The sequence below is a fragment of the Algoriphagus sp. A40 genome (genome assembly GCF_002002735.1).
Lineage (GTDB): Bacteria > Bacteroidota > Bacteroidia > Cytophagales > Cyclobacteriaceae > Algoriphagus.
In genome coordinates, this window is record NZ_MUNY01000049.1 from 1 (window position 1) to 57,671 (window position 57,671).

Sequence of the window (57,671 nt, forward strand, 5' to 3'; positions counted from 1 at the left end):
TATCTAGACTCTATAATTTTGAATAGACACAATGTTACTCAAGTTGCAAAAAAATATTTTTCTAAATCACAAATTAAAGATGTATTGTTTATTCATTTTGAATCCAAAATTCTTTCTGGAAGCGCTGATTTAGTTCAATATAGCCTTCCAAATAATCCGTTTCCAGTCGAATTAAGCTTCATTTCAACAAATGAAATATTTTCACTAGTTTTTGAAACTTCAGAGAGCGATTTGTCTAAGGCTAAGTATTTTGCAGATTTTTTTCATAACAAAAGTAAATCACTTATAAAGGAAATGTTCGACAAAATAGATCTATTAAATAATGAAATCAGAAAATTTAATTTAAAAAACAGTTTTAAATTAGCACAACATCTTTCATTAAAAGGCCCGGAAAATATTGAGCTTGATTTCCGAGAATTTTATCATTATAAAAATCCTTCTTCAGACGAACAAAATACGAGCCCGACAGGGGACAAACTTCTCAACAGCGGTGGGTGGAACCCATGGAAAAAACGATAACTAAATAAGTCCCACAACCTCTCCTCTGCGTAGTCAATTGTCTTTTAGTGTTAAGGTTCTATAGACGCTAGGTGTAATTTGTAAATAAACCCTTACTGGGTTGAGGTTCTGAAGACGCTGGGTGGGATTTGCAATTCCACCCTTTTATATTTTGGAATTTGTAATTCCATTTCCCACAAGTTCAACCCCCTTCGGGGTTGTTGTGTCTGTTCCTGATTTCAGTTTCCCTAGGTTTCACCTAGGGCTATTGAAAGGTTCGATCCTTTCAGGATCGTTAATTTATTCCGTCAATGTTTCCAATTCCCGACCCCTGACAAGGGGTCAAACTTCTCAATAGCCGCGGGTTGTTGGGTGAGCTTGTCGAACCCCAACCCGTGGGCATCGAAATGACGAAATATATCGCACGACCCTAAAAGGGTCGAACTCCAACATAGCCCACCGTTTTTGGTTCAACTCAGTTTACCAACCGAGGGCTATGGGAATGAATTCTTTTCCTCAATCACTTCACCATCTCGATTGCCCTTTCCATCACCGGATCTCTTCCGGCAAGCAGATCTTCAGCGGTTGCAATTACTTTGACATCTGGAATTATTCCCCGGTTTTTATCCATTGCAGGATCCAAGTCAGCCATGTGAAAACCCATTCTAGGAACTCCCAAATCAATTTTGGAATGGGGTAAAGTGAGAATTGTAAAAAAGCCACTGCTATTCACTTCGGCACCGCCAGGAGTCTCCTCTCCTACGAATGTCGCCCTTCTGTCGGACTTCACCCGGGAAGCAAATTCAGTAGTCACAGAGAAACTTTGACCGTCAATCAGAATGATCAAATTGCCCTTGAAGGCGTTTTTATAAGGTTTTTCAGTTTTGGTTGGGGCCATGGTAAAAAGATGAATCCCATCTTTTTCCTTGGAAAAGGAATTAGCCATACGGAAAATCTTGGACGTATAGTTTCCAAAATCGACCTTTTGGTTTGGTTTGGTCGTCACAAAGTCATAGTAATCAAACTTATCCATAGCCAAGTATTTGTAGAGTTCGATGCCGAACTTTTCAGATCCCCCTTCATTTCCTCGGAGGTCAAGGATGAGGTTTGAAGCCCCTTCTTCTTTCAGAGTTTCAAAGGAGTTTTTCAATAACTTCTTGAAGTCAAGTCCATCCTCATCGGAAAAAAACCAATTGATATCTAAAACGCCGGTTGAGCTATTGATCATTTTGAAAGTATTCGGCTCATCAGCTTTTTTGTAGGCTACTTCAATCTGATCCTTCGTGACGCCTTTTCCCGCCCACTTCGTGATCTTTCCTCCATCCGCTAATTCGACTGTGTAGGATTCACTCACTCCATATTCAGTGGAATAATAGGCTGCAAAATATCGGTTCAACTGGTAGTATTTTCCACCCAAACTTTCTCCGTCACCATAGGTCATTCCAGAAAGGAGATTCTTCTCGATAGATTCAATCGACTCGCCATTAATGGCCTTCACTTCAGCAAGTACCGGTGCTTTATCATCTCCGAAATGACTGAGAATCTTAACGCTTTGCTGATCGAAATACAACCGAAGCGGAAAGAGTTGATCATCAAAGAATCCGTAATGCTGATCTCTGCCTTGTACAATCCATTTGATATGTCCGTCTTTTAGATCCACCAAAATTGGCCTGAGCAGTTTGTAAAATTCTCGCTGGGTTTTTGGAGTCGAAATCTGAGATTCAACAGCTTTGAAATGGTTTTCAAAAGTCTGCCGATCCGTATATCGGTACAATTCAGGATGGAATTTTTCCAGGCTTTCCCGGAAAATCCGGAGATCATCCCGCATTTCTTGAGGTTGCAATTCCTGAGCGGTGAGATTGGTATTCCAAAGGAAAAGGCCAACCAAAAGCAAGAGTAAATTTTTCATAAGTAGGATTTTCCTTCAGAGATGGGGAAGTTACCCAGGAGGTTGCTTCGAAAAATCCTTTTACCCCTCACATAAACATGTGATTTAATCCGCTCAAAAATTCCTTTTTAGAGCTAAAGGATTAATTTTAGGGACTTTGCATGAGATGAAAAAAATCCTTTTCCTCCTTCTTTTTCTACTTGTGGTCAAATCAGTATTCGCTGAGACCAAACGCTATTTTGTCACCCGTTTTGGAACAGCTGAAGGATTGACTTCCAATCAGGTCTTGACTGTTTATAAAGACAAGGATAACTACCTGTGGATTGGAAGTCACAATGGCCTGCAGCGGTTTGACGGGAGAAAATTCATGACTTACCAAATCGACAGCCCCGAGCGTCAAACTACCCAATCTGTTTCAGAAATTTTAGTGGACTTAAAGGGGAAAATGTGGCTTCGGGTGGGCGACGATTATGGAATCTACATACCTGAAAAACAACTTTTCACGAAATTCCCATTCGAAAAAACTCAAGACCGCTTCCAGGGTGAATCCCTTTGGATGGACAGCAAGGGCAATCTTTTCGTGATCGTCAACCACAACAAATTGCTCTGGATTGATCAGGAAAACCAAATCATCACTGACAAAAATCTGCCTATTCAACTTCCGGACGGCTGGCGACCCCGCTCCATTTTTGAAGACAAAAACGGGCTCTATTGGATCAGTTGCGTTGAGGGTATCAGTGTATTTGATCCGAAAAACTCCGCTGTTTATACGCGCAATTCCAATCCTTTGGGGCTGGAGGTACTCAAAAATCCAGCGTTGAACTCCGTATTCAATTATTATGAAGATTCTGAAGGTATCGCTTGGATTAATTACTGGTCGCCGGATGAAAAGCTGATTTCCTACGATCCAAAGACGCATGCCTGGAAAGATCACAAAAGCGAGCTTTCACCTCCGACAACCAATTATCAGGAAGCCTATGGAAATCTTGAATTGCCCAACGGGCAGCTTTGGAGGTATGGCATTCAGACCTTGGCGGATTTTGACCGGAAATCAAAAAAATTCACTCCGCTGATTCAGAGCGACATCCGATACGACAAAATCTCCAAAGTAATCTGGGACGATGCTGGAGGGATTTGGCTTGCGACAGACTCCGGATTGTATTTCCTGCATTTTGATACTCCCAACATCTTTTTTCTGGAGAGGGATACCAAAGAGGGAAACTACGAATACCAGGCAATCGAAGAGGTAATCCACCGGGGAGATACTAGCGTGTGGCTGGGAAGCTGGGGAAAAGGACTTAGTGCATTCAAACCCATGACCGGTGAATTGAATTTGGATTGGATTTATAGGAGTGCCCCTAAAGCAATCGAGACACTTCAAGTGTGGGACATTCACCACGACAAAAAACGAAATCTCGTATGGGTTGCCTTGCAAAAAGGCCTCATTCAAGTCATAGAACTTGATTCCAAAAAAGTACACTTTATCTATCCTGAAGCCTTTGAAGGATCGACCATTCGCACCATTGCTCAGGAGGATCAGGGAAACCTGTGGTTTGGAACACAAAACGGGAGCATCATCAAGTACGAGGGAGAAGGAATTCTGGAAACCAATTTCAAGAGAATTAGAAAATTCCAGGGACGCATTCCACAAATCTTGATCAGCAAAGATCAAAAACTCTGGGTGACCACCACAAATGAGGGCGTTTATGTATTGGATCTTCAGGAAGGAAAAATCCTCCGCCATCTGGACAATTCTATTTTGAATTCAAATACGACTGAGAAAATTCTCCAGGCAAACGACAGCACATTCTTGATTGGTTTTGAGCTTTTGAACAAGTTCAAGGTGAATACCAACCAAAATGAAATTTTCTCCTATTCGGATGGGCTGGTCAGCAATACCATTTTGCACATGCAGTGTGACTCCAATGGCTTGGTTTGGATATATACTCCAAATGGGATGACTCGATTTGATGTCAATACCAATACCTTTTACTCCTTTGGGAAAAACCACTTCTTCTCAACAATCCCGGGAGACGGCCGAAGCGGAACGCGTTTTTCCAATGGTGAATTGGCCTTTGTCAGCAATAATGGGATCATGATTTTTGATCCAAGCCAATTTGAGCGAAACCTCACTCCTCCTGTTCCATCGATTACCAGCATTGAACTTTTCGGGCTGTACATCGGGGATGGTTCTTTGGATTCATTGAAAAAAGAATTCACTTCAAGGGAAAACAGCCTGACCTTTGATTTCAATATTCTGAACTTTCCAATTCAGGACAGATTCACCTATTACTACCGGTTGGTTGGTGCAGACCCGGAATGGATCGAAGCCAAAGGCAGTTTTCAGGCAGTCTATTCCCTCCTACCTCCCGGAGAATATCGGTTTGAGGTGAGAAGTGCCAATGAGTCCGGGGTGTTTTCAGAACCGGCTGTTTTCAGTTTTGAAATCAAACCCAGCCTGGTTCAGACTTGGTGGTTCAAAGCACTTTTGGGATTGATTTTCATCGGAATAGTTTACCTCATTTACCGAATGAATGTCAACCGGATTTTGGCAGTCGTCAACCTACGAAGCAGATTGGCCAGAGACCTTCATGACGATATGGGATCTACGCTGAGTACCATCAATATTCTCAGCTCTATGGCCAAAACAAAAATCGGAACCGATCCTGCCAAATCCAGTGAGTACATCTCCAAAATCTCTGAAAATAGTCAGCGAATGATGGAAGCCATGGATGACATTGTCTGGAGCATCAAGCCCCAAAATGACACCATGGAAAAGCTGATCGCCCGAATGCGGGAATTTGCCAACGAAGCCCTGGAAAGCAAGGATATTCTGTTTAACATGGAGATCGACGAAAAAGTCTTGGGGATGAAACTCAGCATGGATGCCCGTCGGGATCTGTTTTTGATATTCAAAGAAGGCATCAACAATGCAGCAAAGTATTCCAAGGCCACTCGACTGTTAATTTCCTTTGAATTGGAAAAAAGTATCTTCATTATGAAGATCAAAGACTACGGTGTAGGCTTCGACCTGAATGATCTGGATGATGGTAATGGATTGGAAAACATGAAAAAACGTGCTGCCAATCTGAACGGAACACTGACTATCAACTCTAAACCGGGTGAAGGAACGGAATTGATCTTGAACATTACCCTGTAATTCCACATCAATATGTGATTGAGAAGCAACCTATTACCCGCTAATTTTGAATTATCAAACCAATGCCATGATAAAGCTGCTGATATACGAAGACAATGCCCAACTACGGGAAGGATTGACAATGCTGATTGACGGCAGTGAGGGATTCAATGTGCTTGCGGCTTTCAGAAACTGCTCCAATGTGGTGCATGAGGTCAAAACCTACCATCCGGACGTCATCCTGATGGATATTGATATGCCGGGCGTAAATGGACTGCAGGGACTTAAACTGATCAAGGAAATCAATCCGGATGTGAAAGTGCTGATGTTGACTGTTTTTGACGATCATCAGAATATCTTTAAAGCCCTTCAAAATGGTGCAAATGGGTATATTCTGAAGAAAACACCTCCCGCCAGACTGCTAGAATACATTCAGGAAGCCTCCACCGGAGGAGCTCCAATGACCGCTTCTGTAGCAGCGCAGGTATTGAAGATGTTTTCTCAAATGAATCTGCCAGCCGATAAGAGCTACAACCTATCGGAACGGGAAAAAGAAGTCCTTCAACTACTGGTCAATGGCTACTCCTACAAAATGATCGCTGCCGAAATGTTTATCGCCATGGACACTGTCCGCAGTCACATCAAAAAGATATACGAAAAGCTTCATGTCAATTCCAAAAGCGAAGCCGTGGCAAAAGCCTTCCGGGACAAGTTGGTCTGATTTTTAGTTTAAGGGCTATTTGAATATTCTAGATTAGGCCTGCAAGGTTTTCAAAACCTGGCAGGCCTTTTTTTGGTATCCGCTTTTTTGCAGAAATCACATCACATCTTTTTCGAGATTCAATGGATCAACCTCCTATTTTTCACCCATTTATGTGATTTCATGAGTCTGATTTTCAGGACAAATTTGTAAAGTCACTTTTAAATCAAATTCTAATGAAAACCTTTTGGAAACTCATACTGATTCTTTGGGGAATAACCTTTTCCACCAGCGGTGCTGAAGAGAAAACCAGTGCAAAACCCTGCGTCAGCTGCACAGCCATGGTGCAAAAAACCACACAAACATGTGATGTCGTGGAAGCAGCCCAGGCCCACTCCATCACGTAAACAGTAGTATCAACCAAGGCCCTTTTTGAAATGAAACCAACTATTTCCAATTCTTTACCTACCCATGAAAAAGCCAATGGTGAATCCCGGAGCGGTTCAACTCCTCCACTCAAACAGCATAGAACATTTATTTTTTGGATGCTTGGATCAAAATCCAAAAATCCAGCGTGAACTTTTTGATCGGCTGTCTTCGAAGATGCTTTCTCTAAGTCTGAGATACATCAAGGAGACAGCCGCCGCTGAGGATGTTTTAATTATTGCCTTTCGGAAAGTTTTTGACCGAATAGGTCAGTTTCGACAGCAGGGAAGTTTCGAAGGCTGGATCCGCCGGATTGTAGTCAATGAGTGCCTGATGTATTTGGAAAAGCAACGAAACCTCTACCGGGAAATCGGCCTGGAACGGATATATCCCGAAGCAAATCAAGCGAGCCCTAGTGATAATCTGGACTGGGAAGATCTGACAAAAATGCTTCAGTACCTTCCCAAAGGCTACCGAAAAGTATTCGAATTGTTTGCTCTAGAAGGCTTGAGTCACGAGGAAATTGCCAGAAAATTGGAAATCTCTGAAAACACGTCCAAGTCCCAACTCTGCCGAGCCCGGATACAATTGCAGCGTTTGCTTCATTTCCGAACTCTCAAAAACTGATTCTGCGAAAAAAAATACCCCTGCAATTTGCACAGTTGCGATCTTCCCTCCCATGCCTTCGGTAGTTCTGATAGCATATGTTTTCTCAAAATCCGGCAAAATCAAACTGCTATTTGATATATCAATGGAATTGGAATAAATAATGTTATCAAATTTTTACTTGGGTAAATCCAATTTTTTATGCTAAAGCCAATACTTTTGTGGCTTAATCCGGAGACAATTTTATGGCAGTTTTTAAGGTTGGTGAAGTTTTTTTGGTAGATGATGATGCAATTGTTAGAATGGTCGCCAGCAAAATTCTCAAAAGCATTGATTTCAATAATGCGATATCAGCTTTTGAAAATGGCCAATTGGCAATAATGGAAATCACCAGAAGGTTTGAAAATGACGAGTTAAAAAACACTGCTGAGCCGATCCTTATACTGTTGGATATCAATATGCCAGTAATGGATGCCTGGGGGTTTTTGGACAAATTCACGGAAATGGATGAGGAAATCAAAAAGAACTATTTTATATGCATCATTACCAGTTCGATCGATAGTAACGATCGAGCTTTAGCCTTTTCCTATCCAGATGTCAAAGATTACATTACCAAACCCTTGTCAGGTAAACATGTAATCGACTTACTTTCCAAGCATGAGCTTTACGAAAAGTAGAAATAGCCCAATCGAATCTAACTAAACCAAAGAATTTGGGATCGTAAGGTTGCATTTTTGAAGAAAAAAACCTCTGCCCGAATCAGACAGAGGTTTCGATCGTTTTAAAAACCTAAAAACCGGTTACCAGATGTGGATATTCGATCCGGCAATTTCTTCAAACTTCATGTTGGATGTCTTGAGTCTTTCCTGAAAAAGATTGTTAACTGCTATACCGTGTTGCCCGGACTTGGCAATCGTGGAATTCTTGATTATCAAAGCACCTTCAGGAGCGTCGGCGACATGGATTGCTGCAGAGAATCGATTTTGAACCAGCATCCCGGCATGTAAGATTTCCGCATGATCAAATTGATTGTACTGACTTGAAGTCGCGATTCGGATTCCATGCCATGATCCGGCAGATTCATCCAAGCCTTGAATCCTTACGGGTCCACCCTGAATTCCTTCCAGTTTCAAATAAGACTCACCTAGGTTACCCGGAAGAACCGAAATTCCTGCACCAGGCATCATTTTCAGAATTACTCCCGCTTCTATTCTGAGGCCAGATTTGATGATCAGGTTATTGGTGACTTGACCTTTGACCAAATAGGGAACCCGCTGTACAAACCCTTTCCAGGTAACCGCCCTCACCCCGAAATCGACAGGCATTTGGGTATCAATCACCACTTCGGGCTTTGCGTTGTTTTCAAATCGAGTGACATAAGACAGTTTTTCAACCTGACTTGTGGAAACGACAATAGGATGTCCTTCATGGTTTGTGACTGAGTTCAGTTCAAATTCCAGCAAACTAGCATCCGCTTTGGCCACAAGGCCACTTCCTTTTCCCAAGTCAAGGATAGTTCGCTCCACATTCAACCAACCCTGTTTTCCGAGATTTAGGGTGGCTGATTCATTGCCCGTCACGACTGGATTGCTTCCTGCATGCCGAATCTCTGCCCATAGGATATTACTTGGCTGACTACCGGAATTCTCCACATGAATCCCTTTCCAATACCCCTTGGATTTGGTGATGCCTTCAATCACAACAGGTTTGCCCATTTCTCCTAAGAACAACAAGCGGGATTCCTGAATGGCACGAATTCCGGTATTTTCGGCCATATTGATATGAGCTCCATCGGAAAGAACCCAAGTTGTCTTTCCGTACACCACCAAATCTCCGAGGATGTCGTATTGGGCATCAAAAGTTGGCCAGATGTGTTCAGTGCCATCGTTGAGGCGCGTTTCAATCACCTGGATTTTTCCCGGGCCGATCTCATTGAGGGTAGAAAGGTCCCGTACTTGATAGGCTGAAATCCGGATATGGGCTGTGGTACTGTTTTCTATTTTGCAAGAAATGAACTCAGAAAACCTACCTCCGGGTACCAGTTCAACCCCAATCCCTCTATTGGAGTGAATATGAGTCTTGATGAGTCTAACTAATCCCCCATCATCAATCATCAAAGCTGCTGCTAAAGGACTCTGGCCTGCATTTTTGATTTCCACTCCACGGAGGATATTTCCTGGGCTTCCAGACTCGACAAGTATTCCTTCCCAAAAACCAAGGGTGTTCTCTTTTCCTTGAAATACAATCCCCGTGTTGTCCAGAGGAGCATCCGCGACCAATGTACCGTTTGGCGAAATTGTCATCCGGGCATCCTGTTCAAAACCAATTCGAACCCCGGGCATTACTGTTAACCTTGCCCCTACTTTAATATCCTTGGTGATGATGTAATCAAAATCCAAGTCCTGTTCGACAAATACATTTTCCAAAACCCGGTCATGCAGGATATCTCCTGAAATCAGGATCGGACCTTCAGCTCCACCATTATCCTCATTTACAATAACTTCAACCAAATCAGCGGAAATATTTGATTGCACCTTTACAGTAAGTTTTATCAAATATTTTCCGGCCTTGTCAGGCTTGAAATTGGCCACTGCATCATCTGGAAATCGGATTTCGGCTAGGCTTCCTTCAGGCTTCTGGATGATTTCCCAAACAAATTCCATGGCTCCCCCAAATTCATTGACAGATCCTGTTGCGTCCAATTGAGTCGTATTTCCCAAGATGATCTCGCGATCTTCCCCGGCCTTAGCCTCAAGTTTGGAAGACTGTCCTTCTACCACAATGATTTTTACTGTGTCCGAATCGGACCAACCTTGGTATGTAACAGTCAATTTGAACACATACTCTCCGGGCCTATCTGTCGAAAACTGCACCGCAACCTGATTTAAGGCTGAGATGACAACTTCGGCTCCTTCCGGTTTTTGGGTCAATTCCCATTGGAAACTGATCGGTTCCCCTGTGGAATTTATCGATTGACTTCCGTCCAAAAGTGTGACAGAATTAGTCACCAATTTTTGTTCTTCACCTGCTTCCGCAATCAGCGGATTTCTAGGCTCCTCCAGTGTTTCTTCACAAGCTGAAAACAGACCTGTGAAAAGTAGCAGGAGCAATCCAAGTGATCTGTAGTGTTTCTTTTTTTTCATTGGTTTAGTTTTTAAAAATTTAAAACACCAAGCAGATTGGAAAAAGGAAGTCCGGGTTGCATTCATAGGTAGATTTTCTTTAGAAGGCACAAAAAAAGCCCGGGAGATTTTCCCAGGCTTCGTATTCCAAAATTCACAAAGTCTATTTCAGCAATCCTCTCAGATATCCTCCGTATCCGCTTTTGCCCAATTTATCTGCTGCTTTGAGCAACTCCTCTTTTCCGATAAATCCATTGCGGTAGGCGATTTCTTCGATGCATCCGATTTTCAATCCCTGTCTTTCCTCGATCACTTCCACAAACTGGGCAGCCTGCAGCAACGACTGATGAGTTCCGGTATCCAGCCACGCTGTCCCACGGTTCAAAATCGCAACCTGAAGCTTTCCCATTTTCAGATATTCATTATTCACATCGGTAATTTCCAATTCTCCCCGCGGGCTTGGTTTGATGTTTTTGGCTATTTCAACGACTTGATTGTCATAAAAATAAAGTCCTGGCACTGCAAAATTTGACTTTGGGTTAGCCGGTTTTTCTTCAATGGAAATGGCTTTCTGATTTTCGTCAAATTCCACCACACCATAGCGTTCGGGATCATTGACATGGTAAGCAAATACGACCCCACCAACAGGACTCGTATTTTCAAGCAAGGTCTTGTGAAGTCCAGATCCGTAGAAAATATTATCTCCCAACACCAAGGCGACATTGTCATCTCCGATGAATTTCTCTCCGATAATAAAAGCCTGCGCCAATCCATCTGGGCTGGGTTGCACGGCATATTCAAACTGACACCCAACTTGAGAACCGTCTCCCAGCAGCTTTTGAAAAGCCGTGGAATCTTCCGGAGTGGTAATTATCAAAATCTCCCGGATTCCGGCCATCATCAGTACCGAAAGTGGATAATAGATCATCGGCTTGTCATAAACTGGCATCAGCTGCTTGCTGACTGCAATGGTCAAGGGATAAAGCCTTGAACCGGAGCCTCCGGCCAAAATAATTCCTTTCATATTATATTTTTTGTCTTCAAAAAGCTCGGACAAAACTAAGGGTTATATATTGAAAATGACATTAAATTGTGTTTTCAAGTTCTCAGATTTCAGATAATTGAAACTGATAGAGGTCCCGTTTCCCGTTTTCCAAATGCCTAAAAACCCAAGTTTCGAAAAGTTAAAATCCAAAATTCCGGATTCTGGAGCAATCGATTATTTGATAGAAAGTCTTTCAGGATCAGATTTCAATAGCCTGATGTTGGAGATTTTCAGACAACGGGCTGATCAGATTTCGCCGGCTGATTTGTTGCGGGATTTTGAGAAAAACAGGTTTACCCAACCTACCTCGCTGGATCCGATTTTACTTTTGGAAGCGGAATTAGATTGGCTTAAAAAAGCCAGTTTGGCCGATTTTACTTCTATTATTCTGTCACCCGTCTCACCTTTGGGGACTTGCTCGGTGGTGTCCAAAACAAATCAGAATAACCTGATCAGTGCATTGAGAAACACCGAAGTGGTAGCAGATGCCACCAATGTGCTGGCTTTGCAGCTTGCGCTAAATCAAAAAAGGAATCCAGAAATAGGTTCGGAAAGGTTGGCAACAGTCCACCGCCATGTTCGGGCGCAACATTACGAAAATCCAAACTTCACAGCCCATTTTGGGATATTTTGCCTGGCATCGGCTGGAAAAGACAGGGGAAACTTTGACTTTGAACTGGAGGAAGCAAACCGTCACCTCTCGCTTATTTTGGACATCTTGGGAAAACATTTCTCAAAAGAACAAATGGTATTCAAGTTCTTTCTAAGAGATGAAAATCCAAAACTCAAAATTCGCTTGGAAGAAAAAGAAAACTGCTGGTCAGCCTATCCTGTCACATTCGAAACAGATTCTTCAAAAGAATATTACAGCCTGTTCCAGTTTAAGGTGTATGTCAAGATTGGGGATGTCCAAATCGATTTCGCCGATGGAGGGCCGGTGGACTGGGTCGCCAAATTGACCGGGAACCAAAAAATGAGGTCCTTTATCAGTGGAATCGGATTGGAACTGGTCTTGAAACTTGCGGGAAAGGCAAAAGAATAGGTTCCATCTTCTTCCTATTTTGGATGGTTCAATAATAAACCCATGAAATTTCTTCTCATTTCAATAGGAACCCGGGGTGACATTGAGCCATTTTTAGCTCAAGCTGAGATCCTTACCCAAGCAGGTCACGAAGTCCATTGTCTTTTTCCAGAACAGTTTCGAGAAACGGTAGAAAAGTTGGGGTTTCATTTCCTTGGTTTTGACAAGCGATTTTTGGAAATGTTAGAGACAGATTCTGGTAAATCTGTCATGGGAGGGGGAGGAAATACCTTTACGAAAATCAAAAACTTTATCCAGCTGATCAGAAGTTCCTTTGGTCTTCAGAAGACTCTGAATTCCCAACAAAAAGAGGCGATCGATTCCATTCAACCGGACAGAGTTGTTTTTCATCCCAAAGCACTTTATTGCACTCTTCCGGCAATGGCCGAACCCAAGAAGTATTTTCAGTTATCGCCAATTCCAAATCTCATTCATCCAAATCCGGAATTTCCGCATTTGGGACTGTCAAAATGGAAGCCTTTTTCTGCCAAATGGAATCTCAAAACCTATGATTGGGTCAATATGGCGAGATACATGACTTTCAACAAATTTTTGAAAGAGTACTATCCAAATTTTCCAGGAATTGATTTCTCTGTCAAATCCATCCAAGCTTTTGAACGCAACCAGCTTCAGGTTTTGTACCAGATTTCACCGACTCTCTTTCACAAACAAGCCATTTGGCCTGAAGCGGCTCATATCACGGGATTTTTTGCCCGAAATCAAAATCAAAACTACACCCCTGCCCCATCCTTGGAGGCTTGGCTTATCAACCATCCAAAAGCCGTTTTGTTGACTTTTGGCTCCATGAGCAATCCAAAACCTAAGGAGTATTCAACAAAAATTATTCAGCTACTGGAAAAACACAGGATTCCGGCAATTGTCAATTTGTCCTGGGGTGGATTGCAAAAAATCGAAACCGGCGGTGATTCAATTCATTATGTCAATCAGATTCCTTACGACTGGGTTTTACCGAAACTCTATGGAATCATTCATCACGGAGGTTCCGGAACCACTCACAGCGGAGCAAAATCCGGTGCAGTTCAATTAATTGTTCCCCATATCATGGATCAGTACTTTTGGAACCGGTTAGTCCATTCCAAAGGATTGGGGCCTTTGGGCACCAGTATCCACAATTTTAATTCGTATAAATTTGAAAACGCACTGTTGGATTTTTGGACCAACCCGAAATACAAGAAAAATGCCCTTGACATTGCTGAAAAAATGGCAAATGAAGCCGATCCTCAAGTCTTGATCAATCTTTTAACCAAAGAATAACAATGTACTCCATGTCCAGGTATTCCCTTATTGCATCCGTACTGTTCCTTTGCTCTTGTGGTTCAAATCCAGAAGTGAATTTTACCCCTTCCTCAACCGAGCAGTTTAGACCGGATTACCATTTCACACCGGCAAAAGGATGGATGAATGATCCAAATGGGATGTTTTACCTTGAGGGGGAGTATCATTTGTTTTTCCAATATTATCCAGACAGCACGGTTTGGGGGCCTATGCATTGGGGCCACGCGGTTTCCAGAGATTTAGTCAGCTGGGAGGAGCTGCCGATAGGGCTTTATCCGGATAGTCTTGGGTATATTTTCTCAGGTAGTGCAGTGTATGATGGTGAAAATACCTCCGGATTAGGAACCGCCGAAAATCCTCCGATCGTGGCAATTTTCACCTACCACAACGCTGAAGCCGAAAGATCCGGGTCGAATGATTTTCAGTCTCAAGGAATCGCTTTTTCCACAGACAAAGGCCGAACCTGGACAAAGTTTGACCAAAATCCGGTATTGCCAAATCAGGGAATCCAGGACTTTCGAGATCCAAAAGTCTCGCAGCAAGTCAAATCTGACGGGACTAAAGAGTGGGTCATGACTTTGGCAGCCCAAGATCGAGTGCAGTTTTTTAGTTCTCCGGACTTGAAAAACTGGCAACTGAAAAGTGAATTTGGCGCAGGAATCGGAGCGCATGGCGGGGTTTGGGAATGTCCGGACTTAATCCCACTTCAGTCTCCCAATGGCGATCAAAAATGGATATTGCTTGTAAGCATCAATCCAGGTGGTCCACAGAAAGGATCTGCCACTCAGTATTTTATAGGAAATTTTGAAAACGGGACTTTTACTCCCGATGATACCATGATACGTTGGCTGGATTATGGTCCGGACAATTATGCTGGAGTAACTTGGGCAAATCTTCCGACCGAAGAAAACCGAACGCTCTTTATTGGATGGATGAGTAATTGGCTTTATGCTCAAGTCGTCCCCACCCAAAGCTGGAGATCTGCCATGACAGTGGCACGAGAGCTTAGTCTTATTGAGATCAATGGAGTTTTGTTGTTGAAATCTGCACCAGCTAAAGAACTGGAAAAACTTCGCGGTGTAGCGATCAAGGTAAATCAAGCTTCCAACCTTCCCTCTCAAGCTGTGGAAATCAATGCCGAACTGGACGGTTCAGATACCTTTTCCTTGACCCTTTCCAATGAATTGGGTGAAAAGCTGGTCATCAACAAAGAATTTGGTCTGGTATCAGTTGACCGAACTTTGGCGGGAAAATCTGACTTTCATTCCGATTTTGCTGCAATTCATTCTGCACCTATGAGCTGGAAAGCTGAAGAACTCCGGATTTTTCTGGATGCAAGCTCGGTGGAGGTTTTTGTCAATGGAGGAGAACTCGTGTTGACTTCGCTCCTATTCCCAAATTCACCCTGGAAAAAAGTAGAATTCCATCAGGGAATCGAAGAGGGAAAAGTTTTCGATTTGAAAAATAGCCAGCAATGATTTTGATTTTCACTCAAATTATCGCTTACATTTGAAGTTTATTCAAAGATCAAAGAAATGAAAAAACAGAAAATCGCCTTACTCTTGAGCCTTTCTTGGCTGATTGGGCTGATTGCAATTTTTTCTTTTCCGCCTTCGATCAAAAGTGCCGCTGAACCTCATTCCCAGCATTCAGAGCTAAGAGAAATCACAGCGCCTGATTTGGTGTTGAGAGCTTCCGGTCAGACCCCTGAAGTACCTGCCTTTAAAGCAGATCTTCACTTTTCTGATCTCCTCAGTGCCAATTCTAAGACCGATTTTGTCCCTTCAATTACTCAATACCTGTCGCCTTCATTTTTCACAAAGTCAAGGCCATTATTTGATGTATTGATTACCTTTTTCTATTTCTTCCATACCTGGTAGCCTGTGTTTTCATCCGAAGCCAAAAAGGCCAAAAACACATCTTTAATTTTATCTACCAAAAATCATGTTTGACATCGATATGCCCACATTCATTGTGGCGAGTTTATTCCTTGCGGCTATTGCCGCCGTTTTCGTTTATTATTCCCTGAAAAGTAAAAAAGCCAGAAAGGAATTTTATGGAAAATTCAATCAATTCATTTCTGGTCTAAATTTAAACCCCAATGTCAAAGAAGACTGGAGAAATCGCTTTATCTTGGGTCTTGATCAGCAAAATAAAACGCTTGTTTACTGCAATTTTGGAGACAATGAGCAAAAAATCGCAGTGAATCTCCCGGAAGTGAGTAAGGTCAGTGTTTTAGAGACCTTTCATGAAACGGAGAATGCTGCTAACACCAGAAAAATTCTAGACCAACTTGCATTGAAAGTCCAATTCAAAACCCCAGGAAAAGAAGCTCTAACCTTATTGATTTATTCGTCAGAAGAGTATTCGGATATGCTTGGAGAAACAGTATTGGCAGCAAATTGGGCAAGTGTAATAAATCAACAGTTAAACAAATAAACCTTAAGGGTCTCCTTTCCAAAAGGGGCCCTTTTTCTTTATCCAAACTTAATCTATGAGCGTAAGCAAAGAATCCTGGGGCTCCCGATTGGGCCTGATCCTGGCCATGGCCGGAAATGCAGTTGGACTTGGAAATTTCCTGCGATTTCCTGTTCAGGCTGTTCAAAATGGCGGAGGTGCCTTTATCCTACCTTATTTGATCTGTTTCCTTTTGATGGGAATCCCCTTACTCTTCATAGAGTGGTCGGTAGGCCGGTACGGTGGAAAACTGGGTAATCACAGTACCCCGTACATCCTGGATTCGATGAGCAAAAAGCCCATTTGGAAGTACATAGGCGTATTTGGGATTTTTACAAACATTGCTGTAGTGGCTTACTACACCTACATTGAGTCCTGGACATTCCTGTATGTATTTCACAGCATTTTCGGAACCTTCACAGGAATGGGCAAGGAAGAAATCAGCCTGTTTTTTGATAATTATGTCAACCTGACCGGGTCAGATTTAGGCATTCCTATGCTACCAGTGGTCATTTACATTCTGGTATTGGCAGTGAATGTTTACATCCTTTCCACAGGACTTGGAGGTATTGAAAAGGTTGCAAAAATAGGGATGCCATTATTGATCCTTTTTGGGATAGTTCTCGCCTATCGCGGCTGGACTATGGGTGCAGACTTTGCATCAGATGCTTATCCGGATGCCGATGCCTGGGACGGAATCAATTTCCTATGGACGCCACAATATACTTCTCTTGCAGATCCAAAAGTATGGCTCGCAGCTGCAGGACAGATATTCTTCACACTGTCAGTTGGAATGGGTTCCATTCAGTGCTATGCTTCTTATATGAGAGAAAATGAGGACATCGCACTCAATTCGATCACAGCTGGTTTTACCAACGAATTGGTCGAGGTTTTACTTGGAAGTGCAATTGTAATTCCGATTGCGGCTGGATTCTTAGGCTTGGATTGGGTATTAGAAAATGCCGGTTTTGGAATGGCCTTTCAAACGATGCCTTACCTATTCCAGCAATGGGGTGCAGTATTTGGCGTAGTGGCTGGGGTTTGTTGGTTTGGTTTGCTCTTCTTTGCGGGTATTACCTCCTCTTTAGCCATGGGAACCCCTTGGATGGGATTCATGCAGGATGAGTTTGGATGGGGAAAAGTCAAAGGAGCCGTTTCATTTGGCCTGATTGCACTTGCCATGGGTCTTCCAACAGTCTTGTTTTATCAGTATGGTTACTTTGATGAATACGATTATTGGGGAGGTACAGTCAGCTTGGTAGTTTTTGCCTTTCTAGAAACTATCCTCTTTGCTTGGGTTTTTGGGATGGAAAAAGGCTGGGCCGAAATCATACGAGGTGCAGACATCCGAATTCCGGGAGCCTATAAGTGGATCATGAAGTATGTCACTCCGTTACTGCTTCTATTGGTGTTGATTGGTGCACTGTTTACACCGGCCGGCAACGACTGGTCCGGAGCAATTTCAGCTCTTTTTGATGGACAGCTCTATTCGTTAGATCCCAGCTCATTGATTTCAAAGATTACTCACGAAGACATCAAGGCACAAATCCTGCTCAATCCTGAGAATTCGAGTCTTTTGGAAAAGAAAATGTTTTATTCTACACTTGCCCGAACACAGCTTATTATTTTGTTTGTGGCCATTGCAGCGATAGTTTGGTACTCAAATAAAAAACGTCAATCCGCCTTATTATGAACACATCAGCATTGATACTTTCGCTCGTGACCCAAGGACTGATTTTGGGTGTTACGCTTTATTGTTTCTATCTGGTTTTGAAAAAACCAAAAACAGATTAATCCCAAACAGTAATGAAACCTGCATCGATACCCGATGCAGGTTTTTTCATTTTTGTCCCAAAGAAAAAAGGAACAAATCCTCAGATTTTGGTATTATAGGTATTCAAAACCCCATTTTTCCATGAGCACCTCACCGAACAAAGAATACGATAACGGGGAAGTTGTCATCACCTGGCAACCTGAAAAATGCACCCATTCCGGCAATTGTGTAAGGGGGCTTCCCCGAGTCTTCAATCCCAGAAAAAAACCCTGGATTGAAATAGGGAACGCCAGTTCTGAGGAACTGGTAAACCAAGTCAAAAAATGCCCCTCAGGAGCGTTGGGCTATTATTTTAAAAATAAAGAAGATACCTGAGGAGGAGACAAAAATCGGTATGCGTAAAATTCTGGTTCTTTTTGCCCACCCCAAATACGAACATTCTGATGCAAATCAGGCTTTGATCCATGCTATCCAGGATTTGGAAAATGTCCAGATTCGGGATCTTTATGAACTTTATCCTGACTTTAACATCAATATTCAGGCAGAGCAGGAGGCACTTTTTGAGTACGAAGTAATCATTTGGCAGCATCCCTTTTATTGGTATTCCTGTCCGCCTTTGTTGAAGCAATGGATTGATTTGGTTTTGGAGTATGGTTGGGCGTATGGAACTGGTGGAATTTTCCTGAAGAACAAATACATATTCAATGCTTTCACTTCAGGTGGATCCAGAGGCATTTACTCGGAGCAGGGGAAAAACAGGTTCACTATTGAAGAATTTCTCCGGCCATTTGAGCAAACTGCCTACCTCTGCAACATGCGCTATTTGCCTCCTTTCCATTTGGGAGGAACACATCGGATCACCGAAACAGAGCTTTCTGAGAAAGCCGAGGAATACAAAAATCTGGTTTTGAGCCTTAGGGATTCAGATCAAATCACCTTGCCTTACATCCAAAAAGCCTAAACCATGGATGGATTTCTTTTTAATGCGATAATATACATCCTGGCAGCGATCGTCTGTGTCCCCATTGCAAAGCGACTGGGAATGGGTGCAGTTCTTGGATATTTGATTGCAGGAATTCTTGTAGGACCCTACGGATTTGAATTTATCCAGGATGAAACCCAAGGTCAGGATATCATGCACAGCACCGAGTTTGGCGTTGTGATGATGTTGTTTTTGATCGGTTTGGAGCTCGAACCGAAAAACCTGTGGAAAATGCGGGACTTGATCCTGAAAGTCGGATTGTCACAGGTTTTGGTTACTTCAGGATTGATTTTTGGATTGGGAATCGTCATCGGAGTGGATTGGAGAATCAGCCTAACGGCTGGCCTATCGATGGCTCTTTCCTCCACGGCCATTGTCCTCCAATCTCTCAAGGAGAAAAACCAAATGAACAGTCCGTCAGGCAAGATGTCCTTTGGGGTATTACTTCTGCAGGACATTGCAGTCATTCCGATATTGGCAATTTTGCCACTTTTGGCCGTAGCAGGGACAGTTACTTCTGAGGCTGGACATGGAGGTTTTTTGGAAAATCAGCCGGGTTGGATCCAGACTTTGATGATTTTTGGAGCAATAGGTTTGGTCGTTTTGCTCGGGAGATTCGGCTTTGGACCGCTGTTAAACTGGGTTTCCAAAACCAAACTCCGAGAACTGTTTACCGCTTCAGCACTTCTTATCGTAGTAGGAATCGCATATTTGATGGAAATGGTGGGCCTAAGCCCAGCCTTAGGGACTTTCCTTGCTGGAGTTATTTTAGCCAATTCCCCCTATAAACATGCCTTGGAATCTGACCTTGACCCATTCAAAGGATTACTTCTGGGCTTGTTTTTCATGGCAGTTGGTGCCACGATCAATTTCAATCTGATTTTTTCTGACGCAGTTAGCATCCTGTCGCTGACCCTTGGAATCATCCTGATCAAAGCGTTGGTTCTTGGAGTGATTGGGAAAATCAAAAAACTAAATCTAGGAGAAAACCTGAGCTTTTCTTTCGGTCTTGCCCAAGTCTCTGAATTTTCTTTTGTAACCTATGCTTTTGCCCTTCAGTTGGGAATTTTGGCAACGACTACCTCAGACCTTTTGATGGCGGTCACGGCTTTGAGTATGACCTTCACTCCCGTTTTCAGCTTGGTCCTGGATAAGTTGGTTGTCCCGATTCTGGAGAAAAAAAGCACCAAGCCAAAGCGGGAATCAGATGAAATCTCGGAAAAAAACAAAGTTATCCTCGTCGGATTCTCCCACTTCGGGTCAACTTTGGGCAGGTTTTTAAGAGCAAATGGCATAGAGGCCACAGTTTTGGATTACAATCCGGACCAGGTTGATTTACTGCGAAAAATGGGCTTCAAGGTGTACTTTGGAGATGCGACCAGACTCGACTTATTACATTCCGCCGGAGCTGAAGAAGCAAAAATTCTGATTTCCGCCATTAATTCCACAGAAACTAACAAAAAGCTCGTCGAACTATGCCAGGAGCATTTTCCCAAATTGGAGATAATGATCCGGGCAAAAAATCGATACGAGGCTTTTGAATTGATGGAAATGGGTGTGGAAAATATTTATCGGGAACACCTGGACACCTCGATCCGAATGGGGCAGGAAGCTCTTCAAAAACTGGGATTCCGTGCCCATACAGTTCTTCGGCTTGCTGCCCAGTTTAGGAAATACGATGAGGATTCACTCAAAATTCTGGTCAAATACCGCAGCAATCAGGCGGAGTATATTTCCAAAATCAGAAAACAGATCGAAATCCAGGAGACTCTCCTTTCAGGTGAACTCTCCAGAAAATTCTCCATGAATGACCATGTTTGGGACAGCGACCAACTCAAAGATCAGAATGATTGATTTTTAATGTTTCTATTTTTTTCAAAATTTTTCAATCAATATTAGGAATATTAAACACTGTTTAATTATTTTTAACCGTTCATTACAATACAATGGGGATCGCAGATCGAAAAGAAAGAGACAAGGAGGAATTAAGAGAACGGATTTTGGTAGCTGCCAAATCTCTCTTTCTTCAGAAAGGAGTTGAAAAGACTTCGATACGAAATATTGCAGATCAGATCGAATATAGTCCTGGAATCATTTACCATTATTTCAGGGATAAAAACGAGATTTTTCATGCCTTACATCAGGGAGGCTTTATTCAGTTGATGGAAAAAATGCAGGTTTTGGGCGTGGTACGAAACCCAATGGAGCGGCTCAAAGCCATGGGAAGTATCTATATAACGTTTGCCTTGGAAAACCCTGATATGTATGATCTTATGTTTATCAAGGAAGCTCCGATCGATCATGTTTCAAGTTCCGAACATGACAACTGGAAAGAAGGCGGAGGCACGTTTAATTACCTCAGGACAACCATCGACGATTGCATCAAAGCTGGCCATTTCTTAGGGCATGATGCCGAAGCACTATCCTATATGATTTGGTCCACAGTTCATGGTATGGTTTCATTGAATATCAGAAAGCGCTGTGAGGTTGTCCTTCCCCACCGTCAAGAAACGATCGTTGTGGATGGTTTGGAGGAATTTTATAAGATCCTGGATAAGCTTTAAAAAAATTTATCCATTCATTAAACAGTGTTTATTAAATTAACATCAAATAATAAAATGAAAAAGGTGTTCCTTCTTTTTTTGGGTTATCTGTTTTTCAATCCTTTTTCTGCTGCAACTGCACAGACCGTTCTGGATCAATACATCTTGGAAGGACTCGAAAACAACTTGGTTTTAAAAGAAAAAAACATCGAGCTGGAGCGGAGCTTGTTGGCTTTGAAAGATGCCAAAAGTTTCTTTCTCCCGGTTTTGGATTTTGGGGCGAGCTACACGCTGGCAAGCGGTGGACGTACGATCGGTTTTCCGGTTGGCGATCTGCTAAATCCCGTTTATTCGACCCTAAATCAATTGACCGGAACCAATTCTTTCCCTCAATTGGAAAATGTCTCCGAACAACTCTTGCCGGACAATTTCTACGATGCGAGATTCCGAGCCTCCATGCCTTTGGTCAATACTGACCTGATTTACCAGAAGCAGATTCGGGAAAAGCAGGTTTTACTTTCCGAATACGAGCTGAAAATCTACCGGGCTAACCTCATTCAGGACATCAAATTGGCTTATTTCAATTTTTGTACTGCCTACACCGCCATCGAGGTGATCCAAAGCAGCAAAGGACTTGTGGAGCAAAACCTCCGGGACAATCAATCTCTAATGGCCAATGGAAAAGGGCTTCCATCTTCTGTTTTAAGGGCAGAAAGTGAGGTAGAAAACATCAATGCATTATTGATTGAAGCTGAAAGCAGAAAGAGAAATGCAGCCCATTATGTCAATTTTCTGCTAAACAGACCGATCGATACAGAAGTGATTTTTGAAGAACAACAGGCAAACCTTGCAGAACTTGCCGAATTAATGGGCGAGGATGACCTGACAGGAAGACCCGAACTCCTCCAAATCCAAACCGCAGAAAGCATTCAGGAAACCGCAATCAAAGCGGGTAAAAATTATTGGGTTCCCAAAGTCAATACCTACGCGGATTTGGGCTCTCAGAGCTTTGATTGGGCATTTGACCAGGATTCGAGGTATGCGCTTTGGGGATTAAACCTCAGTGTTCCGGTTTTTCAGGGAGGCAGAAACCGCAACCAGATTTACAGAAGTGAACTCGGATTGAAATCAGTCCAGAATCAAAAAGACCTCCTCAGCGATAAACTTGTCCTGGAGCTCCAGCTTACCAAAAATGAGGTTAGAACCAATCAGACTGCCCTTCGCTCTGCTGAGAAAAAGTACGAATCCTCAGCTGCCTACTTCCGATTGGTGGATCGGGGATTTCGCGAAGGAGCCAATTCTTTGATCGAATTCCTCGATGCCAGAAACCAACTTACCCAGGCTTCGCTCCAAAAAACAATCAATTCTTACAACCTACTCAAGTCGATGGCACAGCTTGAGCGCCAACTTACTACCCAAACCTATTAAGTCATGAGATATCTTTCCATTTCATTCCTTGCTTTGCTTGCTGCACTACTTTTTGCCTGCGGCAAATCTGAAAGCACTCCAAAGCCAATCACCAAAGACGATAAAATTCCGGTGAAAGTAATCGACCTGAATCCGGGGAGTTTCGCTTCCTCCATTTCAGCAAGTGGAAATTTTTCTACGAATGACGAAACTCTCCTATCCTTTAAAGTCGGTGGAATCGTTTCCAAAATTCTTGTCCAAGAAGGTGACCTTGTAAAAAAAGGACAAATCCTGGCTACGCTCGATCTAACCGAAGTTCAGGCTGGACTAAACCAGTCAAAACTAGCTTACGAAAAAGCACTTCGAGACCATGAACGGGCGGGCAGATTGTACCGCGATAGCGTTGCTACCTTGGAGCAGTTCGAAAACAGTAAAACTGCACTTGATATTGCCGGGCAACAGCTGAAGACAGCAGAGTTTAACCTCTCCTACTCCCAGATCAGGTCCACTCAAAACGGTTTTGTCCTTCGCAAATTTTTAAATGCCGGACAGCAGGTAGCTTCCGGATCCCCTGTCTTGCAAATCAACGGGGCAAACCAGGGGAATTGGGTACTGAAAGTTTCCGTCAATGATCAAAACTGGAGTCAAATTTCTATTGGTGATCAGGCTTTGATTTTTTCCTCAAACTCGGACAGCATCCCGGGCAAAGTGGTTCGCAAAAGCCAAGCCGCTGACCCTGGGACCGGGGCTTATTGGGTAGAGCTGTCTCCAGAAAAATCCGAAATTCTCAATCTAGCCTCTGGCATGTTCGGAAAAGTGCTGATTCAAACTTCCCAACAAACCCAAGGTTGGCAAATTCCCTACGAGGCCATTTTGGACGCTTCAGGCAAATCCGGATATGTTTTTGTGACGTCAGATGGAGAAAAAGCCCAAAAGGTGGAAGTAATATTGGGTCAGATCTCCGAAAACTCTATTCAGGTTCTTTCCGGATTGGAAAATCACACCAAACTGATTGTGTCTGGAAGTGCTTACCTCACAGATGGTTCCACTATTCAAATTATGAACTAATGAGGATTTCGGATTTTGCAGTAAAAAATTACCAGTTCACCCTGGTGATTTTTATAATGACAGTTGCCGTGGGTCTGACGACTTTTTTCACCATGCCACGAAGCGAAGATCCGGTGATTGAAGCACCTCAGTTCCCCGTGATTGTAATTTATCCCGGGGCTAGTCCTGAGGATATGGAAGAGCTAGTCGTGGATCCACTGGAGGAAGTAATCTATGGATTGGAAAATATCAAGCGAATCAAAACCGAAATTAAGGACGGCGTTGCTGTGCTGTTTGTAGAATACAATTACAATGAAGATGTCGATGAAAAATACCAGGAGCTGGTCAGGGAGGTAAATACCCTACGTCCTGACTTGCCAAAGGATATTTTTTCCATCAGAATCAACAAAGTAAGGCCTTCCGATGTCAATATCCTCCAAATCGCCCTAATCAGCGAAAATGCATCCCGAGACAACTTGAAAAAGTTTGGGGAAAGGCTTCAGGATGAATTGGAGAAAATCACCGAACTGAAAAAAATAGAACTGTTTGGCCTGCCCGAGCAAATCGTACGGGTAGACCTCAAGCTGGATCAAATTGCAGAGATGAATATTCCTCTCAAAGCCATCATAGGAAGCATTCAAAGCGAATTGAGTAATATCCCCGGCGGTCAAGTCGAAGCTGGAAGCAAAACATTCAATGTAAAAACCAGTGGGAATTATACCTCTGCTGAGGAAATCGGAGAGACTATAGTCTATTCAGTACAGGGAAAAACCATCCAACTCAAGGATGTTGCTGAGGTACGTTATGATTTTGAAGAGACCAAACACATTACCCGACTCAATGGTTACCGATCCATTTTTGTCACAGCTGCCCTAAAGGAAGGAAACAACATCACCAATGTCCAGGAAAAATACCTCACAGCCATAGAAAAAGTAAGAACAGAATTGCCTCAAAACATCGATCTGGTAACTGCCTTTAACCAGGCTGACTATGTCAACCGGCGACTCAGTGGACTTGGCTTTGATTTTTTGATTGCGATAGCACTGGTTTTTATCACCCTGCTTCCTTTGGGAAACCGTGCGTCACTAATCGTAATGGTTTCGATACCCCTTTCTTTGGCTATCGGCTTAGTACTGTTGAATGCTTTGGGTTATGGACTTAACCAGCTGAGTATTGTCGGATTGGTGGTCGCCTTGGGACTCCTGGTAGATGACAGCATTGTGGTAGTCGAAAACATCGAACGCTGGATTCGGGATGGATTTTCCAAAAAAGAAGCCGCACTCAAGGCCACCAAGCAGATTTCTCTGTCAGTTGTTGGCTGTACCGTGACTCTGATTATTGCTTTTCTGCCTTTGGTATTCCTTCCCGAGGGATCAGGAGATTTTGTCCGGAGCCTACCCATGGCAGTTATCATGAGTGTGCTGGCATCGATGTTGGTTTCACTGACTATTATTCCCTTCCTATCTACCTGGTTTCTCAAGGACAAAGGAGTGGGTCATTCGAACAAAATTTATGACCTTTTCCAGAGGGGAATTCAGCTCAGCTATGCACCCCTGTTGGAGCGTGCGCTCAAAAAGCCAGTCCAAACCCTGCTGATTGCGGGATTTATTTTCATTGCATCGCTTGGCCTGTTTCCGGTGATAGGTTTCAGCCTTTTCCCTCCTTCAGAAAAACCCCAGTTCTTGGTCAACATCACCACTCCCCTTCAGTCCAATCTCAACACCACCAATGAGGTCGCCAAGCAAGTCGAAGCCGAGCTTAGCCTGATACCCGAACTGAATAATTTCGCAACGAATGTGGGAAAAGGAAATCCACGGATCTACTACAATGAAATCCCCGAAAATGAGCGGTCAGATTATGCACAGATTTTCGTTCAATTGGACCCCAAGACCTCACCTCCCCGCAAAATGGAGCTGATAGCCAACCTGAAGGCTAAATTTTCTGATTTTGCAGGAGCAAAAGTGGAAGTGAAAAACTTTGAGCAGGGCCCGCCAGTGACTGCCCCGGTCGAGGTCAGGCTTTCCGGTGACAATCTCGATACCCTTAGAAATTTGGCAGCAAAGATTGAGCTGTTGATTAAGGAAACTCCAGGAACTATTTATGTCAATAACCCTGTAGCCAACCTGAAATCCGACATCCGGGTAGCTATCCAAAAAGACAAGGCCCGGCAGCTGGGCGTCAACATTGCGGAGGTTGATCAAACCGTAAGACTGGCACTTGCCGGATTGAATCTGGGGACTTTTACGGATTATCGGGGCTTGGAGCGGGATATCCTTCTCACCTCGCCAAAAGGTGAAAAAGCAACTTTGGCGAATTTTGATGGGCTTTATGTAAATAACCAACAGGGAGCCGGAATTCCCCTCTCGCAGATTGCAAGCCTGGAATTGGAAAGCAGTACCCTTACCATTGATCACTTCAATAAAATAAGATCGGTTTCGATTTCTGCTTTTGTGGATCAAAACTTCCTCACAGACAGAGTGATCGCTGAGGTGATGCAAAAAATGGATCAAGTAAACCTTCCCGATGGTTATTCGTACAAAATGGCCGGGGAATTTGAAACACGTCAGGAATCTTTTGCAGGTTTTAATACCGTGCTAATAGTTACTGTTTTTCTTTTCATTGCGGTACTAATTTTGCTGTTCAAGACTTTCAAAAGTACCATCATTGTTCTTTCGGTCATTCCACTAGGTATGGTAGGCGCTTTGATAGCACTTTGGTTGACTGGAAATTCATTGTCTTTTGTAGCAATTATTGGTTTGATCGCGTTAGCGGGAATAGAAGTAAAAACCTCCATCCTGCTGGTAGATTTTACCAACCAACTGCGACAGGAAGGCAAGCCCCTGGATTCCGCCATTCGGGAAGCAGGAGAAATTCGATTTCTGCCAATCGTTTTGACAACAATTACTGCCATTGGAGGTTTGATTCCAATTGCATTAAGTACCAATCCGCTGATTTCCCCTCTTGCAATTGTTTTGGTTGGAGGATTGATCAGTTCCACTTTGCTTTCAAGAATTGTCACTCCGGTGATGTATAAGTTATTGCCACCAAAAATTTAAAACCTATGAACCAACATTACACAATGCTAAAAAAGGCCGTAATCGTATTCCATTCTTATGGAATCAATCTGAGCGGTCAACGCAAAAATGATCACCTCATCCAGCAGCTCAATATGGATCCGGTTTTTGTCAACGGCTTGATTTTCGAATTGGAGTTTCAGTTGCAGGTGATTATCCAGGAAGAAAAGTTAAAAAATGCTTCCACACCAAGAGAGATAATCGAATTGCTGCTGGATATTCCGCAGGACAACTAAAAGAAAAGCGAGGGAAATCCCCCGCTTTTTCATTTTTCGTGAATTTCCATTCAGGGAAGTCTCTGAGATAGGTTTGCCTTTTTCCACCTTAGTGGAATTCTTCACTATCCTTTTCAACCAAATTTTTGGATGCTTTTAATCGGAAAAGCAAATACAGAAATTGAAAACTAAGTTGATTTACATTTTGCGACAATTCGTAGCAGGTGACAATCAGACCCTCCATCTTTCGGGAAAATAGGGAGGAAAAAAATCCGTTAAATCCTTATTGTACTGATTCAGGTAATCTTATTGCCTGAGAAAATCACCAAAACCACGTTGGGGAAGTAAAGAGAATTATGAGGGGAAAAGATAATTACAGCGCCAACGAAATGCCTTTTTCAGAAACACAAACCAACAAGGATATCCTTTTGGAACAGTTTGAGTTTCTGACTGATTCCGGGACATGGGAATTAAATCTGAACACGGAAAAGTTAACTTGGTCAGACGGAGTATTCCGAATGCTAGGCTATAAGCCTCGGGAATTTGAGGTAAATTTTGAATCAGGATTGCAGATCATCCATCCTGAAGACCGTGAAGTTGCCATCAGCCAATTACAGGAAGCAATCACAGGCAACTCAGATTACAACATCAAAAAAAGACTTGTCAGAAAAGACGGGGAAATCATTTGGGTCGTATCCAAGGCAGCCCAAATTTGTGACATTGACAGCGGTCAAAAAAAGCTGATCGGGGTGTTTCAAAATATCAATGAATACATCCATACCAAAGAAAAACTGAAAAGCATCAAGAAAAAAAACAAGTCCCTGATCGAGAACCTTGACGGGATTTTTTGGGAAGCGGATGCCCAATCCTTTGAATTCACTTACATCAGTTCACAGGTGGAGCGTATTACCGGTTTTTCTCCAAAAGAATGGATGGAAACAAAAGAGTTTTGGCAAAATCATATCCATCCCTTTGACCGGGAATTTGCGACCCAAACCTGTCACCAGGAAACCCAAAAGTTGCAGGATCATACCTTTGTTTACCGTTTTTTGACCAAAGACGGGAAAACAATCTGGTTGAATGACCGGGTAAAAGTCATTTGCAAAAATGGAAAACCAGTGAAACTTCAGGGTATGATGGTTGACGTTACCCGCGAAAAGGAAATCGAACAGGCCCTTCAAAACGAAATAGGGTTCAACCGAGCTCTTATCCAACAGTTGCCAAGCGTTTTCTTTTTGGTAGGCACTGACGGAAAATTTTTACTCTGGAATAATCAGTTAGAAATCGCATCCGAATTTTCATTTGAGGAAATCTCCATCATGGAGCCTGAGGATTTCTTTGCTCCAGAATTCCATGGGGTTATCCAGTCTCGGGTACCCAAAATCCTTGAAGAGGGAGCGATAGATATAGAACTGGAAGTCCAAACCAAATCAGGACGGCGGATCCCCTATTTCTTTACTGTTTCAAAATTCCCGTTTAAAGACAAAGTTTGCCTCTTTGGAACAGGTCAGGATATCAGCGAATTGGTGGAAAGCCGGAAATCTTCGGCACAGCATATCGAGCGCTTTCAGATTGTTACCCAAGCAACAAGCGATGCGATATGGGATTTTGATAGGGCCAAAAATACCCTTTACTGGGGCGAAGGCTTTTTGACCCTTTTTGGATACGATCCAAAAACTACCAACCCAGACTTCGACTTTCTTTTGAATTTAATCCACCCCGATGACCGAGGAAAGATTTACAAGCTGATCAAAACCTATATGGATTCCAGGTCAAAAAAATCCCATTGGTTGGAGGAATACCGATTTCTCAAAAGTGATGGCAACTATGCTTTTGTTCTGGACAAAGCCATTTTCATGCGAAATGAAGAAGGTGCAGTTACTAGGGTGGTTGGAGCGATGCAGGATATTTCAAAGCAAAAGGATTTTGAAAAATCACTCAAAGACCTGAATTCCAGGCTTGAAATGAATATTCACGAGTTGGCAATTTCCAATTTGGAACTCCAGCATTTTGCATTTGTTGTGTCCCATGATTTGCAAGAACCACTCCGGATGATTTCCAGTTTTATGGGACTTTTGGAAAGGAGATACAGAGATTCACTTGACCAAAAAGCGTTGGATTACATCGCATTTGCCACCAATGGGGCAAAGCAGATGCAGAAAATCATCCTTGATTTGCTGGAATTGTCCCGTGTGGGAAAAGTGACTGGTGAAAAGGAAAAACTGGATATTGGAAAATTGATCGGAGAGGTCAAACAATACATGAGAAAGTCCCTCCAGGCTAAACAAGCCACCCTTCTCGCAGAAAACCTGCCGGTTATTCTTACCCACAAAACTCCCCTTTTGCAGATATTCCAAAATCTGATCGGCAACGCTCTGAAATATTCCAAACCGGATCACCAGGCTGTGATAACCATCCTGTCCAGGGAATTCCAAAACCATTGGGAGTTTTCGGTGGAGGACAACGGAATCGGAATAGACCCTGAATATTTCAATAAGATTTTTGTCGTTTTCCAAAGACTCCACCATCAAAAAGAATATGACGGGACCGGTATTGGGTTGACAATAGTAAAAAAGGCAGTCGAGTTTTTGGAAGGGGAAATTCGGGTAGAATCAGAAGTGGGCAAAGGATCCAAGTTTACATTCACAATTAAAAAGTAATCTATTCCAAATGTCTGCTTCAGAAAATTGAAACCGACATTCTCTATTTGGTTTTCGGTCAACACCAATTCCAGCTTCTATAACTGTCTCGGATAGGGACTTGAATAAATTTGTCGTTCCTGAAAATAATCCGGCTTCGACTTCGTCCTAAAAGATGAAAATCCTAACCGATGAGAAAACTGCTGCCCTTGGTTTTTATCCTGATATCAATAGGTGCCAAAGCCCAAAGTTGGACTACAAATTCCTATCAAAATCACAACGAGACTACATTTTACCGCATTGAAGCCCTTTACGAAGCCATTGATTTCAACCAAATCAACTTCCCATTGCTCCAGGCTGCCATTTTTTATGCCACCAATGAAGAACGCAAGAAAGCAAAGTTAAATCCTTTTGAATTTCAGTCAGAAATCGAGGAAGTAGCCTCAGGACATGCTCAGGACATGGTGAAATATGGCTTCTATTCTCATACCAGTAAGATTCGGATCAAGCGGACCGTTCTCGACAGATTTCATCTGGAAGGTTTGAATCCAGAATATTACGGTGAAAACATCTGCTCAACTTATGGACTTCAATACCAAACCGGCAGGAAAGTTAATCCTCCCTACCCAAGCGGAGAGTTTACCTATGCCTTTACCTCCAAGCGGGAAGTCATTCCCCCGCATACTTACCTCAGTTTTGCAAAAGCTGTCGTAAAACTATGGATGGACTCGCCTGGACATCGGCAAAATATCCTGAATCCAAAGTTCAAAACCTTGGGTTGCGGAGCCAGGGTCTATCGGGAAAAGAACTTTTACAACATGCCCTACTTTATGGTTGTGCAGAACTTTGGTGGATGATTGGGTTTGCTAAAAAGGTTGAGGTTAACAGGCAACTTTTGCTTCCAAAATCCGGTTTCATTTGGGTAATCAATTGAAATGAAAAGAAGAACTTTTCTTACCGGACTAGCCGGAGTAATCCCTGCTGGAATTCTGCTTTCCAACCTTGACTTTAAAGCCCCTCCTACCTTGAATTATACTTTCAATCCAAATCTTCCCTTCGACAAAACTCCCGCCGGCTGGAAAGGTACGCCAAAGCTTAGCGATGGAACTTTTCAAAATCTTCACCAACCTTTTGAAGCCAGTTTGACAGCTGCATTAAAATGGAAATTGAGTAAAAACCCCCAAGAGGAGGAGAAAAAAAACGATAAAAGGCGGCTTGAAGTAAAATCACTTGGCACATTCAAACCTAATGGAAAAGATGAACTGATTTGGCTGGGACATGCGAGCTACCTTATCCATATCGCCGGAGTGACGATTTTGACTGATCCGGTTTGGCTGGACAATTGGATACTCAAACGGAACTCTCCTCTTCCGATCATTCCCGAACAGATTCGAGACGTGAATTACATTCTTCTTTCGCATGATCATCGGGACCACTGTGATGAAGGAACATTGAAACTACTCGGGACACTTTTGCCGCAGGCTAAAATCCTGACGGGATTGAATATGACCAAATTGGTACAACCCTGGATGCCAAAAAACACCATTCAAGAAGCCGGTTGGTTTCAGTCCTATGATCTCAATGAATCCCTGAGAATTACCTTTGTCCCTTCCAGGCATTGGTCACGCCGAGGTTTGACAGATACGAATCAGCGTCTTTGGGGCGGTTTTTATCTAGAAAGTGCAGACAAGAGCATTTATTTCATGGGAGACTCAGGCTATGATCCACACTTCAGGTTGATAGCAGAAACCATGGGTTCTCCGGATTACGCCATGATGGGAGTTGGTGCTTTCAAACCTGAGTGGTTTATGCATCCGGCACATATGAGTCCAATGGATGCGGCCAGGGCTTTTTTGGAAATGGGCGGAAAAAACTTCATCCCCATGCACTTCGGCACATTTGACCTTTCGAACGAACCTCTTTTGGAACCTTTGGATTGGCTAAAAGCCAACCCGGATGCAGTAAACGGAAAGATGATCGAGCCAGTAATCGGTCGAAATTTGTTTGGTTAATCAAAAGTTCAGGGAAAATCCGAAATCCCCATTCCGAAATCAGCCTTTACCACTTCTTCAACTGCTGATAGACCAAATGTTGCGGAAATCCCATGACAGTGAAATAAGACCCCTCGATACTGCTCACTCCTGCAAACCCGATCCATTCCTGAATTCCGTAAGCTCCGGCTTTGTCAAATGGCTTGTATTTCCTGACGTAGTGCCAGATTTCATCTTCGTCCAAAAAACGGAAAGTTACTTTAGCTTCATCCTCCAAAGTCACCCTCTTTTTATGATCCTTGATTGTCACGGCAGTCATCACGGTGTGGGTAGTCCCGGATAGGCTTTTTATCATTTCAAAGGCTTCCTTTTCAGAATTTGGCTTGCCCAGAATGTGCCCTTTAATAATCACAATCGTGTCGGCAGTGATGAGAATTTCGTTTTCTGCCAGTACATCCGGATAGCTTTCGGCCTTAAGTCTGGAAAGGTAAGCTGCGGCATATTCAGCAGGCAAATCGGCTGGCACGGTCTCATCCACAGGATTTACTTTGACCACAAAATCAAGTTCCAAGCCTCTCATAAGTTCCTGTCTCCTTGGAGAATTGGATGCCAGGATAATCCGTTTGTCTTTTAGTTTACTTAAGAAAGGCTCCATATTCGTATTCAAATTCATTCTGTTTAATACTCCCAAAAAGCAAACCGCCCAATGCTTTTGGATAAAAGTAAGTAGATTTTTGAGGCATTAAGGCCCCAGATTTACAAACTTCCAAAACTTGCTCCAGTTCAATTTCACGGGTAATAATTGCAAAACTTGCCTGCTTGGTTCTGACCTCCCGAAGGCATCTTGAAAAGTTGCGTTCAAAGGCCAACTTCTCAGATTTTCTTTGTTCTTCCAGATCCATCCCGAGGATTTTTTCAAATAAAATATGATGCAAAATCACCAAATCGAGGTTTCGGAGAACCTCCGGCAATTCAGGACGCACTTCAGAAAAAAGGTCTTGCTTATACTTAATTACATATGCTTCCTCAGAAAGGACCAATCCAAAAGACCATTTTCGCTGAAAAGTATAATTGGCCAATTCCTCCGCATCTCCAAAAGGACGTACATCAAACCAATCCTTGATCCGATCCAAAAGCTCTGATTCAGAAATTTCCAATCCGTAAAAAAGTCGATGAGTCGGAAGAATTTTGAGGTGATTGCCATGCACATTGGTGAGGTACATCATGTGATAGTCAGAACCTTTCCATTTTGCTTGCGGAAAGGAATTTCTCTGTTGCTTTCGGTATTCGATCGCGCCTTCTAACCGATGATGTCCGTCTGCCAAAATCACTTTTTTCACTCTCAAAACAGCTAAAAATCTTGAAATAACTTTCGCGTCATGAATGACCGCCAGTACTTCCCTCACCCCCTGGTAATCCTCCAATTCGTACAGGGGGGAAATCATCGCCGCATCCATGTGGTATTCCAGGTCACTGGATTCATCTTCATACAATCCATGAGTTGGACTGGCTTGGATTTCACTAGCGCAGAGCAAGTCGATTCGGTCATTTACAGCCGACACGATGGTGCTTTCATGCCTCAGGATTTCCTTTTCTTCCCAATCGTAGGCTTTGATCTGGGCGATAAATCCTTTGCGGCACCGCTCCACTTGATCTCCGGGAAGCCGGAAATATTGATAGTAAACATAAATACCAGGAAGATTATCCTGTACAATTACTCCTTCTGATTTCCATCTTGCAAGAATTTTTCCTGCATTTTCAGCGGGATTTTCTCCCTGAGGCACTGAAAGGTGGATACTGTTCAGAGGGTTTCCATAAAGAACTTCCCGTTGCTTTGGCGACACCACATCAAAAAGCGGTGCTGTCAATTCTTCCAGGTTTTGACTCAGGTGCTCGTTGTATCTCCAGGCTTTGAGTGGTAAAATTTCTGCCATCAGATTAAGCGGTTTTTCCATTTGGTGGAAGGAAGCGCTTTAACCGGATGAATCGGACTAAGTCGATTTTCTTCCTTTTGGAAAAATTCCACCGCCAATGCAGCCAAAAGCTCTTGCTCCTCCTGAGTAAATGCCGGTTCCAACATTTTGGGTGTAAAATATTGCTCAACAAACTTGGTGTCGAAATTACCTGAAACAAAGGCCTCGTGCTGCAAAGCAAAGCGGCAGAAATCGAGTGTAGTTTGAATTCCTGTAATTCTAAAATCATTTATCGCCCTGATCATTCGGTCAATAGCATCCTGTCGATTTTCTCCATGAGTGATCAGCTTGGCAATCATCGGGTCGTAATAAATTGGAATATCCATCCCTTCCTCGAAACCATCATCAACACGGATACCCGGACCTTGTGGTCTTCGATAGGTGACGAGCTTACCAATGTCCGGCAAAAAGTTGTTTTTAGGATCTTCTGCATATACTCTGATTTCCAGGGAGTGGCCGTGGATTTTTAGATCTTCCTGGGAAAAAGAAAGTGGTTTTCCTTCGGCAATCAAGATTTGCTCACGGACAAGGTCCTTACCGGTGATCATTTCAGTCACTGGATGCTCCACTTGGAGGCGGGTGTTCATTTCCAAAAAATAGAAATTAAGCTTGTCGTCAACGATGAATTCCACTGTCCCTGCACCATAATAAGCACACGCTTTGGCCACCCCCACCGCTGCTTCGCCCATTGCTTTCCTCATTTCTGGAGATACAACAGCTGAAGGCGCTTCCTCAATTACTTTTTGGTGGCGGCGCTGGATGGAGCATTCCCGCTCGAAGAGATAAACGATTTTTCCGTGCTGATCCCCCAATACCTGAATCTCGATATGGCGAGGTGAAGTGATGTACTTTTCTATAAACACTGCTCCGTCTCCAAAGGCAGACTGGGCCTCAGACACAGCCCGTTGCATCTGTTCCTCAAATTCTGATTCAGATTCCACGATCCGCATGCCTTTTCCACCACCTCCGGCGGAGGCTTTGATTAATATTGGATAGCCGATTTCATTTGCCCTGGACTTCGCTTCTGAAATGTCAGAAATCGCTTCCTCAGTACCGGGGACCAAAGGAATATTGAATCGAGCTGCAGCCTGCTTGGCGGCAAGCTTAGAGCCCATGACTTCTATGGATTCTGGCGATGGACCTACGAAGATGAGTCCCGCACCAGTTACTTTTCTTGCAAATTCCGCATTCTCAGATAGGAAGCCATACCCGGGATGAATTGCGTCTACTCCCAGTTCTTTGCAAACATTAACGATTTTGTCTCCCAGCAAATAGGATTGATTGGAAGGCGGCGGTCCCAAACAGACAGCCTCGTCAGCAAATTTCACATGGGGAGATAGTCGGTCAGCCTCCGAATAAACTGCGACCGTAGCGATCCCCATTTCCCGAGCTGTCCTCATGATTCTCAGGGCGATCTCACCGCGGTTGGCTACCAACAGCTTCTTGATTTTTGTCATGCTTAACTACATTTTCTCGGATACAACCAAAGGGCAAAAGCGAAATAAGGAAATATTTTCCAGCTTTTGGAACTAGGATTTTTGATAAAAACAGTTTTTTGCTTCCAAGGCATATTAATCTTATTTTTGGCGGATTTTAAGAAAAAATCAACATTCGCATAACACTAAATTCAAACTGCTTTGGATCTATTTGCAAAATTAAAAACGAATATGGGCCCTTTGGGCAAACACTCTCAGTTTGCTGACGGCTATTGGTCATTTCCCAAACTGGAAGGTGAGATTGCTCCCCGGATGAATTTCAAAGGAAAGGAAGTCCTTACCTGGAGCTTAAACAACTACCTGGGATTGGCTAATCATCCGGAAGTAAGAAAGGCTGATGCTGATGCCGCTGCAAAATGGGGAGCTGCCTACCCGATGGGAGCCCGAATGATGTCCGGCCAAACCACCCTTCATGAGCAATTGGAGGAAGAATTGGCGGCTTTCGTAGGCAAAGAAAAATCCTACCTTTTGAACTATGGCTACCAGGGTATCATGTCGGTGATCGATGCGATTCTGGACCGTAAAGATGTGGTAGTCTATGACTCTGAATGTCATGCTTGTATCATCGATGCCTTGAGAATGCACCTGGGCAAGCGCTATGTGTTCCCGCACAATGACATCGAAAACTGTGAAAAACAACTGGAAAGAGCTACCAAACTGGCTGCTGAGACCGGTGGAGGAATTCTGTTGATTACAGAAGGTGTATTCGGTATGACCGGTGACCAGGGTAAATTGAAAGAGATTATCGAACTGAAAAAGAAATTTGATTTCAGGATTCTTGTGGATGATGCACATGGATTTGGAACCATGGGTGAAACCGGTGCTGGTACAGCGGAAGCACAGGGTGTCCAGGATCAGATTGATCTTTACTTCTCCACTTTCGCAAAATCCATGGCCTCTATCGGAGCATTTATTGCCGGTGATGCAAGTGTGATCAATTACCTGAGATACAATATGAGATCTCAGATTTTTGCAAAATCACTTCCTATGCTTTTGGTCGAAGGTGCTTTGAAAAGACTGGAAATGCTCCGCACCCAGCCTGAATTGAAAGAAAACCTTTGGAAAATAGTAGAAGCTCTGCGCAAAGGACTTCATGAAAATGGCTTCAGCACTGGAAAATCGAATTCTCCTGTCACTCCGGTTGTCCTAAACGGGACTATTGGCGAGGCAGCAGCTCTTTCTATGGATTTGCGTGAAAATTACGGTATCTTCTGTTCAGTAGTTATTTACCCTGTTGTACCTAAAGGAATGATTATCTTGCGATTAATCCCTACAGCTGTTCATACTTTAGAAGATGTTGAAGAAACTATAAATGCATTCGAAGCTGTAAAAGGAAAGCTGGATTCTGGGGTTTATAAGAATTCGGAACTCGCCCTTTCTTTTGGAGAATAAAAAAAAAATTAAAAAAAAAGGCCTCTGGGTTGAATTAGTAAGTATTTGGGCTATATTGGATCATAATAAACTTATCATCAACCTATAAAATAAACTTTTACTATGAGCAGATTTAGTGAAGTAAAAAATCTTGTAATGAGCCTTGAAGGTGATTTCGAAAAGTTCTATGACAAGGGAAATCAGGCAGCTGGTACCCGAGTTCGTAAGGGTATGCAGGAATTGAAAAACCTCGCGCAAGATATTCGTACTGAAGTTCAGGACAAGAAAAACGCCGGTTGATCCTAACAATAAAATAGGTGGCCAAAAGCCACCTTTTTTGTAGGAGAAAATAACAAAGTGGAGCCTAAAACTCCACTTTATTATTTTCCGGCTGTAGGTCAGCCAACCTTCTGCTTGGATCTATTTCCACAGACTTTATATTTTCAAATTCCCTGGTGAGCACCAAAGTTTTGGTCACATTAGTCCAAGGCCAGGCTTCCGTATGAATCCGTGCCGGCATTCCTTTTTCTACTGCCTTTTCCCCTCTCATCATGACCAATGGCAGATAAATCAACTCTGAGGTTCCATCCTTATAGGTGATCACCAAGTCAACTGGCATTGGCATCAAGCCAACTCTTTCCAACGTAATTTCCGTGTGATCACCATTTGGCTTCACTTCTTTTATGCCATAATTGATGGTTTTGGTGGTATTGACGAAATACTCTTTGTACCAATCCAACTCCAAATCACTTTCTTTTTCCATAATGCGGACCAGATCATTTACGTTTGGATGACGGAATTTCCAAGTCTCAAAATAGCGCAACATCGCCCTGTCCCTTACTTCATCTCCAATCACATATCCTAACTGAGCCAGAAAAACTGCCCCCTTGGAATAGGCAGCTGAGCTATAGGCCGAATTGAGTTGATAGTGATCTGCATGAGTCGACAAGGGTTCCTCTTCACCTGATTTGGCCAATCTATAATATCCGGCATAAGATCCTCTTAAGGGATTTGCGTTAGGCTGAAAAATTGCGGACATCGCAAGGCTGCTGGCATAACTCGTGAAACCTTCGTCCATCCAGGGATAAAGTGCTTCATTGGTAGCCAATACTCCGTGAAACCAGCTGTGTGCCAATTCATGAACCATCACACCCACCAGGCTATTCAGCGGACGCTCCCCTGTGACCAAAGTTGACATGGCATACTCCATGCCTCCGTCTCCACCCTGAACCACTGAGAATTGCTTGTATGGATACTGGCCAAAATTTTTGGACAAAAACTCAATTGCCTTTGGAGTGTATTCTTTCAGCTTTTCCCAGTTGTCCGTGGTTTTTTCACCGGGAATGTAAAAGTGGTGCACTGTGATGCCGTTGGACATCTGGACTTTATCATGCTTGTACTTTGGATCAGCTGCCCACATGAAGTCATGGACTTTTGGAGCAACAAAATGCCAGGTAAGTGTATTTCCTTTGGGAGTTGCCACCTTATCTCCTGCTTCTTCATAGCCATGGCCGATCTCATTTGGATTTTTCAGGTATCCTGTTCCGCCCAAAACATAGGTTTTGTCGATGGTGATTTTCACATCAAAATCCCCCCAAATACCATAGAATTCACGGCCGATATAAGGATTGGCATGCCAGCCCTGTTCATCGTAATTGGCCATTTTTGGATACCACTGAGACATCGAATACCGGACACCTTCTGAATTGTCTCTGCCTGATCTACGAACCTGAATGGGAACCTGTCCCTCAAATTCCATCTCAAAAGTCACCGTCGAATTCGGCAAAATCGGTTCTGAAAGAGCTACCTCAAGGATCGTTTCAACTTCCTTAAAATCAACTTCTTTTCCATTCATTTTGAGGCTTTTTGCATGGATATAGCCAATTTCCTCAGGTTTCAGTTTGAGTATTCTATCCCCCACTCTTCTGTCAGGATCTGAGATAGTTCTGGATCTCACATCCATCATGCTTCCAGGTTGAAAGGCATTGTAATAAAGATGGTAAAACACCCGATTCAGGGTATCTGGAGAATTATTTGTGTACTTGAGTTCCTGAAATCCGGTGTACCGATTGGTTTGTACATCCATCTTCACATCCATTTTGTATTGCACAGCTTGTTGGAAACGACCATTTTGAGCAGTTGCCGCAAGCGCTGTTACAAAAAGAAGAAGCCCGATCAAAGGCTTCATCACAGAGTTAAGCATAGTGATTTAAATTTTTTCAAAGAAAAAGAATCCCCCAACCAAGCCCAAACCAACTATATAAAATCCGATCAAGACCAATTCCAAACCTCCCTTTCCTTTCGCGTAAAATATTCTTCTGTTTCAAATCCTTTTCACTTATTTAATAGAGAATTTAAAAACCACCTTAGTCAAATGAAAAAACTTTACATTTTGATTGTGGCGGCTCTGTTTAGCTTGGGAATCCAGGCTCAGCAAGTCAATATGGACCAATTCAAGTCCATGAAAGCCAGAAGCATCGGACCCGGTGCGATGAGCGGAAGAATCACCGCCATTGATGCCGTCCATGAAAACCCAAATACCATTTATGCCGGATCTGCCTCCGGTGGACTTTGGAAATCTACCTCAGGAGGGATCACCTGGGAACCGATTTTTGACAAGGAGCGGGTGCACTCCATCGGCGCCATTTCCATCTATCAGAAAAACCCGAATATTATTTGGGTAGGAACCGGAGAAGGCAACCCTAGAAACTCTCTCAACATGGGTTACGGAGTCTACCGATCCCTTGATGCCGGCAAGACCTGGCAGTTGATGGGGTTGGAAAAGACCCGCGCCATTCACCGTATCATTGTTCACCCAGACGACCCAAACACGGTATACGTTGGAGCAATCGGTTCACCTTGGGGGGAGCAGGCGGACCGGGGGGTTTACAAAACCACCGACGGAGGAAAAACATGGAATAAGATCCTGTATGTGGATACCAAAACTGGGGTTGGTGAAATGATCATGGACCCGAATAATCCAAACAAGATTTTTGTCAACATGTGGCAGCACAGACGCTATCCTTGGTTTTTTGAATCTGGAGGAGAGTCTTCTGGACTTTATGTAACCCAGGATGGCGGAGAAAACTGGAAAAAACTCAATGCGGAGGACAATGGTCTTCCAAAAGGAAATCTTGGACGAATGGGCTTGGCCATTTCCAAAGCCAACAGCAGCAAAATTTACGCATTGATTGAATCCTCGAAAAATGCACTCTATGTGTCTGAAGATGGCGGAGAAAAATTCAACCTACTAAACACTAATGCAGAAATCGGTGACAGACCTTTCTACTATTTTGAAATTTATGCCGATCCAAAAAATGAAAACCGAATCTACACCCTTTATTCACGGGTGGGTATCAGTGAAGATGGCGGAAAAACTTTCAGACAATTGCTTGAATATGAAGGCGTCCACCCGGATCACCATGCCTGGTACATCAATCCAGTTGATCCAAGTTTGCTGATCGATGGAAACGACGGAGGATTGAATATTTCCCGTGACATGGGCAAAACCTGGTATTTCGCAGAAGGGCTGACCGTGGGTCAGTTTTACCACATCAATGTCGATAATGAAATCCCCTACAATGTCTATGGTGGCATGCAGGACAACGGAAGCTGGACAGGACCTGCTTACGTTTGGAAAGTCGATGGCATTAGAAATACTTACTGGCAGGAAGTTTCTTTTGGGGATGGCTTTGATGTAGTGTCTCATCCGGCTGATTCACGGTATGGCTACACCATGTCACAGGGGGGGAATGTTTCCCGCTTTGACAAGCTGACCGGGCACAACAGAACCGTCCGACCGACTCATCCTGACAAAGACGTCTTCCTTAGATTCAACTGGAATGCAGCGATTGCCCAGGATCCGCACGATGTCAACACGGTTTATTATGCCTCACAATTCCTGCATAAATCGACTGATTCAGGCGAAACCTGGGAAATCATTTCTCCGGATTTGACTACCAATGATTCGACCAAGCAGAAGCAGCAAACGACCGGAGGCTTGACTTTCGACATCACTGGCGCTGAAAATCACACGACTATCATTGCGATTGCTCCCTCTCCTGTTGACAAAAATGTGATCTGGGTGGGAACAGATGACGGCAATTTGCAGGTCACCCAAGACGGTGGAAAGACCTGGACAAACGTTGCTGCCAAACTTACCGGACTTCCTAAAGCTTCTTGGATTCCACAGGTCCAAGCTTCCAAGTACAATGCCGGAGAGGTTTGGGTCGTAGCTAACAACTACCGAAACAATGACTTCGCTGCCTATGCATATTATAGCTCAGATTTCGGGAAAACCTTCACCAGAATTGCTGACGACAGCAAAGTTTGGGGCTATACGCTTTCGATTAAGCAGGATCCGGAAGAGCCAAATTTGGTTTTCTTGGGAACTGAATTCGGATTGTATGTTTCTTTCGACAAGGCCAAAACATGGAACAAGTGGGAACACGGCTATCCAGCTGCGGTTTCTACCTACGACATGACGATTCAAGAAAGAGAAGCTGATTTAGTAATCGGAACTTTTGGACGGGCCATTTATGTCCTAGACGACATCCGACCTTTGAGAGCTTTCGCCAAAAACGGAGGAAAAGCCCCTGCCGGAAAAATCACTGCTTTCCCGTCTCCCGAGGCTTACCAAGCTGAAGTTCAACAACCTCACGGTGAGCGATTTGCTGCCAATGCAAAATATTCCGGTGAAAATCGTGCTACAGGCGGACGAATGAGCTATTTCATCAATGATGACAAGGAAAAATTGGATTCGGTTACCATAAAAATCTACAATGCTGCTGGCGAACAAATCAGAACTTTGAAAACTCTTCCTGAAAAAGGGGTAAACCGGATCATCTGGAATCTTGACCGAAAGTCCACTGCAGAAATGACAGGTGGATTTGGCGGCGGTGGTGGACAAGGTGGAGGCGGTGCACGTCGAACTGGCTTCTTTGAGCCAAGTGGTGGAGATGCACTTCCGGGGACTTACAAAGCCGTATTTGTCTATGGTTCTGACTCCTCAGAAACTTCTATCAAAGTAAACTCAGATCCAAGAATTAAAGTCCAAATGGCAGATCTTCAGGCAAAGGATGCATTCCTCAAAAAAGTAGAAACACTCTCTACTTATGTGAGCACCGCAACCAAAAAACTGGATGAAGCTCAGAAAGCAATTGATAAGGTCAATACCCTGACCAAGGACATCGAAACTCCAGAGGCAAAAGCTTTGGCTGAAGCAGCCAAAGAAATCAAGAAAAAATTGGATACTACTCGGGAAGCATTCACAGGTCCAAAAATGGATGGCCAGGGGATTGTAAGAAGCCTCTACCCTACTACCATGACCCGTCAGTTTGCCCCAAGAAGCTATGCCAACTCTAGCTACAAAGCTCCTGGTGCCACTGAGGAGCGGCTATACAGCCAAGCCAAAGATGCGGCTGATGAGGCTATTGCCAAGGTAAATGAATTCATGAACGGCGACTGGAAAGCATTCGAAGAAAAAGTGAAGGCCACTCCGATTGATTTATTTGAAAATGTGACCAAAGGCAAAGACTAAATTCAAGAATGACAATGGATCTGCTGGAAATCTAAGCAAGCATATCCACAAAAAAGAGAGGCTGTCCCAAATTGAGACAGCCTCTCTGCATTACGAAAAACCCTTGATCTATTCTATAATTAGAAATTATATTCAATTAAAATTATCCCATTCATGGACGATTGGGCTAATATGCCAGAGTTGGGGAGTTTTGGTAACTGCCAATTAGCTTCGCTTCATTTACAAGGTCAAGCAGCCAATTGTATGTAAAATTCTCCTTTGATGCTCTACAATACAGAGCATCCCTGGTCAAACCCCATAGTTTTTCAGCTACCTCTATGGAGACTTCGAGGTAATCGCTCCAAACAGGAATTACCGCTGCCGATATCCTGGAGTTGAATCGGCTTAACGTGTTTTGGAAAAGCGTCGTTTCCCGGTTTTTCACCAATTGAATTTGAAAAAAGAACACTTCCAGATGGTCGATTGACAGGTTGAGATAATCAGGTTCGAATTGCTTGATTCCCCTGATCTGAAATGCCAGGGAATTCAACCGGTCAAGGTGTTCATTCATCAGACATTCTAAAAAGTTGTCCCGATCCTTGAAAAAATAATAAAAGCCTGATTTATTCTTGTTCAAATTTCTGGCAACCCGCTCAATCTGAATGGATGAAGGACCCTCTGAAGAAAAAATTGAGTAGCCTTCCTCTACCCATGATTGCAAACTCCCCTTTTTTCCGTGCTCTCCGGTTTTTCTAACAATCCCAATTTCCATTTTGTAAAAGTTTGATTTTGAACAATGAATGATACTTAAACTTATTAAATGTAATTAATACGTTTATAAAAGTAGCAAAATCAATTTCAAATCCAAGGGGCAAAATTTTATTTTAAAAGGAAAATTTAATTGGTTGAATGGTACTCCCTATTCAGAAACCAAAACTGTAACCTTCCAGCAGTAGTTTTTGATAGGTTTCCTGATTGAACTTAAAAAGGAAGGAACCCTTTCTGGATGTGGATTTATCTTTTTTCGGCAAGGGGATCAAAAGGCCGGAATTGAGAAGTTTCTTCCTGAAATTTCTATCGTCTATGGGATGTCCAAAAATAGCCTCGTAGACTTTCAGCAATTGGCCAAGGGTAAATTCCTCTGGCATCAGTTCAAATCCAATAGGACGAAATCGAGCTTTTTCCCTCAGGTTGGAAATCGCCATTTCGACCATTTGCCGGTGATCTAAAACCAACTCGGGGATTCGGTCTATGGAAATCCACTTTGCCTCATGAGTCCGGACATTAAATTCCAGGTGGTTTTGATCTACCCGGATCAGACTCCAATAGGCTATAGCGATTACTCTTCCGCCGGGATCCCGGTCCACTGCTCCGTAACAATGAAGCTGCTCCATGTAAATATCCTTCAGCCCGGTGAGTTCAAACAAAATCCGCTCAGCGGCCTCCTCAACCGATTCTTCAATTTTCACAAATGAGCCCAACAATGACAAGCAACCTGCAAGTGGCTCCACCTCCCGCTTAAAAATCAGCAACTTCAGCTTGTTGTCTTGTACACCAAAAATTATACAATCGACAGCAGCAAGAAGGGGTTTAACATCCTCGTATTGGGGTGACAGATACTTTGTCATGAAGGTTGGATTTCAGGTCTAATAGGTCTATTTAATTCTTATCTCAATCTACTAAAGATAAGGGTTGATTTATTTTTCACAACCAAAAAGTGGATAACCGGCAGAAATACGGTTATTAATTTTAGCATTTTCCCAATGAAAATTCAGGTGCCTTTTTACTTTAATTAAAATCTGGCTAATTCCTATATTTAAGGTAAACTCGTGGAAACCATGATCACAGAAGAAAATAGAAGAGAACTGATTGATTGGATATCCTCTCTTGAAAACCAATTCATGCTACAGCACTTGATGGAATTGAAAAACTCAACCGAATCTGATAGAATTTACATGGTTTCAGATCAAGAAAGAATCGCAATTAAAGAAGGGATAGAATCTTTTAAAAAAGAAGGAGGTGTTTCTCACGATGAGGTATTGCAATTGACGAAGAAAAAATATCCAAACCTTTTTAAGAACAAATTAAAGTCATTTGGTCAAAAAAGGCGATCAGTGACTATCACTCCATTATTGACTATTTGATTATGAATTGGTCTGAAAGCTCTGCAGAGAAATTCATTGATCAAGTATTAGTTAAAATTCACCTCATTAAAACCCACCCTGAAGCATTCGAAAAAACGAATTTTAAAAAAGTAAGCAAGATGGTGATTACAAAACAAATCACGCTTTTTTTCAGGGTCTCCAAGTCAAGAGTTTATTTGTTCAGATTTTGGAACAACTACCAAAATCCCGAAAAACTATCCCTTTGAATTCCTCCAAAATCTCCTGGAAAACCGCCGCTGGTCTGGTCATTGCCAATATGATCGGGACGGGTGTTTTTACCAGTTTGGGATTTCAGTTGGCAGAGGTCCAAAACACCTGGTCGATTCTTTTGCTTTGGGCTTTGGGAGGGGGAATGGCTCTGATCGGGGCATTTGTCTATGCCGAATTGGGGACACACTTCCGCAAAACCGGTGGGGATTACTTCTTCCTTTCGGAAACCATCCATCCAGCTGTTGGCTATTTGTATGCGTGGATTTCGCTCACGGTTGGCTTTTCTGCGCCGATCGCCATTGCGGCTATGGCCATGAACGGTTACCTCAGCCCACTTTTCGGGGACACCATCCTTCCTGGGCTGTTTTTTCTCCTGGCTGTCCCCTGCGCCCATGTTTTCTCGGTGAGGAGATCTGCTTACTTTCAGGATGCGCTCACGTTGATCAAAATTGTTTTTGTCCTTATTTTAATCTTACTGGGATTTGGATTTTCATCAGTAGTTGAAAATCCAGCTTTCAATTTCTCTTCTTCCTGGCAAAAGGAAGTCATCATGCCGGGATTTGCCGTCTCTTTGATTTATGTTTTCTATGCCTATACCGGATGGAATTCGGCGGCATACATCATCGAAGAAGTAGATCAGCCTGAGAAAAACCTCCCAAAAGCTTTGATTTGGGCTACTGTCTCGGTGATGGTCGTGTACATTTTGCTCCAACTCGTCCTGCTCAAGCACGCCTCAGTACCACAGCTATCCGGCAAAGTGGAAGTTGCTGACATTGCATTTGGCAATCTCTTTGGGCCAAGCGGTGCACTTTGGGTGAGCTTTTTAATCGGTGTCCAGCTGATCGCCACGATTTCGGGATATGCTTGGGTGGGCCCGAGAATCACCTACGCATTGGCCAGGGATTTTCGGCTTTGGAAACCTTTGGCCAAAGTCAATTCTAACGGTATCCCGGTAAGAGCCATAATCCTAAATACGGCCATCAGTCTGATTCTTTTCCTTTCGGGCTCCTTTGAACAAATCATGCTTTATGCGGGATTTGTCTTGCAGCTGATGGGGACGATCACGGTCTATTCTTCTCTTAGAATCAAAAAAGAAAGCGGTTTCCGAAGTCCTTTCAAGCCTTGGCTTCAATACATTTACCTGACCTTCAGTACTTCAGTATTGATTTACCTTTTTTGGGACAGGCCTATGGAAAGCCTTGCAGGTCTTGGGATCGTAGGTTTGGGATTGATTATTTTCCTTTTTGACAAGAAAACACCCCACTTCTAACTCTTTTCTAACCGAAGTTGCCCAAGGATGATCATTGTCGCGAAAAAAGTCCAGGCCACTATCGGGAAAACAAAATAGGATAAGTTGGTGGAAAGTTCTGAAACCATCACGCCTACCCACAAGGAAGCAAGAATCACCAATACATTCCCTGCCAACCCAAATTTCAAAGCCGAAATTCCCGTGAGTTTTTCCAAGCCAATGGTATAATAAACATAACTGGCGCAGACAACTGCCAAAACGATCGTACACTTAGCGAGACCATCGGCATCAATTTGAACCAATTTGTATCGGAGAATAGCCAGGAGCAAAAAAAGAAAAACCCAGACTATCGGGATCACATATCCCGGCGGCTCAAACCAAAGGCGCTTTTTAGGTCCGTTTCCTTCAAACTTCAGCCCAAGAAAAGGCGCCGGCAAGTTAGTGAGAATCAGGATTCCGAAGAACAGGACGATATTGGAGACCAGGCTAACCATCGGTTCAATTTAGCCTTAAAAGTTTTGAGATGTTAAAAAATGAGAGTTACTGGATTTGAATTAACAAACTTTCATATTCCTCAGGCAAGCAACCTTCTGTGGTAATTGATTTGACCCAAATGGTAATTAAAATGCCCATAAAGGTGAATCAGGAAAAAACCGATAGTCATGGAATGACCAAAGAAAGCGTGAAATGACCTATCTCCCATCCGATTCGGATCTAAGCCTAATAGGGTATTGGCAACGATTTTCTTGACCTCTTCCAACTCTTCAAGCAAGGCCGACCTCGGTTCTCCCTTTGCTCCAAATTCGCGTTCCCTGTTTCTTTCATAGGGTATTCCTCCCAAATCCAAACCAATAAACGTCCGAAGATTTCCAAACAGGTGAAGTGCAAGATTTCCGGCCGAATTGGCGATTTCTTTATCTACTATCCAGAGATTTTCTTCCTCACTATAAGCGGCCAATTCCTGGCCAAGTTTTTCGAGATCTCTCTGGAATAGCAGATTGAGTTCTTTTAGATTCATTAGGATTGACTTAGGAATTTTTGATAGGCGTTGGCCATCTTGATATCATATTTGTTTTGGGCGTAGCCTGATCCGTTATAGCAGTTGGCAAATGCGGCCCAGTTTTTGGCCCGAAGATGGGTGATACATCCAAAAGCTGTAATGTAACGTCCGAATGCCTCCAGGTGATTTCTCTCATGGACATACATCTGATCTACAAAATCCTGCACCGAACCAAAGCCCAACTTGGAGGAATGATAGCCCATAATCTGATAACTACCCCAAGATGCTGAAGATAGGGCTGCTGCTTTCACTTTTGGATTGGGGGAAAGGCTTGCTGCTTTTTCCATGCGGTCATACTCTTTTGGCCCTCCCACATAGTGGCTCTTGGTCCATTTGGAGTAAAGAACATCTGCATTGGATGCATTAGCCATTGAGGCAGGATCTATCCCGGCCTTTTTCAACTGATCCCAAAAGACATGGCCTTCAAACAGGATTTTGGGCCTGCCATCTACGAAAAACCCCTTGCCGCTACTTTCCACTTCATGGACAGCCTTTACTGCTGCGAGTTCCAAATTATTCTTTTGGGCAAAATTTTTCAGATCCTGCTCACTTAGAAACTTCCCTCCTAAAGTTTCAGCAGGCTTGGTTTTCTCGATAAGGATTGTCCAGGATTTGATCCCAACTTCACCGTCTGAGACGAGGTTATTCTTTAGCTGAAAATCTTTGACAGCCTTATCGGTTAGATCTCCGAAAAAACCTGTTGCCGGAATCTGATAACCTAATTTCCCGAGAAGCTCCTGTAGGTAAGAGACAGAAGGACCCCTTGATTTTAATTTGAGGGTTTGCATAGTGTATGGATTAAAAATGAAAAGCACAAAAACCTGAAAAATGCAATTGAAAATCTATTGGGAATTCTGATGCATAATTCAGGTTCAAGTTACCCGAAGAACTTTATAAAAACCAAAACAAAACCTTGAATATCAGGACTCGATCACATTCTTCCGTTGTCCGTATTTTCCGGGTTTTTCTGATCCTGAACTAGTGGACGGCTCTGATTTGGGAGTTTCTGGCTTTGGGTGAGAATAGCTTTTAGGAGCTTCTGTCCTTGGTTTTGAATCCGAAACATTCTCCTTCTTGTCTCCGGAAGGTTTTTGGCCGAATTTTTTCTTTTTCTTGTTTTTAGGCTTGTTGCCGCCAGAAGGAGATGAAAAATCAGATGCTTTTGCTTTTTCTCCCAGATAAACCGGTCCGGCATCAAATCCAGCCGGAAGTGGATTCTGAGTTACGGCCATCCCGATCAGCTTTTCAATTCTTACAAATTTGTGCTGGTCTTTAGGGTTCACAAACGTAATCGCCTCCCCTTCTTTGTCTGCGCGGGCAGTCCTACCCACACGGTGGACGTAATCTTCCGGATCACTTGGTGTATCAAAATTGATCACCAATTCAATACCCACCACGTCAATTCCTCTCGAAATAATATCAGTCCCAATCAGGATTTTGACTGCTTTGTTTTTGAAATTGGACATGATTTTTTCACGCTCCACCTGCTCTAAGTCAGAGTGAAAAGCCTCAATGTCAAACTGCTTCTTGAGCACTTTGTAAAGGGCTTTGACTTTGTCTTTGGTCGAAGCAAAAATGATCACGGCTTCGTAAGGCTTTTGGGAAAGAATATGGCGCACCAAATCCTCTTTTTGCCCATCATAGACCGAGTACATGGACTGGGTCACGCCTTCTGCAGTCTTGCCGATAGAAAGTGAAATTTCCTCCGGATTCCTTAGAAACTTCATGCTAAACTGGCGAATCTTTGGAGGCATGGTTGCCGAAAAAAGAACCGTCTGACGGTTTTGAGGAAGGTAATTGACGATTTTCAAAATATCATCCGAAAAGCCCATATCCATCATCCGGTCGGCTTCGTCCAGGATCAGATGCTCAAGTGAACTCAGGTCCATTTTTCCCCCGGCAAGCAAAGCAATCAGTCGACCTGGTGTGGCAACAACAATTTCAGCCCCTGTTTCGAGCGCTTTCTTTTGCTGCTCCCAAACAATGCCATCGCCACCGCCATAGATCGGAACTGAACTTACGCCAAGGAAATACGAGAATCCCTGAATCTGCTGATCGATCTGGATCGCAAGCTCACGGGTTGGGGCCAAAATCAGCGTGTTAAGCGTATTGGAACCTGATTTTGTGATTTTATTTAGAATCGGAAGTACAAAAGCGGCTGTTTTTCCGGTACCGGTCTGTGCGCAGGCGATCAAATCTCTGCCTTGCATAATGACCGGAATTGCCATTTCCTGGATTGGAGTAGGGCGATCAAAGCCCATGGCATCGAGCCCTTCCTGAAGAGTGGGCTCAAAATTGAATGATTTAAAACTCAAATTATTGGTGATTTTAGAACGTAAAATTGGTCTTCAAAACTCATGACCTTTTCAAATATACGCCCTTAAAGCATAGAAAGCCAATCCCTAAGGGATAGATGATTTTTTATTAAAACCAAAAACAAATCGATTTAGATTAAATCCTAAGTTTAATTTATATTACTTAATCTTTCTAAACATTCCTGAAAAATGAAAATACTGAGACTCACTTCATTTTTTTCCCTCTTTTTGGGAGTATCCATGTTTTCATTTGCGCAAAATTTCAGCTTGAAAGGCCGGGTTATGGATTTTGATACCCGCGAATTTATTGAAGGTGCTACAGTCACCCTTCGAAATTCTGCATTTGGTAATTACAGCAACAGTGCCGGAAATTTTCTGATGGAAAATGTCCTTTCGGAAAAATACACACTCGCCGTGACAGCTCCGGGATACAACAACTTTGAAAAGATTATCCGCCTCACCGCAGACATGGATCTGGGAAATATTTATCTGGTAAAATATGGTAGCGAAGGAACCGGTGCGGCTTTGCAAAAAACCATCCGATCCACCAATGTGAGCCGCCTTCTGGTAGAGCGTCCAAATTTCATCGGAAATACATTCTATGGTATTCCTCCTGAGCCCAAGCAGGTAGAGGGCAATTTTTACCTGGACAAAAAATGGAATGTGGCCTCTATCCTACTCTATCGGGAACAAACTGTCCTCGAAGGTTTTCGGGTCAGGTACAACATCAATTCGAATATGTTTGAGTTGATGGAGCCGGAAAAAAACCTGGTATCAGTCATGCCCGGACTTCGGATTCAGAATATTGTCTGGATGGACAGCGCCTACAATGTCCCCCGTTATTTTGTCAACGGGATGGACTTCAAAGATGAAGGCGTGCCCATTTCAGGCTTTTTCGAAGTGATCGTCGAAGGAGAATTACCGCTCATGCGAAGAACCCTTGCTGTTTTCAAAGAATCCAATTACAATGTAGCCCTGATGGTAGGTGACCGCAATGATCAGATTATCAAACGGAATGTCTATTACTATCTGAAAGGAAAAGACCTCTACGAAGTGCCTAAAAAGCGGAAAGACCTCTTCCCTATTTTCGGGGAAAAGGAAGCTGAAATGCTGGCTTTTGTGGAAGACAACGAAATTGATCTCAAAAAGACCGGATCTGTCTTTCAGCTCTTCACTTACTATAATTCCCGATTCCCGGGCTTTGAACCCATCATGGATCAGCTTTTGGATGAAAAGGATTGAGAAAAATCTGATGGTCAAAAAAATATGGTTCACTTTCTTTGTTTTAGGGATTGAAAGACGGAAGACAGTGGACCGAAGACGGAAGAATTGAAAATCAAATTTGGCTTGGGATTTTCAAAATCCTAATTTAAACAAGAACTAAGTCTGTGATTATATTCAAAGTTTTATGGCTTACTGATTCTCCCCTCCATCTTCTGCGGTCTTCCGTCTTCCGTCTCCAGTCTCCAGTCTTCCTTCCTAATACCAACCACCAACCAAATGAAAAACCTCTACTTCATCCTCTTTTTTCTTTTCACCCATGCCGCCTGGAGCCAGGGTTTGCCCGGATTAGGCGCCGGTACCATTGGTACCAATAAACCCGTACTTCACGGCAAAAACTGGATGGCAATTACCGGCAAACCTCTGGCAGCAACAGCCGGAGCCCAGATTTTCCAACAGGGTGGCAATGCGGTGGATGCGGCCTGCGCCATGATTTCAGCTACTTCCACCATGTGGGATGTGCTTTCCTGGGGTGGAGAAACGCAGGCCCTCATCTACAATCCCAACACCAAAAAAGTCATCGCCATCAATGCCCTTGGCTACGCTCCAACCGGTGCCACCGTGGAATTTTACAAATCCCAAGGCATGGATTATCCGCCACAGTTTGGTCCTTTGGCTGCCACGACTCCCGGCACGCCAGGTGGAATCATGACCATGCTGGCAGAGTATGGCACCATGAGTTTGGAACAAATCCTAAAACCTGCGATGGACTTGGCCAATGGCTATCCCATCGAAGCTCAAACCGCCAATGCCATCGAGGCTCAGAAAGCCAGAATCAAAGAATGGCCTTATTCGAAAAAGGTCTTTCTTACCCACTTGGGAGAAAAGCGTGAAGCTCCCGAAGCCGGAGAAATCTTCGTGCAGGAGGATTTGTATCAGACTTTGTCAAAACTGGTAGAAGCTGAAAAGTCAGCCTTGGCAGCTGGAAAATCCAGAAAGGAAGCGATCCAAGCCGCTTACGACCGCTTTTACAAAGGTGACATCGCCAAAGAAATCGTCCGGGGAACGCGCGAGCAAGGCGGACTTTTCACCGAAGCCGACCTAGCCAACTGGAAAGTAAAAATCGAGGAACCGCTTCAGGTCAACTACCGTGGCATTGACGTCTACAAACTCCAGGAATGGACTCAAGGCCCGGCATTGCTTCAGTCGCTGAACATCTTGGAAAACTTTGACCTCAAGTCCATGGGCTACAATTCCGCCAATTACATCCATACCGTCTATCAGGCGATGAATCTGGCCTTTTCTGACCGGGATTTTTACTACGGTGATCCGGCTTTTGTCAAGTCTCCGATGAAAGGTTTGCTCTCCAAGGACTATGCAAAAGAGAGGGCGAAGCTGATCGGTCCGATAAATGATCCCAAGATTATGGCTGGCGACCCCTACCCTTTTCAGGGCGAAACCAACCCTCACTCTGCGCTATTGAAAAAGAAACAAACAACCCTTGCAGCCCTGGATCCAAAAGAGATGGAAGCTCAGGTTGACGAAAAATTCCTGACTGAGTTCCAAAGCGGAACCACCTCCGTGCAGACTGCTGATGCTCAGGGATGGGTGGTCTCCGTGACACCAAGCGGAGGCTGGATTCCTGCTGTGATAGCGGGAAATACTGGTGTGGGACTCTCCCAACGCATGCAGAGCTTTGTCTTGGATGAAAATCTCAGTCCCTTCAATCTGCCCGAACCGGGCAAAAGACCAAGAGTTACCTTGACCCCAAGCTTGGCCATGAAAGACGGCAAACCGATCCTGGCATTTTCTGTACAGGGCGGCGACTCTCAGGATCAAAACCTGCTGCAGTTCTTCCTCAATGTGACCGAGTTTGACATGAATGTGCAGGAAGCTGCAGAAGCCGCCAACTTCAATTCCTATCAGATGCAAAGTTCCTTTGGTGATCATGAGATCAAGCCCGGAGGCATTACCCTGCGACAGGACACACCCGACTGGATCAGAAGGGACCTGCTCAAGCGAGGCTATGTAATGGACTTCTGGACCAAAACCTCCGGCCCGATCACCGCAATCTGGGTGGACTGGAAGCACGGCACGCTTTGGGGCGGAGCAAGTAATTATGGAGATGATTACGGGATTGCGTGGTAGGGAAAGTTTAAAATGAAAAGTTTAAAGTTTAAAAGGAATGGGCGAATGTCTGTTCCTTTTTTTGTTGAGTGGAATGAATGGATATTTCTTTTCCAATTGGAAAATTTCCCTGACAATTTCTGGCCTTCTTTACCAATACGTTTTTCGTTTTCAGGTAAACTAATATCTTTAAGAAATAGAACCGCAAATAAATAATACAAATGATTTATTTAATATCTCACTTATCGACAGCGATATCGATGCTTTGGTAAAGGGTTGCTTGGTTTGACTGATAAAGATATTAGGGTTGTGAAAGGGGGAGAAAATTAAATTAAAATGAGCATTAATCTTAAAAATTTTATTTGGACAAGAGATCCTAAAGAGGCAATGCAAAATCCCTACGAATGGGATGCACAAAAAAAGTTTGTCAAAGAGGCAAACTTATTTCTAAGGGAGATCAGAAAACATTTAATTGAAAAACACTTATTTACAAAAGAAAATCAATCTTTGGAAAAAGCTATTTGGATGCTTTCCTTATCTGCTCTTGATTCCGGCATAGAAATATTGGAGGGACTAAAAAAAAATAAAATCCATGTTGTTTCCCATTTATTAAGACATATAAAAGAGTCCTTAGAGTTGGCAAAATTCTTTTCACTTAATACCAAAAAATCTTCTGAAAAAGTGGTTAAATGGTTTAATGGCGAATTTATTTCATATAGGCATTATAGAGAATATATTAGAGATGAATTAAAGGATTTGACGAAATTCAACTCCCTAAGGAACGAATATGAAGAATTATCAAAATTCAATCATAATAATTACTTTACCTTATTGTTGAATTATGGATTAGGCTTGAATGATTCACTTCATCACCATGGAAGATTTGATTCAGGAATAGCGATTCCTCCTAACACCATTTCTTTGTATCATTCGTATGCAGCTCATTATATTTTAAATATGGCCTTTGAAATTTCCTTATTGAAGTTAATATCGATTTCTGAATTACTAGATTTTATAGGAGATCAAAACTTAAATAAAGAAGTTAAAAGAAGATTTGAAATTAAAAATCAAAGACGATAAGTTGAATGTAAACTCCGCCCTAATATTTTCAGGAATTTGTAATTTCATTTTTCAACTAGCTAAAGCCATTTGCCAAAAATGCCGGCAATCCATAGCCCACTGGTGAGCGGAGTCGAACCATAAACCGTGGGCTATGTGTTTTCACGGAATGGCACCAAACCATTTTAATGGTTTCAAATCATGGGTATTGGGCTAAAGCCCAAAGAACATAGGACTTTTTCCTTTTCCCCCGCCTAAAGGCGAGGGCAAATCATTTGGTATTTATCGGCTATGAATTGGAATGTGGCTTTAGCCCATTCCTACATGATTTTCCAATATTTTACTGGGCTTTAGCCCAATCCTCATCCTATTAGCTTTTCACCACTAACCTTCACCTTCTCCCACTCCTCAACAAATCCTCAATCCTTCTCCAATCTCCGGCCAAGGCTTCATCGATTATTTGATTCCAATTTTCCTGCTCGGCGGTATTGAGGCCATTTTGGGTCTGTTTATCATAGAATTCTTGCAGGCGGTTCATTTCCCGGTAAGCATCCAGATAGGCTTCATTGATCCGGGCCTGATAAAAATCAAGCTCCAAATCCATGGTTTCCAGTTTGTGGGTCAATCGGTCCGCCACGATCCGGGTTACGTCAAAATGCCGTTGTTCATGGTTGAGAGCATAGGAACTCGGGCTTTTGACCCAGGATTGATAGGGAAGCATGTACACGCTGATTTCGAGCGTCTGCACCACAGAACCGGAATCCATCAGGGAAATTCCCTGCACAGAAAAACTGGTGAAAATCGTCGCGTTATTCTTGCTTATTGCACTGGGCCGGTCTTTGAAATCCTCCCAAACCAAAGGCCTTGCCGAGTCATAATAGACTTTATCCTCGGTGGAATTCTGGTTTTGTTCGATGATTTCCAAACGGAAGGCTTTGGCCAAAGTCCGATTTTTCAGGTTTTGGGAATTGTACCAGGTGTCAAAGTACACCAAGCTGTTTTGAAACAGCTTATTGACGACCTCTTCCACGTTATCCATGCGGAAGCCGGATCGCCGGTATTGGGTAGTGCCCAAATAATCCAGCAAATGCTCGGGTTCATTGCTGCCTTTCAAAAAGAAACCCAATCCCAACTGAACATCCCCCTCATACAACTTTTCCGTCTCATTGAAACTTTCCTCCAACTCCAACTCAAAAATCCTTACCTGAATTTCCTGTGCGGAATCCTTTGGATTAAGGTTTTCCAGGTAAAACCGGGTTGCCAATTGGTCCAGATTCTCCTTGAAAGTCACTGGAAGTTTGTGGCCTCCCCGCTCAAATACTTCGCCGATGCTGGCTTTTTGAATCCGGTGATCCAGGACCTCTATAATTTGATATTCAGTTTTTTTGGGATTAGCGCTTTCCCAATTGAGGTCAAGGACTACTTTTTGAGCAATGGTTTTTCCCGAAATAAGAAAGAAAATGAAGCAGAATACGAGCAGGGTTCTCACAAAAGGAATATACAGTTATTTGTGAAAAGGAGTTTTGGGAAAAATTTACCACAGAGGAAAAGGAGAGTTTGGTTCTTGCTGTATTTGAGCTCTATAAGTCCTACACGCATTCATTCCTATACAAACTTTTTTTTTGAGCCCATTGAATTGTCGATGGCCATTCCCGATTTTTTTTATCCGAATAGATTAATAAATCAAAATTGAAATGAAGTTCAACCCTTTCAGGGTTGATAATCAAAATCATAATTTCATTTCCCTAGGTTGCACCTAGGGCTATTTAGAAGTTCGATCCTTTCAGGATCATAATTCATATCCATCGAAGTTTCTAAATACCGACCCCGAATGGGGTCAAACTTTTCAATAGCCACGGGTGAAACCCGTGGTTTTGAAAATTATAATCTAAATCTCACGACCCTGAAAGGGTCGAACTGATACCGGAAATTATGAAAATTTATTCCACCTTAGGCCTTTTAATCCTACACTCTCTTCGAATACACATTCCCGAATCGATCCTTCGCTTCGACCACCAAATTGTCTTTTGACTCGGGTTTAAAGAAGAACATGTGATCATTCAGCTGAGGCTCGACCCAAGTGCGACGGGCAGGCAGACTTGGCCCGGTATGCAGCTCCACACTCCAGGGATCGACGGCTAGTTTCTTTTCGGCAGCGCCTTTTTTCACCCCATTTTCAAACCAGCTGATCTCCCAAGCAGGATCGTAATTCCAGCAATTAAGTGACATCTCATCGGGGAAATCTTTGTGGTAACCTTGTTGATACACGCGGAATTGTTCATTGATATCCAGTCCGGTTCCTTTGTATTTCCAGCGGAGTTCTGAGCCTTTAGCCTCATAAACTGCATAGCCGCTGGGGGTGCCGTCGTGACAGATTGGCCCGGACCACCAAGCCCCGCAGACCGTGCCATGGCAATGTTCGTACACATGACCCTTAATCATGTTGTCATTGAAATGGGTATGTCCGGAGAGAATATGTGCCTGATACCCTTCCAGCATCCGATACAAATGCTCCCGGTTGGTGACCGTACCTCCCAGGGAGTCATTTTGGGGATAGCGTTTTAATGCCCCGGTTTCCGTCGGGATGTGAAGGGAAACAACAACGGTTTTTCCTTTTTCAACAGTCTTGAGGTCCTGTTCCAGCCAAACGAGTTGCTCTTCCGGCAAGTGGCCGATATATCGGTTGGTTAAGCCCAGGTAAAATACGTCATCCAGGACCACGTAGTGAATCTCCCCACGGTTCCAGGAATAATAGGTCGGCCCATAATGTCCTTTGAAAGTTCCCGCAGACCAAGCGTCGGAGCGCACTCCAAAATCCATGTCATGATTGCCAATCACCTGGAAGAATGGAACATTGTACATCTGCACTGACTGATTGTATTCTTTAAACAATTCGAGTTTGTCAAAGACCAAATCCCCGCAGCCGATTCCGAAAAGATTGGGGTCATTGAGGGAAGCAATCGTTTTTACCACATCTGGGGCAGCGACGGTAAGCAGCTGATTGGCCTCGTATTCATCCTGAATCTGAGTGTCTGACAACAGCAGAAAATGATGGTTTGAATCAGAATTTGAGGCCTTTTTGAGTTCAAAGCTCAGGGATTGCTCTGCTTTGGTTTTATCAATGGCCTGGAAAAAGGAGGCTGAACCGTTGGCCTGTTTTTGGATATCGAATCCTGAGGGAAGGGAGACAAAAACGAATTCCCGGTCCGTTCCGGAAATGAGGTCAAACTCCCCTGCCGCGTTGGTTTGGACTACCAGCCGCCCGTCTGAAACGGCTACTCCTGACAGGCCTTTTCCGGCCGAACTTACTTTTCCCCTGATGCGAATCGGGCTGAAAAGCGATGGTAAACTAGAAACTGGAAATTTTCGTTGGATCTCTGCCAAAACAGAATCCCCCATTCCCAGCCATGCGACGGAAGTGAGGCCCAGGCTTTTGATAAAATCTCTTCTCTTGAACATAGGTTGGTTATTGAAAATTGGTGGTTGGTTATTGGTTATTGAAAATTGGTCATTGATTCTTGATTATTGATAATTGCTCATTGATCATTGGTCATTGGTCATTGGATTTGTCAAAGTTGAAAAGTGATCCGGAATCACAAAGTCAATTCATCAAAATTCTCTATTTCTTAATCCCGGAAATGTCCGGAAATTGATTTAAGGCTTTTGATATTAAGCAGATTAATTTAGAAATTATAGCTGATTACGAACTGAAGTTCAGACGATAGCGTCAAACCTGGCAAATTTTTCATCAGGTGCTTTTAATTAAATCAGTCACACATTTTTACAAAACCCATGAAACGAAAATTCTCAGATCTACACTGCCACAATCACATGCGGGCGCATTTCCACATGCAGGAAAAAGAAAAAAAATTCAAGAGAAAGGAGGAATTCAGTCCCTGGACTGTCATCGCCTCCAACTCCAGAAACGAGGAGAAAGGTAAAATGGGCGCCAGTTACAGCCAGATAGACCTGGTCAA

Annotated in this window: 48 protein-coding genes (1 of these 48 running past the window's edge); 33 read left to right on the plus strand and 15 right to left on the minus strand. The window is 43.3% G+C overall.

Annotated elements, in window-relative coordinates; translation table 11 throughout:
* Positions 1 to 519: hypothetical protein (locus B0E43_RS10445; RefSeq protein WP_217349162.1), on the plus strand; the 519-nt coding region annotated here is incomplete at its 5' end.
* A gap of 499 nt (positions 520 to 1,018) precedes the next feature.
* Here B0E43_RS10445 and B0E43_RS10450 read toward each other — a convergent pair.
* Positions 1,019 to 2,407 carry a S41 family peptidase gene (locus B0E43_RS10450; RefSeq protein WP_077349389.1) on the minus strand — a complete coding sequence of 463 codons (1,389 nt, stop codon included), beginning with the start codon at positions 2,405 to 2,407 and terminating at the stop codon, positions 1,019 to 1,021.
* 145 nt (positions 2,408 to 2,552) lie between these two features.
* Between B0E43_RS10450 and B0E43_RS10455 the strand changes: the two genes are divergently transcribed.
* The 5 genes from B0E43_RS10455 (at position 2,553) to B0E43_RS10475 (ending at position 7,934) form a co-directional block, all read left to right on the plus strand.
* The gene (locus B0E43_RS10455) at positions 2,553 to 5,546 is read left to right on the plus strand and encodes a sensor histidine kinase (RefSeq protein WP_077349391.1); all 2,994 of its coding nucleotides are present in this window, start codon (positions 2,553 to 2,555) and stop codon (positions 5,544 to 5,546) included.
* 67 nt (positions 5,547 to 5,613) lie between these two features.
* Positions 5,614 to 6,246 (plus strand): response regulator transcription factor, encoded by a 633-nt coding sequence (locus B0E43_RS10460; RefSeq protein WP_077349393.1) that lies wholly within the window; start codon positions 5,614 to 5,616, stop codon positions 6,244 to 6,246.
* Between the two features lie 215 nt (positions 6,247 to 6,461).
* Positions 6,462 to 6,632 carry a hypothetical protein gene (locus B0E43_RS22945; RefSeq protein WP_168171934.1) on the plus strand — a complete coding sequence of 57 codons (171 nt, stop codon included), beginning with the start codon at positions 6,462 to 6,464 and terminating at the stop codon, positions 6,630 to 6,632.
* Positions 6,633 to 6,696: 64 nt separating this feature from the next.
* The gene (locus tag B0E43_RS10470; RefSeq protein WP_077349397.1) at positions 6,697 to 7,278 is read left to right on the plus strand and encodes an RNA polymerase sigma factor; all 582 of its coding nucleotides are present in this window, start codon (positions 6,697 to 6,699) and stop codon (positions 7,276 to 7,278) included.
* 224 nt (positions 7,279 to 7,502) lie between these two features.
* Positions 7,503 to 7,934, plus strand: a complete 432-nt coding sequence (locus tag B0E43_RS10475; protein WP_077349399.1) for a response regulator — start codon at positions 7,503 to 7,505, stop codon at positions 7,932 to 7,934.
* Between the two features lie 123 nt (positions 7,935 to 8,057).
* Here the strand turns inward: B0E43_RS10475 and B0E43_RS10480 are convergent, their stop codons facing one another.
* A complete protein-coding gene (locus B0E43_RS10480; protein ID WP_139352733.1) occupies positions 8,058 to 10,400 on the minus strand; it encodes a hypothetical protein in 2,343 nt (780 codons plus the stop codon).
* A gap of 142 nt (positions 10,401 to 10,542) precedes the next feature.
* Positions 10,543 to 11,403, minus strand: a complete 861-nt coding sequence (rfbA, locus tag B0E43_RS10485) for a glucose-1-phosphate thymidylyltransferase RfbA (protein ID WP_077349677.1) — start codon at positions 11,401 to 11,403, stop codon at positions 10,543 to 10,545.
* 133 nt (positions 11,404 to 11,536) lie between these two features.
* Here rfbA and B0E43_RS10490 point away from each other — a divergent pair, with 133 nt between their 5' ends.
* The 17 genes from B0E43_RS10490 to B0E43_RS10570 all read left to right on the plus strand — a co-directional run bounded on the left by B0E43_RS10490 (position 11,537) and on the right by B0E43_RS10570 (position 31,951).
* On the plus strand, positions 11,537 to 12,466 hold the full coding sequence (locus B0E43_RS10490) for a hypothetical protein (RefSeq protein WP_077349403.1): 930 nt from the start codon (positions 11,537 to 11,539) through the stop codon (positions 12,464 to 12,466).
* A 42-nt stretch (positions 12,467 to 12,508) separates the two neighbouring features.
* Positions 12,509 to 13,780, plus strand: a complete 1,272-nt coding sequence (locus B0E43_RS10495) for a glycosyltransferase (protein ID WP_077349405.1) — start codon at positions 12,509 to 12,511, stop codon at positions 13,778 to 13,780.
* A gap of 74 nt (positions 13,781 to 13,854) precedes the next feature.
* Complete coding sequence (locus B0E43_RS10500; RefSeq protein ID WP_254423407.1) at positions 13,855 to 15,279, plus strand: glycoside hydrolase family 32 protein; 1,425 nt, start codon at positions 13,855 to 13,857, stop codon at positions 15,277 to 15,279.
* Between the two features lie 57 nt (positions 15,280 to 15,336).
* Positions 15,337 to 15,681, plus strand: a complete 345-nt coding sequence (locus tag B0E43_RS10505; RefSeq protein ID WP_077349409.1) for a hypothetical protein — start codon at positions 15,337 to 15,339, stop codon at positions 15,679 to 15,681.
* Between the two features lie 64 nt (positions 15,682 to 15,745).
* Positions 15,746 to 16,240, plus strand: coding sequence for a hypothetical protein (locus tag B0E43_RS10510; RefSeq protein ID WP_077349411.1), 495 nt, complete (start codon positions 15,746 to 15,748; stop codon positions 16,238 to 16,240).
* Positions 16,241 to 16,295: 55 nt separating this feature from the next.
* Entirely contained in the window at positions 16,296 to 17,951 is a 1,656-nt protein-coding gene (locus B0E43_RS10515) for a sodium-dependent transporter (RefSeq protein ID WP_077349413.1), read from the plus strand.
* Between the two features lie 222 nt (positions 17,952 to 18,173).
* Positions 18,174 to 18,407, plus strand: coding sequence for a (4Fe-4S)-binding protein (locus B0E43_RS10520; RefSeq protein ID WP_077349415.1), 234 nt, complete (start codon positions 18,174 to 18,176; stop codon positions 18,405 to 18,407).
* Between the two features lie 19 nt (positions 18,408 to 18,426).
* The gene (locus B0E43_RS10525; protein ID WP_077349417.1) at positions 18,427 to 18,993 is read left to right on the plus strand and encodes an NAD(P)H-dependent oxidoreductase; all 567 of its coding nucleotides are present in this window, start codon (positions 18,427 to 18,429) and stop codon (positions 18,991 to 18,993) included.
* Positions 18,994 to 18,996: 3 nt separating this feature from the next.
* Positions 18,997 to 20,868: a monovalent cation:proton antiporter-2 (CPA2) family protein gene (locus tag B0E43_RS10530; RefSeq protein WP_077349419.1), complete on the plus strand. Its 1,872-nt coding sequence runs from the start codon at positions 18,997 to 18,999 to the stop codon at positions 20,866 to 20,868.
* A gap of 92 nt (positions 20,869 to 20,960) precedes the next feature.
* Positions 20,961 to 21,578 carry a TetR/AcrR family transcriptional regulator gene (locus tag B0E43_RS10535; protein ID WP_077349421.1) on the plus strand — a complete coding sequence of 206 codons (618 nt, stop codon included), beginning with the start codon at positions 20,961 to 20,963 and terminating at the stop codon, positions 21,576 to 21,578.
* Positions 21,579 to 21,632: 54 nt separating this feature from the next.
* A complete protein-coding gene (locus B0E43_RS10540; protein ID WP_077349423.1) occupies positions 21,633 to 22,985 on the plus strand; it encodes a TolC family protein in 1,353 nt (450 codons plus the stop codon).
* A 3-nt stretch (positions 22,986 to 22,988) separates the two neighbouring features.
* Positions 22,989 to 24,032, plus strand: a complete 1,044-nt coding sequence (locus B0E43_RS10545; protein WP_077349425.1) for an efflux RND transporter periplasmic adaptor subunit — start codon at positions 22,989 to 22,991, stop codon at positions 24,030 to 24,032.
* Positions 24,032 to 27,067 (plus strand): efflux RND transporter permease subunit, encoded by a 3,036-nt coding sequence (locus B0E43_RS10550; RefSeq protein ID WP_077349427.1) that lies wholly within the window; start codon positions 24,032 to 24,034, stop codon positions 27,065 to 27,067. Before B0E43_RS10545 ends, B0E43_RS10550 begins: the two co-directional genes overlap by 1 nt.
* A 5-nt stretch (positions 27,068 to 27,072) precedes the next feature.
* Positions 27,073 to 27,321: an acyl carrier protein gene (locus tag B0E43_RS10555; protein ID WP_077349429.1), complete on the plus strand. Its 249-nt coding sequence runs from the start codon at positions 27,073 to 27,075 to the stop codon at positions 27,319 to 27,321.
* Between the two features lie 335 nt (positions 27,322 to 27,656).
* On the plus strand, positions 27,657 to 29,960 hold the full coding sequence (locus B0E43_RS10560) for a PAS domain-containing protein (protein WP_077349431.1): 2,304 nt from the start codon (positions 27,657 to 27,659) through the stop codon (positions 29,958 to 29,960).
* A gap of 170 nt (positions 29,961 to 30,130) precedes the next feature.
* A complete protein-coding gene (locus B0E43_RS10565; protein WP_077349433.1) occupies positions 30,131 to 30,796 on the plus strand; it encodes a CAP domain-containing protein in 666 nt (221 codons plus the stop codon).
* 78 nt (positions 30,797 to 30,874) lie between these two features.
* Positions 30,875 to 31,951, plus strand: coding sequence for an MBL fold metallo-hydrolase (locus B0E43_RS10570; RefSeq protein ID WP_077349435.1), 1,077 nt, complete (start codon positions 30,875 to 30,877; stop codon positions 31,949 to 31,951).
* Between the two features lie 46 nt (positions 31,952 to 31,997).
* Here the strand turns inward: B0E43_RS10570 and B0E43_RS10575 are convergent, their stop codons facing one another.
* The 3 genes from B0E43_RS10575 to accC are packed head-to-tail and all read right to left on the minus strand — an operon-like array spanning position 31,998 to position 35,360.
* Positions 31,998 to 32,585: a Maf family nucleotide pyrophosphatase gene (locus tag B0E43_RS10575; protein ID WP_077349437.1), complete on the minus strand. Its 588-nt coding sequence runs from the start codon at positions 32,583 to 32,585 to the stop codon at positions 31,998 to 32,000.
* A complete protein-coding gene (locus B0E43_RS10580; RefSeq protein ID WP_077349679.1) occupies positions 32,566 to 33,864 on the minus strand; it encodes a DUF1015 domain-containing protein in 1,299 nt (432 codons plus the stop codon). Before B0E43_RS10580 ends, B0E43_RS10575 begins: the two co-directional genes overlap by 20 nt.
* Complete coding sequence (gene accC / locus B0E43_RS10585; RefSeq protein ID WP_077349439.1) at positions 33,864 to 35,360, minus strand: acetyl-CoA carboxylase biotin carboxylase subunit; 1,497 nt, start codon at positions 35,358 to 35,360, stop codon at positions 33,864 to 33,866. The genes B0E43_RS10580 and accC overlap by 1 nt, the downstream gene beginning before the upstream one ends.
* 180 nt (positions 35,361 to 35,540) lie before the next feature.
* Between accC and B0E43_RS10590 the strand changes: the two genes are divergently transcribed.
* Positions 35,541 to 36,791 (plus strand): aminotransferase class I/II-fold pyridoxal phosphate-dependent enzyme, encoded by a 1,251-nt coding sequence (locus B0E43_RS10590; protein ID WP_077349441.1) that lies wholly within the window; start codon positions 35,541 to 35,543, stop codon positions 36,789 to 36,791.
* 102 nt (positions 36,792 to 36,893) lie between these two features.
* A complete protein-coding gene (locus tag B0E43_RS10595) occupies positions 36,894 to 37,070 on the plus strand; it encodes a histone H1 (protein WP_077349443.1) in 177 nt (58 codons plus the stop codon).
* Between the two features lie 64 nt (positions 37,071 to 37,134).
* Here the strand turns inward: B0E43_RS10595 and B0E43_RS10600 are convergent, their stop codons facing one another.
* Positions 37,135 to 38,973, minus strand: coding sequence for a M1 family metallopeptidase (locus B0E43_RS10600; protein WP_077349445.1), 1,839 nt, complete (start codon positions 38,971 to 38,973; stop codon positions 37,135 to 37,137).
* A gap of 171 nt (positions 38,974 to 39,144) precedes the next feature.
* Here B0E43_RS10600 and B0E43_RS10605 point away from each other — a divergent pair, with 171 nt between their 5' ends.
* Complete coding sequence (locus tag B0E43_RS10605; RefSeq protein ID WP_077349447.1) at positions 39,145 to 42,309, plus strand: hypothetical protein; 3,165 nt, start codon at positions 39,145 to 39,147, stop codon at positions 42,307 to 42,309.
* Positions 42,310 to 42,475: 166 nt separating this feature from the next.
* Here B0E43_RS10605 and B0E43_RS10610 read toward each other — a convergent pair whose 3' ends face one another.
* Positions 42,476 to 43,060, minus strand: a complete 585-nt coding sequence (locus B0E43_RS10610) for a TetR/AcrR family transcriptional regulator (RefSeq protein WP_077349449.1) — start codon at positions 43,058 to 43,060, stop codon at positions 42,476 to 42,478.
* A gap of 151 nt (positions 43,061 to 43,211) precedes the next feature.
* Positions 43,212 to 43,916 (minus strand): NUDIX domain-containing protein, encoded by a 705-nt coding sequence (locus tag B0E43_RS10615; protein WP_077349451.1) that lies wholly within the window; start codon positions 43,914 to 43,916, stop codon positions 43,212 to 43,214.
* Positions 43,917 to 44,126: 210 nt separating this feature from the next.
* Between B0E43_RS10615 and B0E43_RS10620 the strand changes: the two genes are divergently transcribed.
* The 3 genes from B0E43_RS10620 to B0E43_RS10630 are packed head-to-tail and all read left to right on the plus strand — an operon-like array spanning position 44,127 to position 45,933.
* Positions 44,127 to 44,432 (plus strand): hypothetical protein, encoded by a 306-nt coding sequence (locus B0E43_RS10620; protein ID WP_077349453.1) that lies wholly within the window; start codon positions 44,127 to 44,129, stop codon positions 44,430 to 44,432.
* A 2-nt stretch (positions 44,433 to 44,434) separates the two neighbouring features.
* The gene (locus B0E43_RS31380) at positions 44,435 to 44,659 is read left to right on the plus strand and encodes a type II toxin-antitoxin system RelE/ParE family toxin (protein WP_371454685.1); all 225 of its coding nucleotides are present in this window, start codon (positions 44,435 to 44,437) and stop codon (positions 44,657 to 44,659) included.
* Positions 44,656 to 45,933, plus strand: coding sequence for an APC family permease (locus B0E43_RS10630; RefSeq protein WP_077349457.1), 1,278 nt, complete (start codon positions 44,656 to 44,658; stop codon positions 45,931 to 45,933). Before B0E43_RS31380 ends, B0E43_RS10630 begins: the two co-directional genes overlap by 4 nt.
* On the opposite strand, the gene B0E43_RS10635 is transcribed toward B0E43_RS10630, so the two are convergent.
* The 4 genes from B0E43_RS10635 to B0E43_RS10650 all read right to left on the minus strand — a co-directional run bounded on the left by B0E43_RS10635 (position 45,930) and on the right by B0E43_RS10650 (position 49,287).
* Entirely contained in the window at positions 45,930 to 46,406 is a 477-nt protein-coding gene (locus B0E43_RS10635; RefSeq protein WP_077349459.1) for a TspO/MBR family protein, read from the minus strand. The two genes, B0E43_RS10630 and B0E43_RS10635, sit on opposite strands and share 4 nt — an antisense overlap.
* A gap of 80 nt (positions 46,407 to 46,486) precedes the next feature.
* Positions 46,487 to 46,930, minus strand: coding sequence for a DUF1572 family protein (locus B0E43_RS10640; RefSeq protein ID WP_077349461.1), 444 nt, complete (start codon positions 46,928 to 46,930; stop codon positions 46,487 to 46,489).
* Positions 46,930 to 47,760, minus strand: a complete 831-nt coding sequence (locus B0E43_RS10645; protein WP_077349463.1) for an N-acetylmuramidase family protein — start codon at positions 47,758 to 47,760, stop codon at positions 46,930 to 46,932. Before B0E43_RS10645 ends, B0E43_RS10640 begins: the two co-directional genes overlap by 1 nt.
* Before the next feature lie 132 nt (positions 47,761 to 47,892).
* On the minus strand, positions 47,893 to 49,287 hold the full coding sequence (locus tag B0E43_RS10650; protein WP_077349465.1) for a DEAD/DEAH box helicase: 1,395 nt from the start codon (positions 49,285 to 49,287) through the stop codon (positions 47,893 to 47,895).
* 189 nt (positions 49,288 to 49,476) lie between these two features.
* Between B0E43_RS10650 and B0E43_RS10655 the strand changes: the two genes are divergently transcribed.
* The 3 genes from B0E43_RS10655 (at position 49,477) to B0E43_RS10665 (ending at position 53,715) form a co-directional block, all read left to right on the plus strand.
* Positions 49,477 to 50,529 (plus strand): carboxypeptidase-like regulatory domain-containing protein, encoded by a 1,053-nt coding sequence (locus B0E43_RS10655; protein WP_077349467.1) that lies wholly within the window; start codon positions 49,477 to 49,479, stop codon positions 50,527 to 50,529.
* A 258-nt stretch (positions 50,530 to 50,787) separates the two neighbouring features.
* On the plus strand, positions 50,788 to 52,656 hold the full coding sequence (locus tag B0E43_RS10660; protein ID WP_077349469.1) for a gamma-glutamyltransferase family protein: 1,869 nt from the start codon (positions 50,788 to 50,790) through the stop codon (positions 52,654 to 52,656).
* Between the two features lie 315 nt (positions 52,657 to 52,971).
* On the plus strand, positions 52,972 to 53,715 hold the full coding sequence (locus B0E43_RS10665) for a hypothetical protein (protein WP_139352736.1): 744 nt from the start codon (positions 52,972 to 52,974) through the stop codon (positions 53,713 to 53,715).
* A gap of 370 nt (positions 53,716 to 54,085) precedes the next feature.
* Here B0E43_RS10665 and B0E43_RS10670 read toward each other — a convergent pair whose 3' ends face one another.
* Together B0E43_RS10670 and B0E43_RS10675 are read right to left on the minus strand one after the other, a co-directional pair.
* Entirely contained in the window at positions 54,086 to 55,183 is a 1,098-nt protein-coding gene (locus tag B0E43_RS10670; RefSeq protein WP_139352737.1) for a hypothetical protein, read from the minus strand.
* A gap of 476 nt (positions 55,184 to 55,659) precedes the next feature.
* A complete protein-coding gene (locus B0E43_RS10675; protein WP_077349473.1) occupies positions 55,660 to 57,153 on the minus strand; it encodes a calcineurin-like phosphoesterase family protein in 1,494 nt (497 codons plus the stop codon).
* Between the two features lie 333 nt (positions 57,154 to 57,486).
* Here B0E43_RS10675 and B0E43_RS10680 point away from each other — a divergent pair, with 333 nt between their 5' ends.
* Positions 57,487 to 57,671, plus strand: partial view of a hypothetical protein gene (locus tag B0E43_RS10680; RefSeq protein WP_139352738.1) — the beginning only. Its footprint extends 1,432 nt past the window's final position; only the first 185 of its 1,617 coding nucleotides appear in the window; its start codon is at positions 57,487 to 57,489; the stop codon falls past the right edge of the window.

Excerpts from the sequence above, each read along its gene's own strand:
- B0E43_RS10450 (WP_077349389.1), bottom strand. The coding sequence starts at position 2,407 with ATGAAAAATTTACTCTTGCTTTTGGTTGGCCTTTTCCTTTGGAATACC.
- B0E43_RS10455 (WP_077349391.1), top strand. The coding sequence starts at position 2,553 with ATGAAAAAAATCCTTTTCCTCCTTCTTTTTCTACTTGTGGTCAAATCA.
- B0E43_RS10460 (WP_077349393.1), top strand. The coding sequence starts at position 5,614 with ATGATAAAGCTGCTGATATACGAAGACAATGCCCAACTACGGGAAGGA.
- B0E43_RS22945 (WP_168171934.1), top strand. The coding sequence starts at position 6,462 with ATGAAAACCTTTTGGAAACTCATACTGATTCTTTGGGGAATAACCTTT.
- B0E43_RS10470 (WP_077349397.1), top strand. The coding sequence starts at position 6,697 with ATGAAAAAGCCAATGGTGAATCCCGGAGCGGTTCAACTCCTCCACTCA.
- B0E43_RS10475 (WP_077349399.1), top strand. The coding sequence starts at position 7,503 with ATGGCAGTTTTTAAGGTTGGTGAAGTTTTTTTGGTAGATGATGATGCA.
- B0E43_RS10480 (WP_139352733.1), bottom strand. The coding sequence starts at position 10,400 with ATGAAAAAAAAGAAACACTACAGATCACTTGGATTGCTCCTGCTACTT.
- rfbA (WP_077349677.1), bottom strand. The coding sequence starts at position 11,403 with ATGAAAGGAATTATTTTGGCCGGAGGCTCCGGTTCAAGGCTTTATCCC.
- B0E43_RS10490 (WP_077349403.1), top strand. The coding sequence starts at position 11,537 with ATGCCTAAAAACCCAAGTTTCGAAAAGTTAAAATCCAAAATTCCGGAT.
- B0E43_RS10495 (WP_077349405.1), top strand. The coding sequence starts at position 12,509 with ATGAAATTTCTTCTCATTTCAATAGGAACCCGGGGTGACATTGAGCCA.
- B0E43_RS10505 (WP_077349409.1), top strand. The coding sequence starts at position 15,337 with ATGAAAAAACAGAAAATCGCCTTACTCTTGAGCCTTTCTTGGCTGATT.
- B0E43_RS10510 (WP_077349411.1), top strand. The coding sequence starts at position 15,746 with ATGTTTGACATCGATATGCCCACATTCATTGTGGCGAGTTTATTCCTT.
- B0E43_RS10515 (WP_077349413.1), top strand. The coding sequence starts at position 16,296 with ATGAGCGTAAGCAAAGAATCCTGGGGCTCCCGATTGGGCCTGATCCTG.
- B0E43_RS10520 (WP_077349415.1), top strand. The coding sequence starts at position 18,174 with ATGAGCACCTCACCGAACAAAGAATACGATAACGGGGAAGTTGTCATC.
- B0E43_RS10525 (WP_077349417.1), top strand. The coding sequence starts at position 18,427 with ATGCGTAAAATTCTGGTTCTTTTTGCCCACCCCAAATACGAACATTCT.
- B0E43_RS10530 (WP_077349419.1), top strand. The coding sequence starts at position 18,997 with ATGGATGGATTTCTTTTTAATGCGATAATATACATCCTGGCAGCGATC.
- B0E43_RS10535 (WP_077349421.1), top strand. The coding sequence starts at position 20,961 with ATGGGGATCGCAGATCGAAAAGAAAGAGACAAGGAGGAATTAAGAGAA.
- B0E43_RS10540 (WP_077349423.1), top strand. The coding sequence starts at position 21,633 with ATGAAAAAGGTGTTCCTTCTTTTTTTGGGTTATCTGTTTTTCAATCCT.
- B0E43_RS10545 (WP_077349425.1), top strand. The coding sequence starts at position 22,989 with ATGAGATATCTTTCCATTTCATTCCTTGCTTTGCTTGCTGCACTACTT.
- B0E43_RS10550 (WP_077349427.1), top strand. The coding sequence starts at position 24,032 with ATGAGGATTTCGGATTTTGCAGTAAAAAATTACCAGTTCACCCTGGTG.
- B0E43_RS10555 (WP_077349429.1), top strand. The coding sequence starts at position 27,073 with ATGAACCAACATTACACAATGCTAAAAAAGGCCGTAATCGTATTCCAT.
- B0E43_RS10560 (WP_077349431.1), top strand. The coding sequence starts at position 27,657 with ATGAGGGGAAAAGATAATTACAGCGCCAACGAAATGCCTTTTTCAGAA.
- B0E43_RS10565 (WP_077349433.1), top strand. The coding sequence starts at position 30,131 with ATGAGAAAACTGCTGCCCTTGGTTTTTATCCTGATATCAATAGGTGCC.
- B0E43_RS10570 (WP_077349435.1), top strand. The coding sequence starts at position 30,875 with ATGAAAAGAAGAACTTTTCTTACCGGACTAGCCGGAGTAATCCCTGCT.
- B0E43_RS10575 (WP_077349437.1), bottom strand. The coding sequence starts at position 32,585 with ATGGAGCCTTTCTTAAGTAAACTAAAAGACAAACGGATTATCCTGGCA.
- B0E43_RS10580 (WP_077349679.1), bottom strand. The coding sequence starts at position 33,864 with ATGGCAGAAATTTTACCACTCAAAGCCTGGAGATACAACGAGCACCTG.
- accC (WP_077349439.1), bottom strand. The coding sequence starts at position 35,360 with ATGACAAAAATCAAGAAGCTGTTGGTAGCCAACCGCGGTGAGATCGCC.
- B0E43_RS10595 (WP_077349443.1), top strand. The coding sequence starts at position 36,894 with ATGAGCAGATTTAGTGAAGTAAAAAATCTTGTAATGAGCCTTGAAGGT.
- B0E43_RS10600 (WP_077349445.1), bottom strand. The coding sequence starts at position 38,973 with ATGCTTAACTCTGTGATGAAGCCTTTGATCGGGCTTCTTCTTTTTGTA.
- B0E43_RS10605 (WP_077349447.1), top strand. The coding sequence starts at position 39,145 with ATGAAAAAACTTTACATTTTGATTGTGGCGGCTCTGTTTAGCTTGGGA.
- B0E43_RS10610 (WP_077349449.1), bottom strand. The coding sequence starts at position 43,060 with ATGGAAATTGGGATTGTTAGAAAAACCGGAGAGCACGGAAAAAAGGGG.
- B0E43_RS10615 (WP_077349451.1), bottom strand. The coding sequence starts at position 43,916 with ATGACAAAGTATCTGTCACCCCAATACGAGGATGTTAAACCCCTTCTT.
- B0E43_RS10620 (WP_077349453.1), top strand. The coding sequence starts at position 44,127 with ATGATCACAGAAGAAAATAGAAGAGAACTGATTGATTGGATATCCTCT.
- B0E43_RS31380 (WP_371454685.1), top strand. The coding sequence starts at position 44,435 with ATGAATTGGTCTGAAAGCTCTGCAGAGAAATTCATTGATCAAGTATTA.
- B0E43_RS10635 (WP_077349459.1), bottom strand. The coding sequence starts at position 46,406 with ATGGTTAGCCTGGTCTCCAATATCGTCCTGTTCTTCGGAATCCTGATT.
- B0E43_RS10640 (WP_077349461.1), bottom strand. The coding sequence starts at position 46,930 with ATGAATCTAAAAGAACTCAATCTGCTATTCCAGAGAGATCTCGAAAAA.
- B0E43_RS10645 (WP_077349463.1), bottom strand. The coding sequence starts at position 47,760 with ATGCAAACCCTCAAATTAAAATCAAGGGGTCCTTCTGTCTCTTACCTA.
- B0E43_RS10655 (WP_077349467.1), top strand. The coding sequence starts at position 49,477 with ATGAAAATACTGAGACTCACTTCATTTTTTTCCCTCTTTTTGGGAGTA.
- B0E43_RS10660 (WP_077349469.1), top strand. The coding sequence starts at position 50,788 with ATGAAAAACCTCTACTTCATCCTCTTTTTTCTTTTCACCCATGCCGCC.
- B0E43_RS10665 (WP_139352736.1), top strand. The coding sequence starts at position 52,972 with ATGAGCATTAATCTTAAAAATTTTATTTGGACAAGAGATCCTAAAGAG.
- B0E43_RS10675 (WP_077349473.1), bottom strand. The coding sequence starts at position 57,153 with ATGTTCAAGAGAAGAGATTTTATCAAAAGCCTGGGCCTCACTTCCGTC.